54 protein-coding genes (1 of these 54 running past the window's edge) are annotated in these 57,671 nt (G+C 49.3%); 16 read left to right on the top strand and 38 right to left on the bottom strand.

Annotated elements, in window-relative coordinates; translation table 11 throughout:
* The 3 genes in view from crtI to V2I46_09100 are tightly spaced (at most 38 nt apart) and all read left to right on the top strand, a layout consistent with a single transcriptional unit that may run on beyond the window.
* Positions 1-598: the 3' end of a phytoene desaturase family protein gene (gene crtI, locus V2I46_09110; GenBank protein MEE4177656.1), read on the top strand. Its footprint begins 893 nt before the window's first position; 598 of the gene's 1,491 nt are visible here — the last part of the coding sequence; its start codon lies beyond the left edge, outside the window; its stop codon occupies positions 596-598.
* A complete protein-coding gene (locus V2I46_09105; GenBank protein MEE4177655.1) occupies positions 579-1,412 on the top strand; it encodes a phytoene/squalene synthase family protein in 834 nt (277 codons plus the stop codon). Before crtI ends, V2I46_09105 begins: the two co-directional genes overlap by 20 nt.
* Positions 1,413-1,450: 38 nt before the next feature.
* Complete coding sequence (locus V2I46_09100; GenBank protein ID MEE4177654.1) at positions 1,451-1,900, top strand: nucleoside deaminase; 450 nt, start codon at positions 1,451-1,453, stop codon at positions 1,898-1,900.
* 14 nt (positions 1,901-1,914) lie between these two features.
* Here V2I46_09100 and V2I46_09095 read toward each other — a convergent pair whose 3' ends face one another.
* The 6 genes from V2I46_09095 to V2I46_09070 all read right to left on the bottom strand — a co-directional run bounded on the left by V2I46_09095 (position 1,915) and on the right by V2I46_09070 (position 7,944).
* Positions 1,915-3,042, bottom strand: a complete 1,128-nt coding sequence (locus V2I46_09095; GenBank protein ID MEE4177653.1) for a BT_3928 family protein — start codon at positions 3,040-3,042, stop codon at positions 1,915-1,917.
* Between the two features lie 143 nt (positions 3,043-3,185).
* On the bottom strand, positions 3,186-3,620 hold the full coding sequence (locus V2I46_09090; GenBank protein ID MEE4177652.1) for a DUF1573 domain-containing protein: 435 nt from the start codon (positions 3,618-3,620) through the stop codon (positions 3,186-3,188).
* Between the two features lie 438 nt (positions 3,621-4,058).
* The gene (locus V2I46_09085) at positions 4,059-4,352 is read right to left on the bottom strand and encodes a metalloregulator ArsR/SmtB family transcription factor (protein ID MEE4177651.1); all 294 of its coding nucleotides are present in this window, start codon (positions 4,350-4,352) and stop codon (positions 4,059-4,061) included.
* A gap of 202 nt (positions 4,353-4,554) precedes the next feature.
* Complete coding sequence (locus tag V2I46_09080) at positions 4,555-5,310, bottom strand: succinate dehydrogenase/fumarate reductase iron-sulfur subunit (GenBank protein ID MEE4177650.1); 756 nt, start codon at positions 5,308-5,310, stop codon at positions 4,555-4,557.
* Positions 5,311-5,330: 20 nt separating this feature from the next.
* The gene (locus V2I46_09075; GenBank protein ID MEE4177649.1) at positions 5,331-7,250 is read right to left on the bottom strand and encodes a fumarate reductase/succinate dehydrogenase flavoprotein subunit; all 1,920 of its coding nucleotides are present in this window, start codon (positions 7,248-7,250) and stop codon (positions 5,331-5,333) included.
* Between the two features lie 28 nt (positions 7,251-7,278).
* Entirely contained in the window at positions 7,279-7,944 is a 666-nt protein-coding gene (locus V2I46_09070; protein ID MEE4177648.1) for a succinate dehydrogenase cytochrome b subunit, read from the bottom strand.
* 318 nt (positions 7,945-8,262) lie between these two features.
* Here V2I46_09070 and V2I46_09065 point away from each other — a divergent pair, with 318 nt between their 5' ends.
* Entirely contained in the window at positions 8,263-9,552 is a 1,290-nt protein-coding gene (locus V2I46_09065; protein MEE4177647.1) for an aminopeptidase P N-terminal domain-containing protein, read from the top strand.
* Positions 9,553-9,809: 257 nt separating this feature from the next.
* Entirely contained in the window at positions 9,810-11,195 is a 1,386-nt protein-coding gene (locus V2I46_09060) for an aminopeptidase P family protein (GenBank protein MEE4177646.1), read from the top strand.
* A 135-nt stretch (positions 11,196-11,330) separates the two neighbouring features.
* Here V2I46_09060 and V2I46_09055 read toward each other — a convergent pair whose 3' ends face one another.
* From V2I46_09055 to V2I46_09040, 4 genes are all read right to left on the bottom strand, one after another.
* On the bottom strand, positions 11,331-11,549 hold the full coding sequence (locus V2I46_09055; GenBank protein ID MEE4177645.1) for a hypothetical protein: 219 nt from the start codon (positions 11,547-11,549) through the stop codon (positions 11,331-11,333).
* 33 nt (positions 11,550-11,582) lie between these two features.
* Positions 11,583-11,789: a hypothetical protein gene (locus V2I46_09050; GenBank protein MEE4177644.1), complete on the bottom strand. Its 207-nt coding sequence runs from the start codon at positions 11,787-11,789 to the stop codon at positions 11,583-11,585.
* A 270-nt stretch (positions 11,790-12,059) separates the two neighbouring features.
* Positions 12,060-13,781, bottom strand: a complete 1,722-nt coding sequence (locus V2I46_09045; protein ID MEE4177643.1) for an ABC transporter ATP-binding protein — start codon at positions 13,779-13,781, stop codon at positions 12,060-12,062.
* 394 nt (positions 13,782-14,175) lie between these two features.
* Positions 14,176-15,825 carry a C69 family dipeptidase gene (locus V2I46_09040; GenBank protein MEE4177642.1) on the bottom strand — a complete coding sequence of 550 codons (1,650 nt, stop codon included), beginning with the start codon at positions 15,823-15,825 and terminating at the stop codon, positions 14,176-14,178.
* 198 nt (positions 15,826-16,023) lie between these two features.
* Between V2I46_09040 and V2I46_09035 the strand changes: the two genes are divergently transcribed.
* Genes V2I46_09035 through V2I46_09025 form a run of 3 tightly spaced genes read left to right on the top strand, consistent with a single transcriptional unit; the run spans position 16,024 to position 17,604 of the window.
* Positions 16,024-16,620, top strand: coding sequence for a hypothetical protein (locus V2I46_09035; protein MEE4177641.1), 597 nt, complete (start codon positions 16,024-16,026; stop codon positions 16,618-16,620).
* A gap of 60 nt (positions 16,621-16,680) precedes the next feature.
* On the top strand, positions 16,681-17,121 hold the full coding sequence (locus V2I46_09030; GenBank protein MEE4177640.1) for a TonB family protein: 441 nt from the start codon (positions 16,681-16,683) through the stop codon (positions 17,119-17,121).
* 21 nt (positions 17,122-17,142) lie between these two features.
* Positions 17,143-17,604, top strand: coding sequence for a 6-carboxytetrahydropterin synthase (locus V2I46_09025; protein MEE4177639.1), 462 nt, complete (start codon positions 17,143-17,145; stop codon positions 17,602-17,604).
* A 141-nt stretch (positions 17,605-17,745) separates the two neighbouring features.
* Here the strand turns inward: V2I46_09025 and V2I46_09020 are convergent, their stop codons facing one another.
* Positions 17,746-20,199: a DUF5686 family protein gene (locus V2I46_09020; protein ID MEE4177638.1), complete on the bottom strand. Its 2,454-nt coding sequence runs from the start codon at positions 20,197-20,199 to the stop codon at positions 17,746-17,748.
* Positions 20,200-20,376: 177 nt separating this feature from the next.
* On the opposite strand from V2I46_09020, the gene gldE reads away from it, so the two are divergent.
* A complete protein-coding gene (gene gldE / locus V2I46_09015) occupies positions 20,377-21,717 on the top strand; it encodes a gliding motility-associated protein GldE (protein ID MEE4177637.1) in 1,341 nt (446 codons plus the stop codon).
* A 10-nt stretch (positions 21,718-21,727) separates the two neighbouring features.
* Positions 21,728-22,300, top strand: a complete 573-nt coding sequence (gene gldD, locus V2I46_09010; protein MEE4177636.1) for a gliding motility lipoprotein GldD — start codon at positions 21,728-21,730, stop codon at positions 22,298-22,300.
* A gap of 15 nt (positions 22,301-22,315) precedes the next feature.
* On the opposite strand, the gene mgtE is transcribed toward gldD, so the two are convergent.
* Positions 22,316-23,671 (bottom strand): magnesium transporter, encoded by a 1,356-nt coding sequence (gene mgtE, locus V2I46_09005; GenBank protein MEE4177635.1) that lies wholly within the window; start codon positions 23,669-23,671, stop codon positions 22,316-22,318.
* A gap of 50 nt (positions 23,672-23,721) precedes the next feature.
* Positions 23,722-25,143, bottom strand: a complete 1,422-nt coding sequence (gene pyk, locus V2I46_09000) for a pyruvate kinase (protein ID MEE4177634.1) — start codon at positions 25,141-25,143, stop codon at positions 23,722-23,724.
* Positions 25,144-25,311: 168 nt separating this feature from the next.
* Between pyk and V2I46_08995 the strand changes: the two genes are divergently transcribed.
* A complete protein-coding gene (locus tag V2I46_08995) occupies positions 25,312-26,859 on the top strand; it encodes a T9SS type A sorting domain-containing protein (protein MEE4177633.1) in 1,548 nt (515 codons plus the stop codon).
* 10 nt (positions 26,860-26,869) lie between these two features.
* Here V2I46_08995 and V2I46_08990 read toward each other — a convergent pair whose 3' ends face one another.
* The 16 genes from V2I46_08990 to V2I46_08915 form a co-directional block, all read right to left on the bottom strand.
* On the bottom strand, positions 26,870-28,402 hold the full coding sequence (locus V2I46_08990) for a serine hydrolase (protein MEE4177632.1): 1,533 nt from the start codon (positions 28,400-28,402) through the stop codon (positions 26,870-26,872).
* A gap of 159 nt (positions 28,403-28,561) precedes the next feature.
* Positions 28,562-29,809, bottom strand: a complete 1,248-nt coding sequence (gene kbl, locus V2I46_08985; protein MEE4177631.1) for a glycine C-acetyltransferase — start codon at positions 29,807-29,809, stop codon at positions 28,562-28,564.
* Between the two features lie 8 nt (positions 29,810-29,817).
* Positions 29,818-30,060: an acyl carrier protein gene (locus V2I46_08980; protein ID MEE4177630.1), complete on the bottom strand. Its 243-nt coding sequence runs from the start codon at positions 30,058-30,060 to the stop codon at positions 29,818-29,820.
* Positions 30,061-30,145: 85 nt separating this feature from the next.
* Positions 30,146-31,849 carry an acetate--CoA ligase gene (gene acsA, locus V2I46_08975; protein ID MEE4177629.1) on the bottom strand — a complete coding sequence of 568 codons (1,704 nt, stop codon included), beginning with the start codon at positions 31,847-31,849 and terminating at the stop codon, positions 30,146-30,148.
* A gap of 93 nt (positions 31,850-31,942) precedes the next feature.
* Complete coding sequence (gene acpS / locus V2I46_08970; GenBank protein MEE4177628.1) at positions 31,943-32,329, bottom strand: holo-ACP synthase; 387 nt, start codon at positions 32,327-32,329, stop codon at positions 31,943-31,945.
* Entirely contained in the window at positions 32,326-33,522 is a 1,197-nt protein-coding gene (locus V2I46_08965) for a glycine C-acetyltransferase (GenBank protein ID MEE4177627.1), read from the bottom strand. The genes acpS and V2I46_08965 overlap by 4 nt, the downstream gene beginning before the upstream one ends.
* Positions 33,523-34,452: 930 nt before the next feature.
* On the bottom strand, positions 34,453-34,842 hold the full coding sequence (locus V2I46_08960) for a hypothetical protein (protein ID MEE4177626.1): 390 nt from the start codon (positions 34,840-34,842) through the stop codon (positions 34,453-34,455).
* 151 nt (positions 34,843-34,993) lie between these two features.
* Positions 34,994-36,313 carry a HAMP domain-containing sensor histidine kinase gene (locus V2I46_08955; protein ID MEE4177625.1) on the bottom strand — a complete coding sequence of 440 codons (1,320 nt, stop codon included), beginning with the start codon at positions 36,311-36,313 and terminating at the stop codon, positions 34,994-34,996.
* A gap of 3 nt (positions 36,314-36,316) precedes the next feature.
* Positions 36,317-36,994 (bottom strand): response regulator transcription factor, encoded by a 678-nt coding sequence (locus V2I46_08950; protein MEE4177624.1) that lies wholly within the window; start codon positions 36,992-36,994, stop codon positions 36,317-36,319.
* A 2-nt stretch (positions 36,995-36,996) separates the two neighbouring features.
* The gene (locus V2I46_08945; protein ID MEE4177623.1) at positions 36,997-37,851 is read right to left on the bottom strand and encodes a hypothetical protein; all 855 of its coding nucleotides are present in this window, start codon (positions 37,849-37,851) and stop codon (positions 36,997-36,999) included.
* A 24-nt stretch (positions 37,852-37,875) separates the two neighbouring features.
* On the bottom strand, positions 37,876-38,193 hold the full coding sequence (locus V2I46_08940) for a hypothetical protein (GenBank protein ID MEE4177622.1): 318 nt from the start codon (positions 38,191-38,193) through the stop codon (positions 37,876-37,878).
* Between the two features lie 60 nt (positions 38,194-38,253).
* The gene (locus tag V2I46_08935; GenBank protein ID MEE4177621.1) at positions 38,254-39,927 is read right to left on the bottom strand and encodes a S41 family peptidase; all 1,674 of its coding nucleotides are present in this window, start codon (positions 39,925-39,927) and stop codon (positions 38,254-38,256) included.
* Between the two features lie 28 nt (positions 39,928-39,955).
* The gene (gene yidD, locus V2I46_08930) at positions 39,956-40,195 is read right to left on the bottom strand and encodes a membrane protein insertion efficiency factor YidD (protein ID MEE4177620.1); all 240 of its coding nucleotides are present in this window, start codon (positions 40,193-40,195) and stop codon (positions 39,956-39,958) included.
* Between the two features lie 5 nt (positions 40,196-40,200).
* Positions 40,201-40,734, bottom strand: coding sequence for a ribonuclease P protein component (locus V2I46_08925; GenBank protein ID MEE4177619.1), 534 nt, complete (start codon positions 40,732-40,734; stop codon positions 40,201-40,203).
* A gap of 62 nt (positions 40,735-40,796) precedes the next feature.
* Entirely contained in the window at positions 40,797-41,540 is a 744-nt protein-coding gene (locus V2I46_08920; GenBank protein MEE4177618.1) for a uroporphyrinogen-III synthase, read from the bottom strand.
* A gap of 59 nt (positions 41,541-41,599) precedes the next feature.
* Positions 41,600-42,526, bottom strand: a complete 927-nt coding sequence (locus tag V2I46_08915; protein MEE4177617.1) for a DUF4271 domain-containing protein — start codon at positions 42,524-42,526, stop codon at positions 41,600-41,602.
* A 210-nt stretch (positions 42,527-42,736) separates the two neighbouring features.
* Between V2I46_08915 and pta the strand changes: the two genes are divergently transcribed.
* Complete coding sequence (pta, locus tag V2I46_08910; protein ID MEE4177616.1) at positions 42,737-43,738, top strand: phosphate acetyltransferase; 1,002 nt, start codon at positions 42,737-42,739, stop codon at positions 43,736-43,738.
* A gap of 60 nt (positions 43,739-43,798) precedes the next feature.
* Positions 43,799-45,028, top strand: a complete 1,230-nt coding sequence (locus tag V2I46_08905) for an acetate kinase (protein MEE4177615.1) — start codon at positions 43,799-43,801, stop codon at positions 45,026-45,028.
* A gap of 234 nt (positions 45,029-45,262) precedes the next feature.
* On the opposite strand, the gene V2I46_08900 is transcribed toward V2I46_08905, so the two are convergent.
* The 8 genes from V2I46_08900 to V2I46_08865 form a co-directional block, all read right to left on the bottom strand.
* The gene (locus V2I46_08900) at positions 45,263-46,003 is read right to left on the bottom strand and encodes a YebC/PmpR family DNA-binding transcriptional regulator (GenBank protein ID MEE4177614.1); all 741 of its coding nucleotides are present in this window, start codon (positions 46,001-46,003) and stop codon (positions 45,263-45,265) included.
* Between the two features lie 112 nt (positions 46,004-46,115).
* Positions 46,116-47,555 carry a DUF2807 domain-containing protein gene (locus V2I46_08895; protein ID MEE4177613.1) on the bottom strand — a complete coding sequence of 480 codons (1,440 nt, stop codon included), beginning with the start codon at positions 47,553-47,555 and terminating at the stop codon, positions 46,116-46,118.
* Positions 47,556-47,618: 63 nt separating this feature from the next.
* Positions 47,619-48,356, bottom strand: coding sequence for a head GIN domain-containing protein (locus V2I46_08890; protein MEE4177612.1), 738 nt, complete (start codon positions 48,354-48,356; stop codon positions 47,619-47,621).
* Positions 48,357-48,533: 177 nt separating this feature from the next.
* A complete protein-coding gene (gene pheS / locus V2I46_08885; protein ID MEE4177611.1) occupies positions 48,534-49,562 on the bottom strand; it encodes a phenylalanine--tRNA ligase subunit alpha in 1,029 nt (342 codons plus the stop codon).
* Positions 49,563-49,574: 12 nt separating this feature from the next.
* Positions 49,575-50,156 carry a peptidylprolyl isomerase gene (locus V2I46_08880; protein MEE4177610.1) on the bottom strand — a complete coding sequence of 194 codons (582 nt, stop codon included), beginning with the start codon at positions 50,154-50,156 and terminating at the stop codon, positions 49,575-49,577.
* A 351-nt stretch (positions 50,157-50,507) separates the two neighbouring features.
* Positions 50,508-50,681, bottom strand: a complete 174-nt coding sequence (locus V2I46_08875) for a hypothetical protein (protein ID MEE4177609.1) — start codon at positions 50,679-50,681, stop codon at positions 50,508-50,510.
* Between the two features lie 289 nt (positions 50,682-50,970).
* Complete coding sequence (gene dnaG, locus V2I46_08870) at positions 50,971-52,917, bottom strand: DNA primase (GenBank protein ID MEE4177608.1); 1,947 nt, start codon at positions 52,915-52,917, stop codon at positions 50,971-50,973.
* Positions 52,918-53,178: 261 nt separating this feature from the next.
* Positions 53,179-54,111, bottom strand: coding sequence for an MBL fold metallo-hydrolase (locus V2I46_08865; protein ID MEE4177607.1), 933 nt, complete (start codon positions 54,109-54,111; stop codon positions 53,179-53,181).
* A gap of 319 nt (positions 54,112-54,430) precedes the next feature.
* Between V2I46_08865 and V2I46_08860 the strand changes: the two genes are divergently transcribed.
* Together V2I46_08860 and V2I46_08855 are read left to right on the top strand one after the other, a co-directional pair.
* Complete coding sequence (locus V2I46_08860; protein ID MEE4177606.1) at positions 54,431-55,315, top strand: bile acid:sodium symporter family protein; 885 nt, start codon at positions 54,431-54,433, stop codon at positions 55,313-55,315.
* 358 nt (positions 55,316-55,673) lie between these two features.
* Positions 55,674-56,213: a hypothetical protein gene (locus tag V2I46_08855; GenBank protein ID MEE4177605.1), complete on the top strand. Its 540-nt coding sequence runs from the start codon at positions 55,674-55,676 to the stop codon at positions 56,211-56,213.
* Positions 56,214-56,467: 254 nt separating this feature from the next.
* Here V2I46_08855 and V2I46_08850 read toward each other — a convergent pair whose 3' ends face one another.
* A complete protein-coding gene (locus V2I46_08850; GenBank protein ID MEE4177604.1) occupies positions 56,468-56,917 on the bottom strand; it encodes a cold shock domain-containing protein in 450 nt (149 codons plus the stop codon).
* A 278-nt stretch (positions 56,918-57,195) separates the two neighbouring features.
* Here V2I46_08850 and V2I46_08845 point away from each other — a divergent pair.
* On the top strand, positions 57,196-57,671 hold a 476-nt coding region (locus tag V2I46_08845; protein ID MEE4177603.1), incomplete at its 3' end, for a hypothetical protein.

Genomic DNA, 57,671 nt, shown 5'->3' with positions numbered 1-57,671 from the left:
AATGGACAAGATGAAGTGGACTTTGGCCCCCCTGACACTCTACATCGGTTTGGATACCAAACTTGAAAACGTTCCCCTCCATAATTATTTTCTCGGGAATAACTTTGAGGAATATGCCGGTAAGATCTTTAAGAACTCGATCAAACTTGACCAGCCCTATTACTACGTAAACGTGGTAAGTAAGAGTGACCCTGAAGCAGCGCCTGCGGGTTCTGAAAGCCTTTTTATCCTCTGCCCGGTGCCCGACCGCCGCTTTAAGCCCAATTGGGACGATAAAGATCAGGTGGCAGCCAATATCGTTGACGACCTGAGCCAGCGCATCGGCTTCGATCTGAAGAAACACATTGTGTCGCAAACTGTGCTCTCACCCATCGATTGGGAAAAAAGCTTTAACCTCTATAAGGGGAGCGGGCTTGGTCTGGGTCACGACCTGAACCAGATCGGGGGATTCCGCCCGAAGAACTTTGATGAGGTGTACGGCAACGTCTTCTATGTCGGCGCATCCACGGTACCCGGCACCGGCCTGCCCATGGCGGTGATCAGCTCTAAACTTGTCGTTGAACGTATTACCAAAGCCTATGGATCTTTACACGAGTAATGCACTGGACATTAGCGAAGTAACTACAAAGAATTACAGCACCTCCTTCTCAATGGGGGTATGGCTGCTGCGCCCGAAATACCGTCCGGCCATTTACGGCATTTATGGCTTTGTGCGCTTTGCCGACGAGATCGTGGATACCTTTCACGATCAGGACAAGCGTGCCCTGCTGGAGACTTTCCGTAAGGATACTTTCGAAGCCATTGAAAAACGGATGAGTCCAAACCCCATCCTGCATAGCTTCCAGTGGGTGGTGAACCGATACAAAATTGATCACGCCCTGATTGAGGCCTTCCTCAAAAGCATGGACATGGACCTGTACATGAAGACCTTCAACAAAGCAGAGTATCAGGAATATATTTATGGTTCTGCAGAAGTGGTGGGCCTGATGTGCCTGCGGGTTTTCTATGGGGGGGATGATGAGGGTTATGAGCGCCTGGTGCTGCCTGCCCGCAAACTGGGGGAGGCCTTTCAGAAGGTAAACTTCCTGCGCGACCTGAAAGCCGATTTCGATGAGCGGGGCAGGGTGTATTTTCCCAATGTGGCCTATGAGAGCTTTTCCGATAAGGAGAAGAAAGAAATCGAAGCGGATCTGCGTGCTGACTTTGCGGAATCACTGCCGGGCATCCGTAACTTGAAGCGCGATGTAAGATTGGGTGTTTACCTGGCCTACCGTTACTACCACGAGCTGCTGCGAAAAATTGAGCCAGCCTCTCCGCAGGAACTGACTTCCCGCCGCTTCAGCGTAAGCACGGGAAAAAAGCTTCGGTTGCTGGCCGTTTGCTGGTTCAGGCACACCTTTAATTGGGTTTAAGAATCTTTCCCTACCTTTGCCCCATAAGAATAAACCTAATGGGGCTAAGTGTTTTTTCGGATGATCATTTTATGGGTGAGGCCCTCAAGGAGGCCCAAAAAGCTTTTGATGCCGATGAGGTGCCTGTTGGGGCCGTCATTGTTTGTCAGGGGCGCATCATAGCCCGCGCGCACAACCTCACAGAACGCCTGACCGATGTTACGGCCCATGCCGAGATGCAGGCCATTACGGCTGCGGCGAACTTCCTGGGCGGGAAATACCTGACTGACTGCACGCTTTTTGTGACCGTTGAGCCCTGCCTGATGTGTGCCGGGGCCCTCAACTGGGCGCAGATCGCTAAAGTGGTCTATGGCGCTGATGATGAGAAGAAAGGATTTTCCACCTATCATTCCAACCCCTTCCACCCGAAAACGGAGGTGGTAAAAGGCATCAGGGCCGCAGAATGTGGAGCCCTGATGAAAGATTTCTTCCGGAAAAAGCGTGGCTGAACAGTCGGCTTCCCTTATTGAATGTATTTTTCCTTAATGGTCTCGTAGTCGGGGATGTTGCGGTGGGCCCACTTGGCCAGCACTACGCCATCCTTCATCAGAACGAGGCCTGGATTGGAACGGATGATGGTTTTCAGCATCGTCCCGTCAGCATTGTAAAACCTGAATGGGGTCTGATGGGTGTGCCTGAAGGAGTCAATATTATCGTATGGTGTGCCGGTCAGCGCTATGAATGAGTGGCCATCGGCTTCTGCAGCAGTTGCAAGGGGGTTTATCTTTCGTTCAAAAGCTTTGGTGTTAGCGCCTTCCAGATCATATACTACAAGGAGGAACTGGTAATCAGGATTGCCAATATATATCTCGCTATAGTCATCGCCATATTCATCATGGATGGAGAAGCCATCAATGGGAGCCGGCACGTATGGCTTTGTGATCTCGCGGCGCTGGTCCTTGAATTTCCACACCTTGTTCCATTCCTCATCGTCCCAGGGGTAGTCAGTAGCCGGGTATTCTTTGGTCTCGCCGGTTTGTTCGTTCTCGAAGATGAGATAGATGTCGGCTTCTTCGGGCTCGGGAGTCATCAGCTCCAGCACGTTATTACCCACCTTCCAGGGACGGAAGTCGATCAAAGGCAGGTTGCGCAGGCAATAGACCGAAATCAGCACGCCCAGCAAGGCTACCACACCCGAAAGGTACCAGTCCTTGCGTTCTGACCAGAAGGGTTTGATTTTTTTACGATAGATGAAGATCAGGATGGCTGCTGCCAAAAAGACAATGTTCTTGTAAAAGGTCTCCCAGTTGCTGATCACCAGGGCATCACCGAAGCAACCACAGTCGGGCACAGGATTAAAAAGGGCTACATACAACGTCAGGGGGGTGAAGAACAGCATAAACAATAGTCCGCCCCAGGCGGTAGCCTTCATTTTAATGCCCAGCAGGGTATTGACTCCAATCAGAAACTCAAGCGTGCTGAGCATAATAGCCAAAGGCAGTGCAAAGGGGAACAGCCCTTCCATTCCAAAGGAAAGGAAATAATCCTGAAACTTATAGGTGGAACCCAGGGGGTCGATGGCTTTCACAAAGCCTGAGAAGACAAAGACGAGCCCAAACATTACGCGGGCAATCCAAAGCAGTATTCGCATCGGTAAAGACTTTATTTCATTTAACGCAAGGGGAAGGAAAAAAGTTTCCGTGAGATTGCGGAAACAAATAAAGAATCCCTGCCTTCCATTAACCCGAAAGGCAGAGACCCAAAAACAGTCATGAGGAAAACCTCAAAATGCTTTTACCTTGCGGCAGGCGCTTTGGCTGCTGGCTCAGGGTTAAATCCTGGACGCTCTTGCACTTTTCCACGGATCCGGAATACCTTTTGGCCCGATGGGTCATTTGACATGGCGGTTACTACCCGGCTAATGTTGTGGACGCGTGGCGCAGGACGGAACTCAGCAGTAATGACGCCTTTCTCACCTGGCTTGACAGGTTCCTTGGTCCAGCTGGTGATGCGCGTCCCGCAGCAACCCCTGACCGAACTTACGACAAGGGGCTGATCGCCGGAGTTCAAAAATTCAATATCCATTTTTATTACATCCAGGCTGTCGGTGTAATAAGTCCCGAGATCAACAGATTCCTCAAGATATTCAAACTTTGGGCCTGCAGTTTGTCCAAAAAGCATGGTGGTGCTGAACACCAGAATGCAAAAAAGAAAAGAAACCTTTTTCATAGCATTCAATTTAAGTGTTTTAGAAATGTTAAAAGTTAACTGACAAAATTTTAAACAACAATTATACCAAAAAACAAGTTTTATTCAAATCATTTGCCGAAAATTTTTCCGGATTTATTGTTATCTGTTTTTTGGGTTTAGCTTTTTGACGGCATTCTAAGATAAAAAATGCTTAGGAAAAAACACCTTTTGGGCAATCCATTTCATAAAATCCCCGGCATAACCACAGCCTAAAGGAAAAGGATTACGACAAAAAAAGTTATTTTCATTACCAGGCGTTTTTTATTGCAGTCTAACAGGCAAAGGTAATAATATCCTGTAATTAATTTACGTGTTTTTCGGAAAATAAAGGGTCAATTTCCCTTGATTATTCCATTTTTCCGGATAAAAAAAAAGCTGCCACGGGGCAGCTTATGTTCAAGAGCCAAAGTTTAATGATTAGTGGCAGCGATTGATGCAGTCAATAATCTGCTCCAGCGCATTCTGCTTGAGGAAATAAAACGTGTTTTTCCCGGCGCGACGTGAATCCAGAACGCCTTTGGTTTTCAGAATGTTCAAATGGTGCGAGGCCGAGGCTTGTTCAATTTTTAAGGTCTCGTATATCTCGGTGACATTCATCTGGTCTTTTCTTTCAAGCAGACTAATGATAGCAATACGCATTGGATGTGCGATTGCCCTAAGCTTGCTCGCCGCTTCTTCCAATTTTTTAGGATCAAGTTTCTGGGTTGCCATAATGTTTATGTTTTTTAAAAAGTGATTACTTTTTTACAAGTGTAGCAAATATATAAATATATTTTGAAACTTCCTAGCCTTTAGAATTATTTTTTTACGATGTTTATGGGATAAACACTTGAAAATCATTGACAGGCTTGAAAAAATCAAAAAAAAGCACTAAACGCATGTTTAGTGCTTTTTAGAATTTTTAACAAATAGTCTAATGACCTTTATGCGAGCATAACTTTGCGGAAAGGAATTCACGATTCATCTGGGCAATGAATTCAACGGAAATGCCCTTTGGGCAGTCGAATTCACAGGCGTAGGTGTTTGAGCAAAAGCCAAAGCCCAGTTCGTCCATCTTTTCGACCATGCGCTGCACCCGATCGGCGGCTTCCACCTTTCCCTGGGGCAGGAGGGCGAACTGCGACACCTTGGCTGCCACAAAAAGCATGGCAGAAGAGTTCTTGCAGGCCGCCACACAGGCCCCGCAACCAATGCATACAGAGGCATCAAAAGCGCGGTCAGAGATCTTTTTATTGATGGGGATGCTGTTGGCCTCAGGGGCTGATCCGGTGGCAATATTGACAAAGCCACCTGCCTGCATGATCTTGTCAAAAGCGCTGCGGTCAACGGCAAGGTCCTTGATGATGGGGAAAGCCTTTGAACGCCAGGGCTCAACGACAATGGTATCTCCGTCCTTAAAGGCCCGCATATGTAGTTCACAGGTCGTGGTATGCTGCTGGGGACCGTGGGGACGGCCGTTGATGTATAGTCCGCAAGTACCGCAAATGCCTTCACGGCAATCGTGCTCAAAAGTGACAGGCTCTTTTCCCTCTTCAATGAGTTGCTTGTTCAAATAATCAAGCATTTCAAGAAAAGACATTTCGGGCGAAACATCACTGAGTTCGTAATCTTCGAACCTTCCCTTGGTGGTGGCGTTTTTCTGACGCCATATTTTCAGTTTAATATCCATGGCTTAAATGGGTTAAAGGCTTATTTATAACTCCTTTCCTTGAGCTCAACAAATTCGAACTTCAGGGGTTCTTTGTGCAGGGCTGGCTTTTTCGCGTGTCCATGGTATTCCCAGGCAGCCACGTAAGCGTAATTGGCATCGTCGCGTTTGGCTTCACCCTGTTCGGTTTGGTATTCCTCCCTGAAATGCGCCCCGCAGCTTTCGTTTCTGGCCAGTGCATCTTCTATCATCAGGCGTCCCACTTCAAAGAAATCAGCCACTTTAATGGCTTTTTCCAGCTCCTGGTTAAGTTCATCAGGCGTCCCGGGGATTTTGATCTCCTTCCAGAACTCCTCTTCCAGCTGATCGAGCAACTCGCGTCCTTTTTTCAGGCCTTCCGCGTTGCGGAACATCCCGCAATGGTCCCAAAGGATCTTGCCCAATCGCTTGTGGAAGGAAGAGGTGGTTTGGGTACCGTTCACTGCCATCAAGCGATCGATACGGTCCTTCACCTCTTTCTCAGCCCTTTCAAATTCCAAATGATTGGTGTCGGTTTTCGGGGTGCGGATGTCATCGGCCAGGTAGTCACTGATGGTGTATGGCAGGATAAAATACCCGTCGCCCGAGCATTGCATCAGCGAACTGGCCCCGAGCCGGTTCGCCCCGTGGTCAGAGAAGTTGCTTTCGCCGATGGCATAGAGTCCCGGAATGGTCGTCATCAGGTTGTAATCGACCCACAGCCCGCCCATGGTGTAATGCCCTGCAGGATAGATCCGCATGGGTTCGTTGTAGGGGTTGATGCCGGTGATCTTTTCATACATTTCAAACAGGTTGCCATACTTGTCCTGGATGGCCTTCTGGCCTTGTTTGGCAATGGAGTCCTTAAAGTCGAGATACACCGAAAGGCCGGTATCGCCAACGCCATAGCCGGCATCACAGCGTTCTTTGGCAGCCCTGGAGGCTACGTCGCGTGGCACCAGGTTTCCGAAAGCAGGATAGCGGCGTTCAAGGTAATAGTCGCGTTCTTCTTCGGTAATGCTGTTTGGATGGCGCTTGTCGCCTTTTTCTTTGGGCACCCAGACCCGTCCGTCATTACGCAGCGATTCCGACATCAGCGTCAGCTTGCACTGGTAATCGTTGAGCACGGGGATGCTGGTGGGGTGGATCTGGATGAAACTGGGATTGGCAAACAGAGCCCCCTTCTTGTGTGCGCTCCAGGCTGCGGTAGCATTGCTGCCCAGGGCAAGGGTCGAAAGGTAGAAAACCGTTCCATAGCCTCCCGTGGCCAGTACCACGGCGTGGGCGCCATGGCGTTCTATTTCGCCGGTGATCAGGTTGCGGGTAATGATACCCCTTGCCTTGCCATCGATCACTACCACATCGAGCATGTCGCGGCGCGAATACATCTTCACCCGTCCTTTGGCGATCTGCCTGCTTAGCGAGGAATAGGTCCCCAGCAGGCATTGCTGGCCTGTTTGCCCCTTGGCGTAAAAGGTACGTGAAACCTGCACCCCGCCAAACGAACGGTTGTCGAGCGCTCCGCCGTAGTCGCGGGCAAAGGGTACCCCCAGAGCGGTGTAATGGTCAATGACCTGGTTGCTTACTTCGGCCGCACGGTAAACGTTGGCTTCGCGGGCCCGGTAATCGCCTCCTTTGACCATATCATAAAACAGGCGGTGCACCGAATCACCATCGTTCTTGTAATTCTTGGCGGCATTGATACCTCCCTGGGCGGCTACCGAGTGTGCCCGGCGAGGGGTATCCTGGAAACAGAACACCTTCACATTGTAGCCCAGCTCGCCCAGCGAACTCGCTGCTGATGCCCCGGCTAAACCGGTGCCCACCACAATGATCTCCAGTTTTTTCTTATTGGCAGGGTTCACCAGCCGGAGCGAATTTTTGTGTTTGCTCCACTTTTCTGCAATGGGACCTTCGGGTATTTTCGAATCAAGCTTTATCATAGCTGACAGGTTTTTCGTATGATGACTCTTAATGGAAGAACAGGAAATAAATTGGAATGATGCTAAAACCTATGCTGATCACCAGGGCGTAGATGGTACCGATGACCTTGATGGCAGGGAAATACTTGTCGTGATTCAAGCCCAGGGTCTGAAAGGCCGACTGGAAGGCGTGCTTGAGGTGAAATCCCAGGAATATAAAGCAAACCAAATAAATGATCACGTATAAAGGATCGCTGAACAACACCTCAGCCATCGAATAAAAATCATGTGAGCCACTGGCATAATCGGGAACATCGACCCATCCCAACTTCACGAAAAAGAAGTTAACCAGGTGGATAACCAGGAACACAAAGATGATCAAACCGGTGTGAATCATAAACTTCGAGAAATAAGAAGTCTCGGAGTTCTGCGCCACATAATACTTTACTGGGCGTGCCCGGGTGTTGTTGATCCATACCGTGATGCCCATCAGGATATGAATGATGAACCCAGCAAATAAAACGTACTCAACCACCTTGATCAGGGGATTGCTGCTGAGGAACTCCACGGCACTATCAAATGCCTGGCTGTCGCCCGTTAGCAGCAACAGATTGGTCAGTAAATGCGTGCATAGAAACAGCATCAGGAACAAGCCTGCCAGAGCCAGTATTGTCTTATGGCTCACTGATGATAGCTTTAAAATCGATTGTTTCATGTGTAGTGTGATTGGTTGGATTCACTGGGTATGAAAAACACAAAGGATTAGAAACACTAAAAATCCCGGAATTTTGCCCGGGAAAATTCTCCGAAGCGTTAAATTATGCTAAATCACGCAACCGGTCTTGGCAATTTTTAGTTTATTTGCAAGAAAGCCCTTCCCGGGAAAGGCACGGACTCAATGAAACAGCTTGTTGGAGCCCATCGGCAAACAAATGTAGATTATAGATACATTTTTTGCAAACAATTCGCTTATTTGAATTCTTTTTAAATAACAATAAATCAGTAATTTTAAGCCTGTAAATTTTCTTACCCTATGAAATACTTGCCAATTGACAGCAGCATCTTTTTCAACAACCGGAAAAACTTTACTGAAAAATTAGCCCCGGGCTCCGTTGCTTTCATTCTTTCCAATGATGAGCAGCCCCGCAGTGCCGACCAGTTTTTCCCGTTCAGGCAGAATCCAGACTTCTTATACCTCACTGGCATTGACCAGGAAAAGAGCATCCTGATGCTGTTTCCCGACAGCCCCAACCCCGCACTGCGTGAGGTGTTGTTTTTGCTTGAGACCAATGAGCACATCGCCGTTTGGGAAGGCCATAAGTATACCAAGGATGAGGCTACCGAGGCTTCGGGCATTCAATCGGTGCTTTGGCTGCCCGCTTTCGAGGCGATGATGAAGGAAGCGATGGTTTATGCTGAGAATGTTTACCTCAACACCATCGAGAATTCCCGCTACCCCGGCGAGCATAATTACCGCAGCCTTCGCTTTGCCCACGACCTGATGAAACGCTACCCCCTGCACCACTACCGCAGGGCCAACCCCATCATCACCGCCCAGCGCCTGGTAAAGTCACCGGGAGAACTGGAGCTGATGCAAAAGGCCATTGACATTACCACCGGGGCTTACCTCAGGGTGCTGAAGTTTGTGAAACCAGGGGTGATGGAATATGAGGTGGAGGCTGAGGTGGTGCATGAATATATCCGCAACCGAGCTACGGGCCATTCCTTTTACCCCATCGTGGCCTCGGGCGCCAATGCTTGCGTGCTTCACTATGTGGCCAACAACCAGGAATGCCGCGATGGCGACCTGCTCCTTCTCGACACCGGGGCCGAATATGCCAACTATGCAGGCGATATGACGCGCACCTTTCCTGTTAATGGCCGTTTCACTAAGCGCCAGAAAGAAGTTTACAATGCCTGCCTGCGCGTCCTGAAGGAAGCCCGGCAAATGCTCTTGGTGGGCACCCATATCGATGCCTATCACAAGGAAGTGATGAAGGTGATGGAAAAGGAACTCCTGGGACTGGGGCTGATCACCCGTCACGACATCGAAAAACAGGACCCGGCCAATCCCGCCCTCAAAAAATATTATCCCCACGGCACCTCCCATTTCATGGGCCTCGATGTGCACGACGAAGGCCACCGCTTCGAGCCCTTCCGGCCGGGTATGGTCCTTTCGTGCGAGCCCGGCATTTATATCCCCGAAGAGGGCATTGGCATCCGCATCGAAAACGACATCCTCATCACCGAAAACGGCCCCAAAGACCTGACAGCAGGCGTGCCCGTCGAGGTGGAGGAGATCGAGGATATTATGAACAGCTAAAATGGGTTGTCGATATTATCAATATTATCAATATTATCAATATTATCAATATTGTCAATCTTGTCTTTGGTTTTTCAGTTGAAAAAAATAAAAACCAATCAAAAAACCAGGTAACCCGACCACCCAACCAAAATGACAATCACGCACATGGGGAAACAACGATGACAATATTGACAATTTTGATAATAATGACAATCCGCAGGCCAGCGGACCAACAACGAAAACACTTATAAAACAATCACTTAAATCCTAATACTATGTTCGAAACAAAAACCTATGTAAATCGCAGGAAGAAACTCCGCGAAAGCCTCAAGGACGGTATTGTACTGATCCTGGGCAACGGCGATGTCCCCATGAACTACGCCGGCAACACCTATCATTTCAGGCAGGACAGCAATTTCCTGTATTTCTTTGGCATTGACCACCAGGACCTGGCAGGGGTGATCGATTTGGATAACAACGTTGAATATCTGTTTGGCGATGATGTTTCTATCGATGATATCATTTGGATGGGCCCCCAACCCCTTTTAAAAGATAAGGCCGAAAAAGTAGGCGTGCGCAATACCATGCCTTTTGATGAGCTCTTCAGATTCCTGAAAAACAGCATGGAAGCAGATCGCAAGATCCATTTCCTGCCTCCTTACCGGGCTGAGAACAAGATCCTGCTGAATAAAATGCTGGGTATCCCTGTCGAGCAACTCAAGGCCCTTGCTTCCGTTGAGTTGATCAAGGCGGTGGTGGCCCTGCGCGAAATCAAGGAACCCGAAGAGGTGGACGAAATTGAAAAGGCCATCGAGACAGGCTACAAGATGCATACCACCGCCATGAAAATGGCCAAGCCCGGCGTTTATGAGCGAGAAATTGCCGGCGTGGTCGAAGGCATTGCCCTCTCAGGTGGCGGCTCACTGTCGTTCCCCATCATCCTGAGCAAACACGGGGAGACCCTTCACAACCATTACCACGGCAACAAGCTCGAGGCTGGCGACCTGATGGTGGTTGATACAGGTTGCGAAACCACCATGCGCTATGCCAGCGACCATACGCGCACCATCCCCGTAGGCGGTAAGTTCAGCCAGCGCCAGAAAGAGATCTATGAAATCGTTCTGGAAGCTAATGTGAAAGCCATTGAAGCTATAAAACCCGGGGTGACTTACAAGAGCATCCACATGCTGGCCATTACCATCATCGGCGAAGGCCTCAAAAAACTGGGACTGATGAAAGGCGATATTTCCAAAGCCGTTGAATTGGCCGCCACCGCCCTGTTTATGCCCCACGGACTGGGCCATATGATGGGACTGGATGTGCACGATATGGAAGACCTGGGCGAGAACTTCGTGGGTTATGATGACGAAGTGAAGCGCTCCGATCTGTTTGGCACCGCTTACCTGCGTCTCGGTAAACGGCTAAAGCCCGGATTTGTGCTCACCGTTGAACCCGGAATCTATTTCATCCCCGCCCTGATTGAGCAATGGGAAAAAGAAGGAAAATTCACCGAGTTCATCAATTACGATAAGGTGAAGGAATATATCGGCTTCGGAGGGATTCGCATCGAAGACGATGTGCTGGTGACCGATGACGGCTACAGGGTGCTTGGTCCCCTGATTCCCAAGACCGTTGCTGATGTGGAAAGCCTTATGGTCTGATCGTAAATTGTCCCTGAAAAAGAATCAGCCACCAAGTCGCTGACCTGGTGGCTGTTTTTTTCCGGGGAGGGGGTGTGGGGTGTGCCCGCTTTTTTTGGGGGCTTGCTTTGCGCGCTGAAAGGGTGGACTGCCTCTTTATCCGGCATTCACCAGCATGGCCGCACGTTTCAGGTGGAGCTTCGGAGGCGTCTCTTCCTGGACCCGCCGGCACACGATCTGGTTCTTCTCGCACCAGTCCGAAAAACTGATGCCCGTGTTGCTGGCTTCCCTGAAGTCATTCATCAGGTGGTCCTCGATGCAGATCAAATCCTCACGGCTCTTCAGCAGTTTCAGGATGATGTCTTTATAGGTCATCTGCGTCTGGGGTTTTTATGTTTAACCACCTGGTTATTCCTTGTTGATCTGGATGGCCGTCAGCTGTCGCCTGATTTCCTTGTAACTTCGGATGAGCCGCGATATCAGCTCGCATTCCCGGGTATTGAGTAAATAAATCACATCTTCGTTCTTCTCGAGATCCTCGAGGTACTTTAGTTCTTTGTCGGACAACATATCAATACGCTTTTTAAGGTTTGATTTTTTTTTGGGTGATTTCATTTTTCAGATGTTTTTTTCTCCTTGTTTGACGGTTGGTGCGGGGAGGCTTCCGGTCAAACGCAGATCTGGCCCATCTTTAAAGTATAAGATGTCGCATGCATTTATATTTTCTGAGTTTTATTTGTTCTGAAACAAATTTACATTGGGGTACCACCTACACTATTATGGTAAATACCTTAAATGTACAGGTGAAATACGTGGTTTTTATCCCGGGGATATGACCTGTTTGGTGGTTTTCTAAGGGGCTCTTCCGGGAAACTGGAAACGGCGCTAATGCAGGGGCTGAGGGATGGATTGGATGAGTTTACGGGTATAATCCTGTGAAGGCCGGGCATATAGGGCATCAGCCTCGCCCAGTTCAACCATTTTTCCTTCACGCATCACCAGGATGCGGTCGGCCATGTACCTCACCACGGAGAGGTCGTGTGAGATAAATATATAAGTCAGGTTGAACTCTGCCTTGAGTGTATTCAGCAGGTTGAGCACCTGGGCCTGTACTGAGACGTCGAGGGCTGAGACGGACTCATCGCAGATGATGAATTCAGGTTCGAGGGCCAGGGCACGCGCAATGGCGATGCGTTGCCGCTGCCCGCCCGAAAATTCGTGGGGGTATCTCGAAAAGTGACCTGCTTCCAGCCCCACCTTTTCCAGCAGGTCCATCACTTTCTCCCTGCGCGCCTTATCGTTGCCAAGGATGCCATGCACCCGCATAGGCTCTAAGATGGCCTTGCCGATTGACAAGCCCGGGGTTAGGGACGAATAAGGATCCTGGAAAATAATCTGTAAGCGCGGCCTGAACTTTTTTAACGCCCTTGGCGGGAGCGTCGAAAGGTCGCGGCCCTTATAAAAGACCTGCCCTGCCGAGGGCTCCACCAGCCGCATGATGCTTCGCCCCAGGGTGGTCTTGCCGCAGCCCGACTCCCCGACAAGACCCAGCGTCTCTCCGGCATAGACCGAAAAGCTGACCCCGTCCACTGCGCGGTGATGCTTCATTGCCTTGCCAAAGAAACTGCGCTTGGTTACAAAACGCGTTGTCAGTGTTTTTACCTCCAGTACCGGCTCCTGCGCATAAATTCGCTGGTGGCGTTTTTCGCGATCAGAAAGGGCTTCAATAATCACCTCGGGCAAGGCATCGCCGGCTTCAAGGAAATCGTTTACAACAGGTAACCTCAGGGGGCGGTCGCCACTACCCGGCCGGCAAGCCACCAGGGCACGCGTATAAGGATGCGTGGCCGATTTGAATATTTTTTCTATGCTGCCCTCTTCCACGATGCTTCCCTTGAGCATCACCGCTGCCCGGGCCGCAATGCGCGAGACCACCCCCAGGTCGTGCGTGATGAAAATGACCGACATCCCATGGCTTTGCTGTAATTGCTTCAACAACACCAGGATACTGTTCTGTACGGTGACATCCAGGGCAGTGGTGGGTTCATCGGCAATGAGGAGACGGGGGTTGCAGGCGATGGCCATGGCAATCATCACCCGCTGGCGTTGCCCGCCCGAAAGCTGGTGTGGATAAGCCTTAAAGATCCTTTCAGGCTGAGGCAGCCTCACTTCTTCAAATAACTTCATGACCCTTTTCCGGGCTTCGGCCGGCCCGGCCTGGCGGTGCCACAGCAGGACTTCCTCCACCTGTTCGCCACAGCGCTTCACCGGGTTGAGCGAGGTCATGGGCTCCTGGAAGATCATCCCGATATGACGACCCCTGACCTGTTGCATCTGCGAATCACCGAGCTGCAGCAGATCGATGCGCCCCCCTTCAGGGTGTTCAAACCAGATATTTCCCGAGCTGACCTTTGCCGTGCGGCGGCTCAAAAGGCCCATAATGGCCAGTGAGGTGACTGACTTGCCAGAACCTGATTCACCTACCAGGCCCATCGTTTCCCCGGCATCCAATGAAAAGCTGACCTGTTTTACTGCCTGCGTCTTCCCTTGATCGGTAGTAAATTCCACCGAAAGGTTTTCCACCGTCAATAAGGGTTTTCGATCCATACAGCCATTTTCTGAGGCAAACTTACAAATAAGTCAGCAGGTTTTTATCACGCTTCACGGTCAAGGCAATCAAAAATTCCGGAAACAGATCCGAAGGTTAAATTGTCCTTCCATACCCCTGTTAAATTCATAGTTAATACGGAGTTAATACGGAGTTTATTCGGTTTAAACCGAATAAACTCCGTATTAACTATGAGCGTGGTCAGAACCTGGTTCCTGCGTTTTAATATAAATTATATGCTTATAATATTGATTATGAGTAAAATAGGTCTTTCATGTTGAATGTAAAGCAATTTTTGTCTTCTTTGTGTAAAATAGGAAAGAAAAAGGTGTGCAAAAAAAGAGGCGGTCCCTGGTTTGGGGCCGCCTCTTATGGAAGGATTTCCAAAAGAAATTATTTTGTGGCTTCGCCGGGTTTGCGCCACCTGACTTCATAGTAGCCAGGGCGTTCTTCCACGGCCCTGCGATTGAAGTCTTCATCATAACCCACGCCGCGAACACTTTGTTTGCCATCCTCGTATTCGTGGATGTAGCGGTCGTTGTACTTGGCAAAGATGTAATGCCCCAGTTCGCGCCAGCGTTCCACTACGTATTCGGCATTGCTGACCGAGAAATCGGTGAGATAGCTGTTGAGCAGTTCGGGGCTGTCCTTGCCCAGGAAGATAGCGGCCTGGTCAACGGCTTTGGTCATGGCCACCGAGCGGTCTTCGAGTGTCTTCTGTACCTTCTGGATGTCGCCAATAATGGGTTCATAAAGGCCATAGGCATAGTTGGCCACCAGGTTAAACACCCAGAACGCCGAGTTCCAGTCAAACTCCCTGATGGTTCCGGTGGTGAGGCTTACGGGTGCTTTTTCCATTCCCATATAGAGGGGCATATAGCAGGTTGAATAAGTATCGTCGACGCCATACCAGAAGATGCCACCGATTTCATCCGGCAGCCAGTTGCGCGACTGGGCCACGAAGGAGAAGGCGGTTTGCTGCTGTGAGATGGGCCTTTCGTAGGCATACTGTTTGTCATCGCCTTCGAGCTGGAAGCCCAGGGGGCGCCAGCGATAGGGCAATCCATGGGGGCCTGCCGCAGCGCCTTTGGTCATGTCGTAGGGCGTATCCTGGAAATGGTCGCGCACCAGGGCCATCATGTCCTGGTTGCTGATCTTTTTGTCGGGCTTGATGAAGAGGGGATAGGGATCGGCCTCTTCAACGCAGCGCCAGAAATCATCGGAGAAGTTGGCCGATGGGCTTACCCTGCGGTAAACACTCCATACACGGCCTTCGCAAAGCAGTCTGGAATAGCAGCTGGCAGGGGCATAGGTGTCGGCGAAGCTGAAGTCGCGGTCGCGACCGTCAAACCATTCCATTTCGCGGGCAAAGTCAACAACGTCATCGCTCCACATCCAGTTTTCGGTGTCGTTGAAATCGATCTGGCGGATGCGGGCGGTGTTGGCGTGGGCTGTGACATAGCCATCGGGGACGCGGGCAGCTACCCATACAGCGCCTTGGCCGTGCTCGCCCTTGCCGATGAGTTCAAACAGCCAGACCTCGTCCTTGTCGGCCACCGAGAACGATTCGCCGGTGCTGGCGTAGCCATACTGGTCGATCAGGTCGGTGATGATCTTAATGGCTTCGCGGGCAGTAGAGGCACGCTGCAGGGCCAGGTACATCAGGCTGCCGTAGTCGAGGATGCCGTTGGGGGTGCTCAGTTCGCGGCGGCCGGTAAAAGTGGTTTCGCCTATGGCCACCTGGTGTTCGTTCATATTGCCGATCACGCGGTAGGTATGAGCCACCTGGGGGATGCTTCCCAGGAAATCGCCGGTATCCCATTCGTAAATGTCAATGGAATCGCCGGGTGCGTGATCTTTGGCCGGGCTGAAATACAGGGGGTCCATAAAACCGCCCGAATCGGCCAGGTAACTGATCATGACACTGCCGTCAGCACTTGCACCGCGCGATACCAGCACGTTGGTACAGGCATTGGCCAATTGTACCGCGCCGAAAAGCATTACTAAACTCAGGATAACAGTAAGGATTTGGGTTCTTTTCATATAAAATAATGGTTATGGTTTGGTTGTTTAGCGTACAAAAATAATAGAATTCCCGAACCTTGGTGAAATTTTGTAATACAAACATTGACTGTTAGTTGTGAAAACAGAAAGGCATCCGGGCCGATTTGCTATATTTGCAAAAAGAACTGTTGCATTCGTATTACCTGTTTGTTAATTTATCCTTTTAAAACAAAAATAATGAAGAGACACTCCTTGTTTTTCCTGATCCTTGTGTTTGGGTTTGCAGCCTGCGGGCCGAGGCAACAAACAAAAGAAACCGAAGAAACTCTGCCTCTGGCCCTGCTTGAGGATGCCAACCAGCAGGCCTTTTTCAATAATCTTTACAAGCTTTGCGGGCAGTCATTTGCCGGTCGTGAGGTGTTTATGATTGAAGAGAATGAAAGTTGGGCCCATCTCGATTTTGTGATGCATGTGACCGAGTGTGGTGACGACAGGATCCTGATCCCCTTCCATCTGTCGGAGGACCATTCGCGCACCTGGATGTTCGTGGTGGAGGAGGGAAAGCTTCGTTTCCGCCACGATCACCGGCACGAGGACGGAACGCCCGATGAAGTGACCCTTTACGGGGGGTATGCCACCCGGGAAGGGACGGCTTTTGTCCAGCACTTCCCTGCCGACGATTATACCTGCCAGTTAATTCCCTATGCCTGCAACAATGAGTGGATCGTTGAGATTGCAGAGGACTTTTCAAGCTTTACCTATAAGCTCACCCGCGATGGGGTGCTTCGCTTTGAAGCTGCCTTTGACCTGACCCAACCAATCCAACAGGAATAATCGGGAGGGGCGTTGAAGGGAGCCTGCTCTGCTGTTTTTATTTTTTGTAATTTTAATGGGATGGAAAAATCGAAAAAGAAATTCCTGAAGTTACCTCACCTGGATGGAGGCAAGGAAAAGTTGCGGCAATTTTTCAAGGAGAACCAGCGGTATCCGAAAGAAGCACTGGAAAAGGGCATTGAAGGCGATGTCGTTGTCAAGTATAAGGTCAACGACAAGGGTGAAGTGTTTCAGGCGGTGGTGGAACATGGCATCGGATACGGCTGCGATGAGGAAGCCCTGCGCCTGGTGGGCATGCTGCAATATGAGGGGGTGAAGAACCGCGGGGTCAGGGTTACCAGCAACAGCCGGATGAAGATTCCCTTCCGCCTGCCCAAGAAAACCAAGGCCCCAAAGATGAAAATGGTTTACGCCGAAAAGCCTAAAACCCATAAACCTTCAGCCGAAAAACAGGCAGAAGAAAAAAAGCCTCAAACCTATACCTACACCATTAAACTTTAACCTTCAGCACCTGAATATTACATGGGAAAAGTATCTGTTATACGCATCACTAAGGAGTTTCGCTTTGAAGCAGCTCACGCGCTCTGGAATTACGACGGGCTGTGCAAGAATATTCACGGCCATAGTTACATTCTTTACGTCACCATCAAGGGAAGCCCGGTCAGCGATCCCGAAGACCCCAAATTCGGGATGGTCATGGACTTTTCCCAGCTGAAGAAAATTGTCAAGGATGCCATCATTGGCCAGCTGGACCATTCCCTTATGGTGAATGCCAATACCCCGCACAAAGATCTGGCCGAAGCCAGCCAGATGTTTGGCCGCGTGGTGGCTTTGCCCTATCAACCCACCTGCGAAAATATGATCATCGACTTTGCCGCACGGCTCAAAGCCTTGCTGCCTGCTCATGTCAGCCTGCATTCCCTTCGCCTTCACGAAACGGCTACTTCGTATGCTGAGTGGCTGACAGAAGAAAATGAAAAATGATAAGTGTTGTCGTTGTTGTCATGGGTGTCGGGTTGTCAAGTTGTTGTGGAAATTATTTCTGAGCACCCTGATCAGCAATATTCTTCTCCATGCCCCTTTGGCCCCCGCCCCTGTCTCCATGCCCCTAGCCCCATGCTCCTTTTAGCGGAACATAATGGAGTAGCTCAATCGCAGTGAAAAGTTGTCCTTAAACTTTGGGAAGGCATAAGGCCCGTAACGGTACATAAATTCAAGGCCGAGGCTGGTGAAGCCTGAACCGATAAGATCAGTAAGGGCCAGCCCAGATTCGAAATAGCCTTTTTCCATGGTTCTGATCTCATAGCCCTTTTGCCATTCAGGGTGCTGAAGGGAACCAAAACCAATATTGGTCAGCAACACAATGCCTGGCGCAAATTTGGGCCTGTTTATGAGCAGGGTCTCAAAATTGTGGTAGAAGAACAGGTTCACATAACGGTCGGAAACAAATTCGGACATCCGCATGGTGGCAAAACTCTGTGGGGCGGTTACGGCAAAGCGGCGGTAGCTGGCTTTGCCGGTAAATAGTTTAGGCCATGGCACCTGCCCGTCGACATAGCCGGCCTCAAGCACCCATTGCTGTGAGCCTGCCAGTTTGATATGAAAACGTTTTTCTAGTTTCAATTCTGCGCGCCAATAGTCGAAACGGCCTTTGTAAACCTGGTCCCATCCCCGTGAGAGGTTAATTAAGGCGATAGGGAGATTGGTGCCGAAGGCCATGATGCGGGTAGGGGTAAGCACATACTGCTCGCCCAATGCCAGGCGCATCATCAGCCCTGTTTCAAAAAAGCGAAAACGGTTGGCCGGTAGTCCTTCACTGAGTTCCTGCGGGGCAAAATGGTAGGCCGGATTGGTTATCTGATCTTCATCAGAGGCATATGCGCGCAGGGTGAGTTTGTTGCGGAGGGTTCTCCATCCAACCCAAAGACGGTGGCGCCGGAGCATATCCATATCGCGCAGAAAATAGGACCGAATCGAATAGGGGTTGAGCAGGGAGGTGCTTTCCAGAAAGCGTGAGCCTCCACGCTCAATGAAATCCCAGTAAAAATCATAGCCCATGCGCAGGTCCGACAGGCGGTCAAGCAACACCTCCCCCCCATAACCATAGCGAAAAGTTTCACTCTTGAGCCCATAACCGATATTTCCGTGCAGGGCAAAATGCCTGGAAAGGTTGTTGTTGGTGCGAAATCCGAAACCTGGTCGCCAGCCCTCCTGGTCGTTGTAGCCCAGCAGGTGTTTCACCTCGATGTCGATCAGGCCGGTGCGGATGGCCCCCCCAAAGAGGGCCTCAAGGCGGTCGAGGCGGCGGTCAAGGTTTTGTACGCTCCCGATGCTGTCGAGGTATTGATAGGTGTTTTCCTCGAGCAGGCTGAGACTGTCGGTGCGGTAGGCTTTCCAGAACTCCGGGTCCCGGACGATGGTGGAAGGAGAGAATTCAACGGCAAAGGATGAGAAATCCCTTCGTCGCAGGGGCGGCTCGAGGACGATGTTGCGCAGGTAGGTGCGCCCCAGCCCGAGCAATTTAAAGTGGTTGATGTTGGGTACGTTAACGATCTCCACATCGGTATTGAGCTGTGTGGGGAACCATTGCCGGCCGTCAATCAGTTCGTACATCTGCTGGATCCTGACCCTGGAGTTCTCTGCTTGGCTGGCGGGCTCAGCGATGACATTCTGCACGGCCCAGCCGTTGGTGTTGATGTAAAGCACCCCGCTCAGCCCTTCAAAATTTCTGCCTCTGCCAGGCCGGTACGAGATGATGAACACAGTATCGGCAGCGGTATAGGTGGTGTCTTCCAGCAAAAAGAAATAGCGGTTGGTGCTTCCGGGGCTGAGGGGACTCAGGTAGTCTTTGCCGGAAATGGTGATGTAATTTTCATAGAATGAGAAAGACTGGAATTGGGTGGCCATCAGCGCCAGCACCGGGTTTTCGAAACCCGATATACGGGAAGCGATCACTGTTTCGTTGTTGCGGTTTGGGTAGCGGAAACGCCTTTCAGTTACGGTTTCCATGATCATCAGGTGACGCTCGTCAAGATAGCGTTCAAGCCTCCCGGAAACAGAATCGGCCAGGGCAGGATTCGTTGTTACCGTTTGCTCAGCATCGAATTCACCGGTGAAGATAAACTTGTTGTACGACTCATAGGAAAATGAGCCCAGTTTCTCGGGGTTGTTGCGCTGGCGGAAAAGGATGGCATTTTCAATGATGCGGTGAGCAGGGTTTTCTCCGGGGTATACATCCACCACGGTCAGCTCAATGGCCTTACGTTGCATCTCCACCCACTGTAGTTCCCGGGTGGAGTCCACCACAAAGACCTGCTGATGATACCCTACGTAGGAAAGGATGATCCTTTCAATGGGACTGTCGTGAGTCAGGCTGAAAAACCCGTCGATATCAGTGACCCCACCATTGCGGGTGCCTTCAATGATGATGTTGACAAAAGCCAGGGGTTCGTAGGTTTCCCGGTCAACCACCCGTCCAGTGATCGAATAGGGCTCTGCAAGCAATGGTTTAGAAAAGAACAGAAAGCAGGCCAGCAGAAAAATACCTGTGCCGGACTTCAAAAATACGCGTGTTTTCAAGGTGGTAAAGGCTTGCAGAGTAGCTGAATTGGTTTGTGCAAATTTAGTCAAAATCAGGTTCAGCCCGCGGGTTTCAAGCCCTTACCGACTATGCCTGAGATACAGTGGGTTAATAAATTTGGAAAGGATGCGAAAAAATGTATTAATTTTGCACTGAAACAAAGTTTTTGAACAACCTTGGAAGATTCACCTGACCCTTATTCTTGCTGTATCCCGCCTCTGCTTTTATTTATTGATACCATCCCGGCCAATGCGATCCTGGGCATAGCCGCCATCATTGTTTTGCTGATCTTTTCGGCAATGGTCTCCGGTTCTGAGGTGGCTTTCTTTTCGTTGACCCACAGCCATGTTAAAGATATCCGGAAAAAAAAGACCGCCGCCTGTAATAACATCATCACCTTGCTGGAGAAGCCCAAGCGCTTGCTGGCCACCATCCTGATTGCTAACAATGTGATCAATATTGCCATTATTCTGATCTCAACCATGGTTTTCCGGGAGCTTTTCAGTTTTGAAGCGAGTCCCGTTCTTGGTTTCCTGGTGCAGGTCATCCTGATAACCTTTATCCTCCTGCTTTTTGGGGAGGTGATGCCAAAGGTTTATTCCGGGCAACATCCGGTGAAGTTTGCCTCTTTTATGTCTACCCCGTTGATCTTTGTACGGAAGATCTTCTGGCCCCTGAGTTCCCTGCTGGTGCGTTCGACCCGCCTTATTGATGAACGACTGGGCAAAAAACGGTCAAATATCAGCATGGACGACCTGTCGCACGCCCTGGAGATCACAGCCGACAATACCACCAGCGAGGAGGATAAAAAGATCCTTCGTGGCATTGTGAGTTTTGGAAATATTGACGCGCGCGAGATCATGCGCTCACGTTTGGACGTGGTGGCTGTGGAGGTTACACTAACATTCTCTCAACTGCTCCCCGTTATTCTGGATGCGGGTTACAGCCGTATCCCGGTTTATCGCGATAGTTTTGACAATGTGGAAGGTATCCTTTATATCAAGGACTTGTTGCCGTATCTTGAGAAAGGCGATGAATTTGACTGGACCAAACTGGTGCGCCCCTGTTTCTTCGTGCCCGAGAGTAAAAAGATCAGCGACCTGTTGCGGGAGTTCCAGGAAAAAAAGATCCACATGGCGGTGGTGGTCGACGAATATGGCGGGACCTCAGGCATCGTAACCCTTGAAGACATCCTGGAAGAAATAGTCGGAGAGATCAATGATGAGTTTGATATTGATGAAGGTATCTATTCGAAACTCGATTCCAACACCTATGTCTTTGAAGGGAGAACCTTGCTGAAAGACTTTTGTAAGATCACCGGGGCCAATTACGATATCTTTGCCGAGGTGAAAGGGGAGGCCGACACACTGGCCGGTTTGCTTCTTGAGATTAAACAGGAGTTGCCTTTTAAGGGCGAAAAGGTCCATTTTCGTAACTTTGAGTTTCTGGTGGAAGGGGTGGATAACCGCCGGATTAAACGCATTAAAGTGGCCATTCTGCCTGAAAGCCGCGAATAACCTCAATTCTATGAAAAAAATCTTGTTGATCCTTCCCTTGCTGTTTTTGTTTGCCTGCCAGGGAAGTTATAGCCCAAAGCCGCGTGGTTTCTTCCGCATAGACTTTCCTGAAAAGGAATATGTACGGTTCGACAGCACCTTCCCCTATTCATTTGAATACCCGGTTTATGGTACATTCGTTCCCGATCAGCGTTCTTCATCGGAGCCTTACTGGGGAAATCTTGAGTTTCCCGATTTCAGGGGAACGGTTCATATCAGCTATAAGCAGGTCGGTAACCGTGCAGATCTTGTGCAATATTTTGAAGATGCCCGAAGTTTTGCCCAGAAGCATATCCCCAAGGCCACGGCCATCAGTGAGGAGCTGATTCATGACGATCAGCGGAAGGTTTACGGCGTGCTATACGAAATCAAGGGCAATGAGGCTGCCTCTGCCCTGCAGTTTTACGTGACCGATAGTTTGGACCATTTCCTGCGCGGGGCACTGTATTTCGGCGTAACGCCCAATAACGACTCACTGGCCCCGGTTATTGATTTCCTGGAAGAAGATATCAGGCACCTGATTGGTAGCCTTCAGTGGAAATAAACCTGTAAAAAAGAATCAGAACAATCCGTACATCAGGCGGCCGATCAAAAAGTATATGAACAGGCCGATGATGTCATTGGATGTTGTAATAAAGGGTCCTGTGGCAAGGGCAGGGTCAATCTTCATCTTGTCGAGGACCAGGGGAACAAAGGACCCAAAAACAGAGGCAAAAAGGATAACTGTCATCAAAGCCACGCTCACCGTAAGGCCCAGTGCCAGGGAAGGGGCAAAGAAATAGCTGTAAACCATCAGGATTGCCGAGCATACCAATCCATTGATAAGTCCCACGGAAAGCTCTTTCAGCAATTTGGGCAAAATGCCTCCCGACAAAGTGTGATTTGCCAGTCCCTGAACGATCAGAGCAGAGGCTTGTATGCCTACATTTCCGCCCATGGCGGCAATCAAAGGCATGAAAAAAGCGAGTTCTGGATTGATGCTGATCTGGTCTTCGTAATTAGCAATGACGCGCGAACCAATAATACCACCAAACAAAGCCACTACCAGCCAAAACAAACGTCCCTGGGTGATCTCCCAGATTTTATCGGTTGATTCAATGTCCTGGGAAATACCCGACAATAACTGGTAGTCACGCTCAGCTTCTTCCTTAATAAAGTCGACCACGTCGTCAATGGTGATACGCCCGATCAGCCTGCCCAGCTCATCAATCACGGGCAAAACCACCAGGTCGTATTTGTTCATGATCTGTGCCACTTCCTCCCCTTTCTGGGAGGCTTTCACCGAGATCACATCAGGATCGTAAAGGGTCTCGATCTTATCGCGCGGAGAGGCGATGAGAAGTTTCTCGAGGGAAAGGAGGCCAACCAGCTTTTCATCATCATCGACCACATAAACGGTATAAACATTTTCGACCTCTTCGGCCTGACGCCGCATTTCGCGGATGCAGGTGACCACATGCCAGCTGGAATGTACTTTCACCAGCTCTTTTCCCATGAGACCCCCAGCGCTGTTGGTGGGGTAGATCAGCAGGTCGGCAATGTCCTGGGCTTGCTGGCGGTCTTCTATATGAGCCAGGATCTCCCCCCGCATCGTATCGGGAAGTTCGTTGATCAGGTCGGCAGCATCATCAGAATCAAGGTTGTCGATGAAATCATGGGCGATTTCCTGGGTTGAAAAAGAGGCCAGGAAACGCTCACGGACATCGTCCTCCAGTTCCATCAGTACATCGGCAGCTTCTTCCTTTTCCAGCAGGGTGTACAGGTATTTGGCTTCCTCCAGATTCAACTCGTCCATCACCTCAGCAATGTCGGCCGCGTAGAGTTCGTTGATCATCTCTATGAGGAATTCGTCGTGCTGTTCCTGAATGGCATCGCGGATGCTGTCGATTGTTATGTCTTTTATTTTGATGCTCATGGGACGCCTGTTTTATAATCAGTGACCTTAAATTTATTGCTTGCCTTCTATTATGGTTTTTCCGTAGAAAGCATGTTTTGGGCCGTGCTTATTTCGACATAACTTGGCCCGGATTTTTTTCCGAAGTTTCCTGCCATGACCACAATGAGGTCTTCTGGACTGATCTCTTCCTTGCTGATCAGGCGGGTAAGGGTTACATTTGTAAATTCCTTCTTTGAGGTTTCCACATCCAGGAAGTTGGCATACACGCCATAGTTAAGGGCCAACTCACGTACCACCCGGTGATCGTAACACTGAGCGTAAATGGGGGTCTTCCCCCTGAATGCCGAGAGGTAGCGGGCTGTTTTGCCGGTATCGGTATCAGTGATAATCGCTTTCGTGTTGAGTTTTTGTATGGAGCGTACCGCAGTTTTTGAAAGGAAAACGGAAATTTCATTGTCGTGGGGCATAACCTTGCCTTCCATCAGGAAAGGTTTGTTTTTTTCCGTTTCGCGGGCGGTGCGGGTCATGATCTGTACCGACTCCAAGGGGTATTTGCCATAGGCTGTTTCGCCGCTAAGCATTACTGCATCGGTACCCGAGAAGATGGCAGTAGCAATGTCGCTGACCTCGGCGCGGGTAGGCCTGGGGTTGGTAATCATGGAGTGGAGCATCTGCGTGGCAATGATTACAGCCTTTTTTTGACGGATACATTTCTTGATCAGCAATGCCTGTATTACGGGGATGCGCTCGGCAGGCACCTCGATGGCCAGATCTCCACGGGCCACCATAATGCCATACACGTGCACAAGGATCTCATCAATGTTATCCACTCCCTGCTGATTCTCGATCTTGGCAATGATTTTGATAGGGCTGTTGTGCTCATCAAGGATCTTCTGGATGTCCAGCACATCCTGCTTACTCCTCACAAAGGAATGAGCAATGAAGTCAATGTTGTTTTTTATTCCGAACGCAATGAATTCAATATCCTTTGGGGTGAGCGAAGGGAGATCGATTCTGATTCCGGGAAGATTAACGCTTTTCCGGCCCTTAATTACGCCTGAGTTGCAAACCTTGCATAAAAGGTGGGCAGCGTGTTTTTCAACCACTTTCAACTCAATCTCCCCGTCGTCGATCATGATGCGGTTACCCACATCCAGATGGTCAACGATGCCTTCAAAATCCAGGTAAAGGCAAAGGTCATCGGAAGGGACTCCCTTTCTTCCCTTGACCATGATTAACTGATCCCTGGCCACCACCAAGTCGGATGGTGAGGCATTGGTTCTTATTTCTGGTCCTTTGGTATCAAGCAGAAAAGGAATCCGTGAGGAAACTTTTCTAACATTTTCAATCAACCCAAGGGCTTGTTCTGGTGTCTGGTGTGCCGTGTTAATGCGTACTACGTCCATGCCCGCATCATGCAACTGCCTGATAAATTCAGTGTCACAGCGCTTGTCTGAAATGGTGGCAACAATCTTGGTCAGTTTTTCCATGGCTGGGGTTTTGAGAAAACAAATTTAAGTTTTTGCTTTTACTTGACACTTAACCAAAACAACTTAATTGAACTTTTGCGAGTCATTGCCCCGATTGTTCAAATTGTTTTCCTGGAAAAATTTTTAAAAATTTTTAAAAATAGCCTATTTTAGTAGAAAAATAGAACTATGCGAGGACTGCAAGCCCTTTTCACCATCATAACTGCCTGTCTCCTTTCCATGAATCTGTATGCCCAGACATTCTATAATACTGGTTCTACGGTGGATGCAATAACCAATCCGCTGTCCGGGATCTTACTGGCTGGGGGTGCCACCGATAATGATGATGCCATGCGCTGGTTTCTTCAAAGGGCCGATGGGGGAGATATTGTGGTAATCAGGGCAACAGGAAGCGATGGCTATAACAATTACCTGTATTCGGGTTTGGATGTGGCGGTGAACTCGGTTACTTCAATTGTAATTGCCAGCCAGGCATCAGCTGACCAGCAGGTGGTTTATGATGCAATGATCAAGGCAGAAGCATTGTTTATTGCAGGGGGTAATCAATGGGATTATGTCAATTTCTGGAAAAACACCTTGGTGGAGGATGCCATTCATTACCTGGTGAACGATAAGGGCGTTACGATAGGTGGCACCAGCGCAGGACTTGCAGTACTTGGGGAGGTAGCTTATACGGCCGAGAATAATACCGTCTGGTCTTCAGAAGCATTAAATGACCCTTACCACTTCAGAGTTACCCTTGACAATGATTTTCTTCATATCCCCTTCCTGGAGGAAGTGGTCACCGACTCACATTATAACCGGATACAGGGTGATGATGAGGACCGCAAGGGAAGGCACGTAGTCTTTATGGCCAGGATGGTGATGGATTGGGATATGGATGCCAAAGGCATTGGCATAAATGAATACACTGCGGTAGGAGTAAATGAAGATGGCATGGCCCGGGTTTTCGGAAACCCTGCTTATGAGGATTATGCCTATTTTTTGAAAGTGAATGGAGAAGTTCCTGAATCATGTGAAGCTTCGATTCCGCTTACGTGGAACCATGACGGGCAGGCGCTCTCGGTTTATAAAATATTGGGTAACCCGGAGGGAAACAATAGCTTTGACCTGACCGACTGGCAAGCCGCCAGTGGAGGGGAGTGGCAAAACTGGTATGTGATGGACGGGGTTCTGTTTGAAGCCCTTGATGGCGGATTTTATCAGCTGCGGTTTACCATAAAACATGGCATTACCGAGGCTCCAGTTCAGGGTGCAAAAGTAGAACTGGAAGGGCAGGAAGCACAATATACCAACGCAACAGGAGTCGCCTTATTTGTTGATATTGAAGGGGGTTCGGAACTTGATTTCATGGTGAGCCGTGATGGCTTCCTTTCTGAAGAAGGAATAGTGACAGTGATTGACGAGCATGTGGACCAGGTCGTTTTGCTTTATCCCGGGTCGGACGTTGGTGCTCCTTCAGTCAGAACCCCGGGATTGTCAACGTATCCCAATCCTGCGGTAAATGGTTACTTTAATATTAATCTTCCGGATTATCCTGGAAAGGCCAAGCTGAGAATTATCAATGCCCTGGGTGTCATAATGCTGAATCAGGAACTTCAGCCGGAAGGGTCAGGACAGATTCGTGTTTACACCAGCGGTTGGCCCTCCGGGATATACATGATTTTGCTTGAATCTCCTGAGGGTGTCTGGAGAGAGGAAATCCTAACTCCCTGACTTCCGGGTTTTATTTTACTTTAACGGGTTTCAGTTCCTCAAAGAAAATATCGCCATTGGGCACCTCAAAGTCCATGCTGATTACTCTTTGTTTGTTATCAGCGTTAAACTTAAGCACGCCGAAGTCAAACCAGGCGTGAATGTTGTCCCAATCGATCTTCCAGGTGTCGTAATGCCAGTGGCTGAGGGTGGCCGAGAGTTCGGGTGAGCGCTCAAATTCCAGTCGCAGCCTGTCGTTTTCCTGTTTTATGAAAATGTTTCCATAAATGGCAGATTGATATGTTCCCGTAAACGCCTCCGCTTCAAGGGTGGGCTGGGTATTCAACACCCGTGCCTCTTTGATGGTGGTGATTCGGGGGTCTTCAACCGGCCTGCGTTCTGCTCTTGCAAGTAATTCGGCTGACCAGTCGCGTGGTTCCTGCCCCAGCATCATCTCAAGGGTGTAATTGGTGATGGCTGTCATCAGGCTCTTGATGCCATTGGTCAGCACCACAACCCCAAGTTTTTCTTCGGGGATAAGCCGTACTTCCGACAGCATCCCATCATATCCCCCGGTATGCCCAACGCTTAAACGGCCATGATAGTCGCTCAGTCCCCAGCCCAGCCCATAGCTGTTGAAGTGGCGGTTAAAGTCCTGCCGCTGGGTGCGATTCACCACAAAATTGCTGTGGGCCGTCCAAAGCATGTTAAAGCCAGAGGGGGGCAGCAGAGTGTCCTCGCCCCAGATGCCCAGGTTCAAGTTAAAGATCATCCACTGGGCCATGTCTTTTATGCTTGAGTTCAGCCCGCCCATTGCAGCCACCTGGGTCCAGTCTTCCCACTTGATGGGGACGTTTTGTCCATCAACCAAGGAGTGAGGGGTGGCGAAATTTCCTTTTGAGGTAAGTTCTGCAGTTCCCACAATGGTGCGGCTCATCCCCAGGGGCTCTAGAATACGTTCCCTGACATTTTCTGCCCAGCTCTTTCCGGTTACCTCCTCAATGACCAGTCCAGCCGCCATGTACATCAGGTTTGAATAGCCATACCCATTGCGGAAGCCAAAGGCTTGCGGCAGGTGTGCTGCTGACCTGACGATCTCTTCGGTGCTCAGGTCTGATTTATACCAAACCACATCCCCGCTGAACGTGCCCAGCCCGATGCGGTGGCTCATCAGGTCGCGGATATTGGCCTCCCGGCTGACCCATGGATCGTACACCTCAAACCAGGGAAGATATTGCTGGACCTTATCGTTCCATTTGATTTTTCCCTCCTGCACCAGTATAGCCAGCATGGTTGCCGTAAAAGCCTTGGTGTTCGAGGCAATGGCATACAGGGTGTTCTCATCAGGGGTGCCGTGCTTTCCAACCTCCATTGCCCCATAACCTTTACTGAAGATCAACTCGCCATCCTTCACAATCCCAACAGCCATGCCGGGCATATCCCAGTCGGTGAGAACCTGCTCATAATAGGCATCAAGTTTTTCAAGGAGGACTTCAGGGGGTGTTGCAAAGGAATTAATTGCGATGACCAAAATGGCAGTCAGGAGTAAGAAGGCTTTTCTCATGTTGTATTTAGAAAATGAGGGTTATTTCAATTTGATAACTGGCAGCAATAATAACAAAAAATGTTTAATGAGGTTGATATTACTTCATGTTTGTCATGGGAAGATAAAAAAAACCGCCCTGATTAATAAATCAGGACGGTTCCAGCTTAAAATGGCTCGCTAAATGCCATACATGTCTATAATCTCTTGCTTTGATTTGCCAAGGATGTTGTATTTCTTACCCACTTTTTTGAAAGCCTCCAGGGCTTTTTCAAGGTGGTGCATTTCGTGTCCGGCCGATATTTGGGTTCTGATTCTTGCCTGGCTTTGGGGTACAACAGGAAAGAAGAAGCCGATAGCATAAATGCCTTCTTCAAACAAGTCGCGTGAGAAATCTTGTGCCAATTTTGCATTAAAGAGCATAACAGGCACAATAGGGGTGTCACCTTGTTTCAATATAAACCCAGCTTCACATAAGCCATTGCGCCAGAAGGAAGTGTTGCTCTCCAGCTTATCACGGCGGTCAGTAGAAGCAGACAGAATTTCAAGCACTTTAATAACTCCTGCCACAATGGGAGGGGCAATGGTATTTGAGAACAGGTATGGCCGGGCTCTCTGACGGCACAATTCCACCAGTTCCTTTCGACCTGATACACAACCCCCGGATGCTCCTCCAAGGCCCTTGCCAAAGGTGGTGGTAATGATGTCAATCTTACCCATCACCCCATACTGCTCGTGGGTGCCGCGGCCAGTCTTTCCAATAAAACCGCTGGCATGCGAGTCATCCACCAATAGCAAGGCATCATATTTCTCGCAAAGGGCCACCATCTCATCGAGCTTGGCAGTGTCGCCGTCCATAGAGAAAACACCATCGGTTATCACAACCTTCAGTCGCCTGTTGTTGTGAAGTTGGAGCTTGCTTTCGAGGTGCTCCATGTCAGAATGCTTGAAAGTATCGTGCATAGCGCTGCAAAGCCGGATGCCATCAATAATGGAAGCATGCACCAACCGGTCGGATATCATGACATCATCCTTGGTCAGCAGAGCCTCAAACACACCAGCATTGGCGTCCATGCATGACGGGAAAAGAATGGTGTCTTCCGTGCCCAGAAATTCGGTAACCATATCTTCCAATTGTTTATGAATGTCCTGGGTGCCGCAAATAAACCGTACCGATGACATACCGTAGCCATGCGAATCGAGGCCTTCGTGAGCCGCCTTGATAACCTCAGGGTGACTTGACATGCCCAGGTAGTTGTTGGCGCAAATGTTTATGACTTTCTTAAGAGAGGCCCCCACGGGAAACTCAACCTCAATGTCGGCAGCCTGCGAAGAGTGAATGAAACGTTCCTGCTTAAAAAGCCCGGCTTCTTTAATGCCTTCAAGGACTTCGGCATACATCGCCCTGGTTTTTTCTGAATATGCCATAATGCCTCCTATTTTAGAAATTCATTTACAAGGTCAACGATTTTATTTACGCTGTCGAATGCCTCAGGCGTAGCCTTGTCATCCGGAATGGAGATTTTGTATTTATTTTCCAGAAAACGTTTAAGGGATACCATGGAAAATGAATCAACAATCCCTCCCGAAATCAGTGGGGTGTCAAAGTTGACTTCCGTGTCGTCTTCCACGTATTCCTGTATTACATAATCTCTTACAACTTCTTTCATTTCTTCCATAATTCAGTCTCTTTTTGGTTGATTGTTATTAGGTTTTGGTGAGCTTAATAAATCGTTGTGCCGGTTTTCCCCAGGCATTTATTTATTAATCATCTTCAAGGGTTGAAGTATCGCCAATTTCTTCTCCCCACTCTTTGGCCTTAAGGATACGGCGCATGATCTTGCCGCTCCGGGTTTTGGGCAATGTTTCCACAAATTCGATCTCCTGTGGCATGGCCAGAGGTGAGAGTTTTTTGCGGACGAAGTTCATAATCTCCAGGTCGAGTTCTTTGCTGGGTGTATGGCCTGGCTTAAGCGTCACAAAAGCTTTAACCACCTCCATATTCAAGAAGTCAGGTTTGGCTACAACAGCAGATTCAGCTACGGCAGGATGTTCAAGCAGGGCAGATTCCACCTCAAAGGGGCTCACCAGGTGACCACCGGTATTGATCACATCATCATCCCGCCCAACGAACCAGAAATACCCTTCTTTGTCAATACTTGAGCGGTCGCCGGGAAGATACCATCCTTTTCTGAATTTGCCCTGGAAGGCTTCCTCGTTTCTCCAGTAGGTGCGCATCATGGCAGGCCAGCCCGGTTTAATGGCGATAAGGCCAACCTTACCAGGCTCGGCGAGAGGTTCGTAAGTTTCCGGGTGTACAACGGTGGCTTCAATGCCGGGAAATGGCTTTCCCATAGACCCTGGTTTGACCTTCATGCCTGGATAGTTTGAGATCATGATCGACCCAGTCTCGGTTTGCCAGTAGGTGTCGTAAAAAGGCTTCCCAAATACTTTCTCAGACCAGATGACAGCTTCTGAATTCAGGGGTTCTCCCACTGATGCCAAATGGCGGAGGCATGAAAGGTCATATTTGTTTGCAACCTCTCCCCCTGCTTTCATGAGGGAACGGATGGCGGTTGGGGCGGAATACCACATTGTAATCCGGTGTTTCTCAATAAACCGGTACCACGCATCGGCCGAAAAACCAGCATCGAGCACACACTGGGTAACACCATTGCTAAAAGCCCCGATAATTCCGTAGGATGTACCGGTGACCCATCCCGGGTCGGCTGTGCACCAGTATATGTCATCATCGCACAGGTCAAGGACCCACTTGGAGGTAAGATATTGTGAAATTAAAGAGTAATGCACATGTTTAACCCCCTTAGGCTGACCTGTAGTTCCGGAGGTGTAATGCAAAACTGAAGGCGATTCTGCCAAAGTGGGGTAGATTTCGAAGCTATCCACTTTTTGTGTTTCGTCAAGATTGAAACTTTTCTCCCTGGGGCCAAGGGGCTTGGCCGGGTCATGGTCAACGATTATGATGTATTCCAGGAATGGCATTTTGTCGAGGATCTTCCTGACTTTCGGAGCATGCTTTTTCTGGGTGATTATTGCCCTTGTTTGTGCGTTTTCAAGCCTTACAAAAAGAGACTCATCGCCAAAGGCTGAAAAGAGTGGTTGTGCAATGGCACCGATCTTAAGTATGCCGAGGAATCCCAGGTAGAGTTCAGGGATTTTATCCATGAAAAGGCAAACCCTGTCTTCGGGCTGAATACCCAGGCTTCTCAGAAAATGACCAATGGTGTTGGAGTTGAGACGAACATCATTGTAGGTGAAGGTTATTTCCTTGCCGCCCATCCCTTCCCAGATCAGGGCCGGCTTATCTGCCATCCCCAATTGACAAATCCGGTCAGAACAATACCAGCCGATGTTAATCACATTTCCCGGCTGGTATTCCAATTCTTTTTCCGCAATGCTCCAGTTGAAGTTCTTTAACCTTTCTTCGTAAGATCCAATGTGCGTCATAGTATTCTTCAGATATATGGTGAAACCTATGAAATTTGCGCATTGATAAAGGCAACTGGAGGGGCCAATCCCTTGTGTTCTATTCGTCAGTTCTTATTCCCTGTCCTCCTTCTCAATAATTACAACTGCCTTTGCCATATCTTTCAAGTGCGATAAAGATACAAGAATTTTTATGAAACCAAAATTTCGGAAAAAATCTTTTGCAGTTCCGGTTAATTGAATAAAAGGTTTGCCCGATGATTCGTTGCAAACCTCAATGTCGGTAAGAATAATGCCAGTGTTAATGCCTTTCCCGAGGGCTTTCAGGAAAGCTTCCTTTGCACAAAACCTCGCGGCAAAATGCTGGTATTTATTGGCCTTTGATTCGCAATAGCGAATTTCACCTGGAGTAAACACCGTATGCTGAAAGCCCGGGTCGGCTTCCATGGTTTTCCTTACGCGGTCAACCTCAATGATATCAGTGCCCAGGCCGTATATCAAATGGCGCCTAATTTTTTTCCTACCTTGATGAATTTCTCTATGGCAAATTCCACCTGTTCCTTACTATGGGCAGCACTTAACTGTACACGAATCCTTGACTTGCCTCTGGGTACTACAGGGAAATAGAATCCGATCACATAGACTCCTTCTTCAAGCAGGGCGTCGGCAAATTGCTGCGAAAGCTTGGCATCGTTTGGAAGATGGCCAAAAAGGACAGGAACAATGGAATGTACCCCTGGCACAATGGTGAAGCCGGCTTCTGTCATTCCTTTGCGGAAAAGCTGAGTGTTTTCGTAGAGTTTATCCCGCAGGGCTGTGGTTTCTGAAAGCATGTTTATCACCTCCAGGGTAGCTCCTGCAATAGAAGGCGCCAGAGAGTTGGAGAAAAGGTATGGGCGTGCCCTTTGTCTGAGCAAGTCAATAATTTCCTGGCGACCAGAAATGCAACCCCCTGAAGCCCCTCCCAATGCCTTCCCAAAAGTGGTACAAATGATATCTACGCGATCCATTACGTTGCGATATTCATGGGTTCCTCGTCCTGTTTTCCCAACGAAACCAGTGGCGTGTGAATCATCGACCATAACCAGCGCATCATATTTTTCAGCCAGATCGCAAATTTTGTCCACATCGGCGATGATGCCATCCATCGAGAAAACGCCATCGGTGACAATCAATTTAAAACGGGCCTCACGGGCGTCCTGAAGCACATCCTCAAGGTCTTCCATGTCGTTATTCTTGTACCTGAAGCGCTTGGCTTTGCATAATCTAACCCCATCAATAATGGAGGCGTGATTCAGTTCGTCGGAGATAATGGCATCCTGCTCGCTGAGCAGGGGCTCGAAAACCCCTCCGTTGGCATCAAAGGCCGAGGAGAAAAGGATGGTGTCGTCCATGCCCAGAAACTCACTGAGTTTTGCTTCCAGATCCTTATGCACTTTCTGCGTTCCGCAAATGAACCTGACCGAGGACATCCCATAACCATACTTAAAGAATGTATAATTGGCCGCCGCCATAACCCGGGGGTCTGAGGATAAGCCAAGGTAATTGTTGGCACAAAAATTCAGGACTTTTTTGCCGTTTGTTTCTATTTCAACCCCTTGGGGGCTTGTTATAACTCTTTCTCTTTTGTATAAACCAGCATCACGAATTTCCTGAAGTTGGTGCTGGAGGTGCTCCTGAAATTTGCCGTACATAATTTTGTGTATTTTCCTTATTTTAAAGCGGGTCAAAATTAATAAATCCTTTGGAGGGGGCAGGCAAAAAACCTGAATTTTGTTCAAAACAGGCAAAGTTTTTGATTGCAGCAAAGGGTAACCAAAAAATTAACCATGAAAACGATCAAAAAGATGAAGGGCTTTTTTACCCTCTTCGCTTTTATTGTATGGCTGTAACCTTGCGCAGCCATTTCCATTCAGGGAAATCCAGGTCCTTTCATTTCCGAATAAGCCGCAACACTGATCTGGCAGGCCTCTGAATTTTATATCTGGAACTTCAGTTTGCAAAACCCGCCCCTTGATCCGTCTGAAAATATCTCCCATCATCTGACAGCGGAAGAAAAAGCAATGACCTGTGAATCGCTCGAATGGTTAATGCGCGTTGAAGGCCCAATGGGCAACGTACCCGGGCTAAAAGCGCCAAATTCAAAATTATTTTTGGCCCCATCCGGTAGCGTTTCGCCTTTCTCCTAAAGCATCCCTGTTCCTTCCGGTTCTTTTATTCCCTGATCCTGTTTTTCTGGCTATCCCTTAATTGCCTTTGAAGAAGCAAAGGAATAGGAAGAACCGATTCGGCGAAAAGGGGGAATAAAAATCTTTTCAAATCCGGTTTAGCATCAGAGTTCAGACGTAGTTAACACGTAGTTCAGACGTAGTTCAAACGTACACACACGTCTAAACTACGTCTTAAATACGTTTAAGATTTGTTTAATCTACGTTTAAGATTATAGTCAGTTATATTGCGGAAGAGGTCCTTTTCCACCCCTGTTTTGAATGCTTTTTTTGGCGTCAGGGGATTCAAAGCCAGTCGAAAATATTTTTTCCCGTAAGGGGAAAAAGAAAAGGCTGCCTCGTTTGACTGAGGCAGCCTCTTTTCCTTGAAAGGGGAGTTGTTGTTTTTTTCAGGTCTTACCTGCGGCCACCGCCACCGCGTCCCTGACGGGGTTGGTTGGGACGATTGCCCTGTGGACGGTTCTGGTTTCCGCGACCGGCTCCTGAACCATCCTGCAGACGCTGCTGCTGTTGCTGCTTGCGTTGTTCACGAAGTTGTTGCTTCTCTGCTTTGCGCTGTTCACGGAGGGCTTTACGCTCTTCGCGGCGAGTCTGGGCTTGTTGTACAGCCTCGGGGTTGTGGGTGGTAGGATCCTGCACACGAAGTCTTTCGCGCTGCTGAACCTGATTCTCGGTGTTCTGCGGGTCGCGCTGACGGTTGCGAACATTCTGAGGTTCCTGGGTCTGGGCCAGGGCGGCGCTGCTTATGCCCAGTGCCAGGGCAATGACTAACATGGATTTTTTCATCTCTGTAAGAATTTTAGGTTTACGAATTTGCTTTTTGATTTCTCCTGAAAGGGGTAAGAAACCGCTGTCATTCAATTACAGGGTAAAATTACAACCCCATGCATGAAGGAATTATGAAAAACATGCAAATCAAAGCAGTTTTTTGATTTTTTTACAAATCTGCGGGAAAGTCCAGCGTGAAAGCAGTGCCCTGTCCGGATGGGGAATCCAGTCGAATGACAATTCCGTGAAAATCGGCAATGGTTTTGGCAATGGCTAGTCCCAGTCCATGCCCATCGGGCGACTTGCGTTTTTTGAAGCGTTGAAAAAGGTCTGCTGCCTGTTCGGGAGGGATTCCCGGTCCATGGTCTCTGATCCTGACTTTAAAGTTGTTCCCTTCAACGTAACAATGAATCTCCACCGGTCCAGCCGGAGTATCGCCCGAAAATTTCACCGCGTTGTTGATGATATTAAACAGCAAGGTAAATAAAAGCGAACGGTTGGCCTTGCTGAGGTGCTGTTCGCAATCAAAGCGGGTGAGGATATCAAGCCCCTTATCATTGGCTACCGGCTCAATCTCTTCTATCACCTCGGTGAGTAATTCCTGCAGGGGAAAGTTGTCGTTTTTAATGAATTGGTGATTCTCAACCCTGGCTATGAGCAGGAGGGAGTTGATGATGCCTTTCAGACGATGAAGGGTGCGCAGCGATTCTGATACTTTTTCAGCACTCTGCTCTTTCAGGTCTCCATTGCTGATCAGGTTTTCAAGGCGGCTTTGCAGCACCGATATTGGGGTTAGCAACTCGTGCGAAATATTGGCCGTGATCTCCTTTTCTCGCGTGAAGAGGTCATCGATCTTTTGCATGAGCTCATTCAGCGTAAGGTCGAGATAGGCAAAATCGGTGGTAGTTGTTTGTACCGGCGTCCGGTCGAAGAGCGCCGGGCTTTTCGTTTCCCTGAGTTTATGGGTGATCAATTCAAGCGGGCGGGTGAGCACGCGCGCCAGGGTGGTATCGGCCACAAAGGAAATAATTACAAAGAGTCCAAGCAGGATCAGGGTAATGTTGCGGATGTTTCTTTCGGTCTCATAAATACTGTCGAGGCTGGTGCCGATCTCCAGCAGATAGGTTTCCCCATCCACAATAAATGAATAGTTGAGCACCCGGTAATCGATGATTTCGTTGTCCACCCTGCGCTGGGCCACTTCAATGAAGTTCCAGAGACTGTCGGAAGGGGCTGGCTCAAGGCTGATGTATTCCTGCTTCAGGATGTTATAGCTGCCGATGCCCTGGTCCAGATTTCCTGCCATAAGCCCTTCCACCCCAAACTCTCCAATGAGTCCAATGACTTGCTCCCGTTTGTTGATGAGTTCATTATCCGTCTGGATAATATTAACCCTTTCCAGGAAATAAGGCATCACCAGGAGGAAAATCATTACGAAAATAAGTTTCGTAAGCAAATTATACCAGGCAAGCTTGTAGCGCAGCTTCATGAATCAGTCGATGTTAGCCCTGTATCCTACACCTCTGACGGTTTCAAGCCAGTCGACCGGGGCATATTCAGCCAGTTTTTTTCGCAGGTTCTTTATGTGGACATCAATGAAATTACTGTCGTATTCATCTCCCAGCAGGTTGCCCCAAACATGCTCATACAGCTGCATGCGTGTCAGCGCCCTGTTCTTGCTGAGGAGGAGGTAATGCAGCAGGTCGAACTGCTTTTTGGTGATATCCACTTCAATGTCCTGGCAGGTAACCTTTCGGGAAAGAGGGTCCAGCAAAAAGTCGCCAAATTGAATGTGGTTGGTTTTCATCCCGAATTTGCGTCGGGCGATGGCAGCCATACGGGCATTGAGCTCCGCAAGTGAAAAAGGCTTGGCCAGGTAATCATCAGCCCCCAGGTCCAATCCTTTGATCCGGTCGTCCACTTCTCCGCGGGCGGTAATGATAATGAAAGCGGCCTCATGATTGATCTCTCTGGCCTCCCGCAACAGGTCAAGCCCATCATAGTCGGGCAATCCCAGGTCGAGCAGGATAAAATCGTAAAGGTTTACAGCGATCTTTTCAGAAGCATCCATACCTGTGGTGGAGACTTCTACCAGGTAATGCTCCTTGCTGAGAAAGTCGGCGATTTCTTGTGCCAGGCTTTTTTCATCCTCTACAATCAGTACATTCATCCTCAGTTGATCTTATAATAAAATCCCAGGGTAAAGAAGAACCGCCCTTCAGTATCCCCGTTTTCGTCACCGATAAAGTTAAGAAAATATGCGGGTTCAAACTCAATACTCAGGCGATCGAGGTAGAATTCAACCGGAATGCTTAGCTGCATATCCAGCATGCGAAAGTCTTCTTCTTCAACGGTGGTCGCATAAGTGTTTCGGTTTCCTCCCGGCCCCGGTCCTTGTCCGCCACCACCCTGGCCCCCGTATTGCCTGAGCCAGGCATAACTGCCAAACAGGAAGGAAACACCCGGGTTAAAGGTAAAATAGCTGTCTTTTTTTCCGAAAGAAGGGGTGCGGAAATAATGGGTGTTGTCCACCACGAGGTAAAAACTGTTTTCCTCTGCCAGGAGCCATCCGGGTGTGAAGGTGGTATAAAGCAGCCTCCAGTCAACCCCAAGGCTGGCACTCAGGAAGGTATAATCAGCATAAAAAGTGGTGTCGATGCTTTCTCCTCCGTGATATTGCGAAACGCTGAGGCCGGCATCGAAAACTTTGTTGAAGACATAGGAATACCCGACTGAGAGGTCAACAAAGGAAAAGAAAGGTTCCTGTTCGGGCAGGTGATAGAATGCGGCGGCGGCCCAAAGGCCTTTCTCCCAGGCATAGATCAGTTCACCTGAGAAATAGGGCTGGTTGCCCGATACGCTTGTACCGTAATAGATCAGGTCGCTGCCATAGCCTGCACCAGCAAAAAACTGGTGGGCTGGTTCTTTGTCTGCAAGGCTGTCGGCTGGTAGTTCGGTTTGACCGAAAACCGGCATAAAGCCCAGCAAAAACAAGGGCAGCAGACTGTTGATCAGCAAATTTCTCATGGATGGTTCAGAAAAGGTTATGGCTTATCTTCTGCCCGGGCGGCGAGCTCCTTTTGGACGGCCTGCCCCTGCAGGACGGCCACCGGGACGGATTATCTCGGGCCGTGCACCGCGGTCCTGACGCAGGCGCTGACGATTCCTTTCTTCCGCTGACTTGTTGGGGGCAACCTGCTTAACCTCTTCCTTTTCTGCCTGTTCTACAGGGGTCTCGGTAGGAGTCTGAGGGGGTTGTACCTTTTCTACTTCCTTTTCCGGGGTTTTTTTCTCAGGTTCCTGGGCATATAACGGCTGAACCACAGCCCCAAGCAAAAGCATCCATGCTATGGTGAGCAGTGTTTTCATTTGATTTTGACGTTTTATATAATGCAAAGATAGAACCCCAAAATGAAGAATAAATGAATTTTACTGTTGCACAGCCAGAATCTTCTGGTATCCGTTTCCGTTTGCCAGGATTTCCAGAGCACGCGCAATTTCCTGATCCTGTGAAAGTGATGCCAGCACACGCCCTTTCTGATAATAGTAGCGCGAGGCGATTTCTTCCTTCAGCAGCATCGTGATTTCTTCCCTGAAGGTGATCAGGTCTTCTTCCTTGTTGTGCATCATCTTTTGCTGCAAGGCTTTATATTCCGTTTCGATGGCGCTGAAATATTTTTCATGGGCCGAGGCTTCCTTCAATTCTTCCAGGAGCCTTTCGCTGCGGGTTTCGTATTCATAATCCTTGTCGGAAAGGAAGTCAACAAATTCAAAAAAGATTTCATCGGTGATCACAAACTGGTCGGCAGGAGGAATGCTCTCATGCTCCCGGTAAAACTGGTTGGCATAGTCAAAGATCAGGAAGCGGCTGGCAAGGGCGAAGGTGATGTTGCTCAGTCTCTGGGCGTCCACCGCTATATCGGGTTCAATCCCGCCTCCATCATATACCACGCGACCATTACGGGTGTTAAAGGCTTTTTTCAATGAATCGGGAATCAGCGCAACACTGCCATCCTCGTTGCGCTGGGCATAATCAATGGCCTGGATGCAACGTCCACTGGGAATGTAATACTTGGCTACCGTGACCTTCAGTTGGGTGTTGTAGCTCAGGGGGATCACGTTCTGCACCAGTCCTTTGCCAAAGGTGCGCTGACCAAGGATAACTCCGCGGTCGAAGTCCTGGATAGCCCCAGCCACAATCTCCGATGCAGAAGCAGAACCCCTGTCAACCAATACCACCAGGGGAATTTCGGTGTCAATGGGGTTATTGAGGGTGCGGTGGTTTGTGTTGCGATCTGCTATCTTGCCCTGGGTGCTTACCACCAATTCGTCTTTTTCTACAAAGAGATTAGTGATGTTTACAGCTTCATTGAGCAAGCCTCCTCCGTTGCCGCGCAAATCAAGCACAATATTTTCAATATTGTTATTTTCCTTTAATTCATTAAGGGCTTCCTTAACCTCCCGGCCTGCATGCTGGGTGAAGCCTGTCAGCTTGATATAGCCGGTTTTTTCATCCAGCATTCCATAATAGGGTATGTTGCTTATGGTCACTACCTCACGGATTACATCCCTCAAAAATGGCTCAGGCTCCCCATCGCGTTCAATCAGCAGTGACAGGGTGGTGCCGGGTTGCCCCTTCAATAGTTCGCGCACATCTTCCGAGGATTTTCCCTTTGCCGACTGCCCGCTGATTTCAAGGATGCGGTCGCCGGGCAACAGGCCTGCCTTGTATGCCGGAAAGCCTTCATAGGGTTCGGTGATGATGGTATAATCTCCACGTGTTGTGATCAGCGCCCCAATACCACCGTATTGCCCGGTGGTCATAAAACGCATGTCCTCAATTTGCGACTCCGGGATGAAATTGGTATAGGGGTCCAGCGAATACAGCATCTCATCGATGCCAGTCTTCATCAACTCGGAGGGATTTACATCATCAACGTAGTTTACAACGATCTCGCGAAACAGGCTGGCGAAGATGTCAAGATTCTTTGCAATCTCAAAGTTTTGCGAATTAAAGGCGGTAAAAACCACGGCCATCCCCGAAAGGCTCAGAATCAGTAAAAGGGTTCTCGTTTTCTTATGGAATTTCTTCAGCAGATTCATCGGACAAAATTTAAGTAAAAAAAATAATTTAAGGCACTGGATCGTAGCCGCTGCCTCCCCAGGGGTTGCACGACAAAAACCTTTTCAGAGTAAGCCAGCCCCCTTTAAACGGGCCATGCTTCCTGATGGCTTCCACCCCGTAATGCGAGCAGGTCGGCGTATAACGGCAACTGTTGGGCAGATAAGGCGAAATTGCTCCCTGGTAGAATTTGATCAAGCCCACCATAAGCATTATCAGCGCCTTATTTATAAATCTCAATACAGCCATTTTGATCATTCCCGGGGAGCGCTGGCCGCCTTATTAGCTTCAGCCTCCGCTTGTAATTTTTGCAAAGTTAAGATGATTTTATTTTCTATTTCGCTGTAAGGCAGTATTTCACGGGAAGTATACACAAAGGCCAGCAGGCATAAAAGCTTCTCGTCTTCAAGAAACGTATAAAAGCCCTGTTTGTTTTTCCGATAGGCTTCTTTTATTCGCCTTTTGAGGAGGTTGCGTTCGGTGGCTTTCTTGTAATTTTTTTTGGAAACCGAAACCATTGCTTTGGCAGGATGCGTAAATAGTGCCGAAGATGGCAACTGGCGAAAAGGCCAGGTGGGGTTTTGCCTGGCGATATGCTCCGGAAGGGGTTGGGCCTGTCCTTCAAAAATCACCCCGTTGTCCTTGAAGAAATGTGGCTCCAGGTTGTAATCATCCAGAAACAGGAAAAAAATGCGAAAGGGATAGACGAAAAAGCCCTCTCCCTGGTTGAAAAGCAGTTCCTTGAGACGGAAAGTACAGAGCCGTTCGCTTTTCCTGAAGGTTTGCATGCAACCCTTGTGGTCAGTTTATTTCCGGACTGAATAAAAAAACAGGCTGTCCGGCCGCTGCCCTATTTTTTGTTCTTCTGGAGAAAGTCCCCAATGGCCATGGCCATCGACGGACATTTCTCGTTGGGCGCCTTGATGTGAAGGGTGTAGCCCTCCTCTTCAACAGCCTGGGCTGTAGCATCACCAAAAGCACCGATGATCGTTTCTCCCTGAACATAATCGGGAAAATTTTTCTTCAGCGAGGCCACTCCAAACGGACTGAAAAAGATCATCATTTGAAACTCATTAATTTTCAAATCAGAAACATCTTCCGGAACCGTGCGGTATATAGGGGCAAACTTAAAGTTCACCTTATATTGGTCCATCAGTTGCGGGATGTCATTCTGATGATTCTCGGCACACACAAAGAGATATTTCTCATCCTTTTGTTTCCGGATGACATCGAGCAGGTCATTAAATTGGGTCTTGCCGAAAAAAATCTTACGCTTGCGGTATTGAACGTATTTTTGCAGGTAAAGCGCAATAGCTTCTGAGGTGCAGAAATACTTCATGTTCTCGGAGACCTGTACCCGCATTTCCTCTGCCAGGGAGAAGAAATGATCCACCGCATGCTTCGAGGTGAAGATCAATGCAGTAAAGTCAGGAATGTGAATGCGCTGCTTACGGAAATCCTTGGCACTGATCCTTTCCACTTTAATAAGCTTGCGAAAGGTCAGGTTGAGGTTAAATTGTTTTTCCAGATCGGCATAGGGCGATTTTTCTCCTTCTGGGGCGGGCTGGGATATTAAAACATGTTTTATTTTCAAAGCGCCTTCTCCTAATTTTATTGGTTAACGAATTGAAGCGTCCATTTAAAAGCCCCCGTTTACAGGGGGTAAAGAACATTTGTGGCAGCCTTGGCCAGGATCAGCAAGGGGGCCAATTCGATGGCACAAAGGTACAAAATTAAGTAATACACCGAAAAACCGGGTTGCTGAAACCCGATGGCTGCCCCCCTAAATCCTTTGCCCAGGTTAAGCAATACCAGCAGGCCCCAAACCAGGTAAAGCCCGGTAAGCGATGGGGTGTAAGCCAGATACACGACAAAGGGCAGGATAAGGATGCCTGCCAGGTTATTAAACAGGAAGAGGTTCTTGATGTAGGCTTCATTGGTGGGTTGGGTGCGGAATACCCACGCCAGGAAACTTGTAAACATCCTTTTCAGGGGATAATAAACGATTAGCAGCCCCAGCACCAACAGAAAAATCACTCCTTCATGAAGGCTGCCGGGGATGCTGCCTGTGCCAAGCTGTTGGATGGTTAGATAGATCAGCAGTGACAGCATCAGCAAATAATTGAAAAACATAAGCCAGAAAGGGGTCTCATCAAAGAAACCGCCGTCCCGTTCCATTTGGCTGAAATGTCGCCCGCCAAGGGTCGCCCTGAAAAACTGCCGCGTGCGTGAGGGGAAAAGCAGGTGGGCTAAAGCGATAGCCCCCGTGCTTGCAATTACAACCCATAGGATCCAGTCCAGGTCTGCCCGCTCTTTCAGCGGCTCAGGTCGGATAGTACCGGCAGTCAACAAGTGCTGACTGCCGTAATAGGACGAAGTGCTGGTCACGGTCATTGCTTCCGTCGAATCAGTTTCCGCTCCAGCTTCTTTTAGCCAGGAGCTGTTTTCAAAAGCAGGAAAAGTATCGGGAAACGAAAAAACCAGTGCCGGCAAGGCTGGCATGGCCTGCAGGGCGAGGCTCAGGGGAAGCAAAGCCAGGAAGAAAAAGAGGCGGCTTATGGAGTTCCTGTCAGCTTGCATGGCCAGAAATTTTTACAAAGGTAGTGGTTTTTGACCGCTCACACCTGTATCGTATAAAATCCTGCTTGTGAAAAAAATAACAAATTAAAGTTCTGACTTTCCTGGTTTGGTGAAAAAAAATACAGTTTTCCTTTGCCCCGGCATAAATTAATCCTAATTTTGCCACACTTTTAATGACAACATAATCAGTCACCTAAATAACCCTTTAGCATGCAATTACTCGAATCTATCAAGCAAAAAGCCAAAAAGGAAAATAAAATCATTGTTTTGCCCGAAGGCACTGAAGAACGTACCCTGAAAGCAGCCAATATCATACTTGAAGAAGGCATTGCCCGCATCATTCTACTGGGCAACCGCGAGGAGATCCTTCGCCTGGCCAAAAAGGAAAGCCTTGGTTCGATTGAAAAGGCCAATATTATCGATCCGGTTACCTGGGACCGCAGGGACTTTTTTGCCGATATGCTTGTTGAGATTCGTAAAAATAAGGGCCTGACCCGTGAGGAAGCTTACCAACTGGTTGCCGACCCCCTTTACTTGGCCACCCTGCTAATCAAGAACGGGGAGGCCGATGGCGAAGTGGCCGGGGCAGCCAATTCTACCGGCAACGTATTGCGCCCCGCCTTCCAGGTGGTAAAGACCCTGCCTGGCATCAGTGTCGTATCGGGAGCCTTTATTATGATTATGAAAGAAGAAAAATGGGGCGAGAATGGCATCATGGTCTTTGCCGACTGTGCCGTCCATCCCGATCCCACTGCAGCTGAACTGGCACAGATTGCCGTGACCACCGCAAAGACAACCCGTGCCATCGTTGGCATAGAACCCCGCGTAGCCATGCTGAGCTTCTCTACCAAGGGCAGCGCCAGCCACCCGATGTGCGACAAGGTGATCGAAGCCACGAAATTGGCCCAGGAAATGGACCCCGATCTGAAGATCGACGGCGAACTGCAAGCCGATGCCGCCATTGTGGAAGCCATCGGCCAAAGCAAGGCCCCCGGCAGCCCCATTGCCGGCAAAGCCAATGTGCTGGTATTCCCCACGCTCGAGGTGGGCAACATTGCCTACAAACTGGTGCAGCGCCTGGCAGGCGCCGAGGCCGTGGGGCCTGTGCTCCAAGGGATGGCAGCACCCATCAATGACCTCTCCAGGGGATGCTCGGTCGATGATATCGTCAACCTGGTGGCCATCACCGTTAACCAGGCCGCAGGCAAATAATAACCTTTCCTTCCGAAATTAATCTTTTTCCCATACACTCAAATCAATTCCAATAAAGAAATGAAAATATTAGTGCTAAACTGCGGGAGTTCCTCCATCAAGTACCAGTTCATCAACATGGCTAACAATGCCGAACTGCTGGCTAAAGGGCTCCTTGACCGTATTGGTCTGAAAGACAGTGAGCTGAAGCATCAGCCCAAGGGCAAGGAAACCTATATGGTAATTAAAAACGTGCCAGATCACGAAGTAGGGATCAACCTGATCCTGAAAGCCCTGCTCGATCCCGATCATGGTGTGATCGAAACCGTTGATGACATCTTTGCCGTTGGGCACCGTGTAGCCCACGGGGGCGAAAACTTCAGCGCCAGCGCGCTGATCACCGATGAGGTGATGAAAAACATTGAAGATGTCATTGAGCTTGCCCCGCTCCACAACCCCGCCAACCTCAAGGGGATTGTTTCGATGAAGAAACTCCTGCCCCAGGTGCCAATGGTAGCTGTGTTCGATACCGCTTTCCACCAGACCATCCCGCAGCACGCCTATATGTACGGCCTGCCCTACGAACTTTATGAGGAAGACAAGATCCGCCGCTATGGGTTCCACGGCACCAGCCACAAATACGTGTTCCAGCGTGCCTGCGATGCCCTGTTTATGCGTCAGGACAATGTCAGGGCCATTACCTGCCACTTAGGAAACGGTGCCTCGGTGGCCGCCATCAAGAATGGCAAATCGGTAGATACCTCTATGGGCCTTACCCCCGTGGAAGGCCTCATTATGGGCACCCGCTCCGGCGACCTCGACCTGGGGGCCCTGCTTTATATTATGAAGAAAAAAGACCTCAGCATTGATGAGGCCAACAACCTGATCAACAAGAAAAGTGGTGTCCTGGGAATCAGCGGCATCTCCTACGATATGCGCGACATTGAAAACGCAGCCTGGAATGAGAACCACAAGCGCGCCCAGCTGGCCCTTGAAATGTATATTTACCGCATTAAGAAATATATCGGGGCTTATGCAGCTGCCATGGGTGGTGTCGATCTGATCATCTTTACCGGTGGCGTTGGTGAGAATGGCCCCGAAACCCGCGAAGCCGTGTGCAAAGGCCTGGAGTTCCTTGGTGTGAACTTCGACCCCGAGCGTAATACCGGCATCCGTGGCAAGCTTGAACTCATCTCACGCCACGATTCACCCGTGAAGGTGATGGTGGTGCCTACCAACGAAGAACTTGTCATCGCTCACGATACCCTTAAGATCGTAGCTTTCAAGAACAATAACAACCAGGAAATTTAATTCCGTTTGTTTCCTTTATCAAGGCCGTCCCTTTGAGGCGGCCTTTTTTTTTCGTATCTCAGAAATAGTTAATACGGAGTTTGTACGGTTTAAACCGTATAAACTCCGTATAAACTCCGTATTAACTCCGATTTTGATCCCACTTTTCAGGGAGTCTTTAATAAGAGATTTAAAACAAAAAAAGCCGCCCCTTAAGCATTGGGAGCGGCTTTCCGATCTTTTTTAGGCCTGGGATTACATATCCTCCATCATTTCGTCGGTGAGCTCAAGGTTGTGGAACACGTTCTGGACATCGTCGTCATCCTCAAACATTTCAATGAGTTTCATCACTTTCTGTGCCTGTTCTTTTTCAAGTTTAACGGTGGTTTTCGGGATGCGTTGCAGCTCCGCGTTCTCGGCTTCAATATTCATCTCTTCAAGCTTTTTCATCATACTGCCAAAGTCTTCCATGGCCGTGTAGATGGTGAAAAAGTTATCTTCGGTCTCCACCTCTTCGGCGCCTGCATCGATCACTTCCATCATAAACTCATCTTCATCGAGCCCGCTCATGGGGACGGTAAACACGCCCTTGCGGTCGAACTGAAAGCTCAGGGCGCCATTGGTTTCGAGTTTGCCGTTGTGTTTATTGAAGTATGAGCGGACATTGGCCACGGTGCGCTGCAGGTTGTCGGTCAGGCATTCCACATAAACGGCTACCCCGTAATTGGCATAGCCCTCGTAGGTCACTTCAGTAAAGCTGCTGGCATTCTTGTCGCTGGCTTTGGTGATGGCACGCTGTACATTGTCCTTGGGCATGTTGGCGCCCTTGGCGTTGGATATGGCCAGCCTCAGGCGGGGGTTGCCTTCCGGGTCAGGACCACCTTCCTTTACGGCAACGGTGATTTCCTTGATGATCTTCGAAAAGATCTTCGAGCGCTTGGCGTCGAGTGCGCCTTTCTTGCGTTTGATGGTTGACCATTTACTGTGACCTGACATATTTTTTTGCTTTAAATTTCGGGCTGTAAAATTATAAAAAAGTCCCCAATTGAGAAAAAAATAAACCAGCCCCGAAACGGGGCTGGCTAGGGATGATATTGAGGGGTAACGGTTAGTCGAAATTAACGATGCGCAGGCCAATGCTGAAGGGGTAAACCTCGGGCCCCTTGCCCTCGCGGAACAGGCTGTTGAGCGAATAGGAGGCGAAGAAGTTGATCTTGCCCCATCCCATACGTGCCTGCAGGTCGTAACGGAAAGGATTGATGTAGAAATCTTCGTGGGTTTTCACCTTGTCTTTCTTGCCATCAATTTCATACACCTGCTTGGTGTGTGAGCTGACCCGGAAACCCAGGTTCAGGCCTGCAGCCATATGAAACTTGGAGAATTCGGAATGTGAGCGGGTCTGGAATTCCAGCATCAGCGGCACGTTGATCATCATCATCGTGAGTTTGTTCTTTCTGGGCTGCCCGGTTTCAAGGACTTCATATTCCAGTTCCTGGGGGCCCTTGATCAGCAGTATGTCGTTGCTGAGCCTGTAGTTGTTCCATCCCAGCCCGATACCGGTGTATAGGCCTACCTGGTCACCCATGAGGGCGAGGGTCTGCTGGTAAAGGTTGAGGTTGACAGCCACTGATTTCTCATAACGCAGGTCGAGAAACTCCTGATCGGCAGGCAGGTTGATGCTCCGCTCAGGGGTCATGAAGCCGTTGATGCCCAATTCGAGGCCGGCCCAGTTCTTACGGAAGGAGCGCGGTTTTGGAATCTTGCGGGTGGTGACATCATCCCCGTCCACGATGGTCACTTCACGCGAGCCTACCCTTACCCTGACGGTATCAGAGAGACTCTGCGATTTGGCCACGACCACATCGTCGGCATCGACTATAGTGGAAAGACCTGACAACTCGACGGTCTGCGTCACGGGAGTCTCTTTCACCCCAAGGGTAGAGGCGCCGCTCACTTTCCCTGTGAGGACGGAAGAAGCATACACCCTGGCTGCGGAAGCCCCTGAGATATCCACCTCGGTGGTTTCAGTGGCAAGGTCAAAGGCCTTTACTTGGGAGGCTCCGGAAGCCTTTACCTGGTGAACTTTAGCAATCCCGCTTAGTGTGGCGTTGGCTGCTCCGCTGAACTCAGAGGTCAGCAATTCGGTCTCTACATCAAGGTCAAAACTGGTGGCTCCGCCGCCTACTATCTTCAGCGAAGGGGTCAGGAGGCGAACTTCAGATTTGAAGCTGCTTACCGAACTGCCCTGCAGTAAGACATACTGGGGTGCGGTTACGTGAGCTTTGATGCGTTCGAGGTTGCGAACGCTGCCAGTATATTCAAGTTCAAGGATATTGCCAGATACCTTAACCTGGATGTCAGGGATCAGGGTGCTATCGGTTTCCAACAGCACTTCATAGGTGTTGCCCTGATACAGGTAAATGGAAAAAACGCTGCCTGACTTGACGCCGGTGAACGGCTCAACCTCATAGTACTGGGCTGAGGTCAGCAGGGGGAAAAGCAACAGGGTGATGGCTGCAATGGTCTTGTTCAAAAAAGTCGTTTTCATGGTTGATTCGTATTTAACAGTTAGTGAAATTGTTTGATGGTTGCAAAGGGAAAATGATATGTTTTATTCAGCACTGCGGATGGACCCCAGGCCTGATTTGTCGATTTGTGTTTCTCCGGGATTACCATAGTATTTGATGCTGCCTACCCCGCTGAGACTTGCCCTGAGCGAGGTTGTGGCATGAACGCTGGCTGAACCGGCACCACTGAGGTCAATCTCTGTCACCTCAGTGATCAGTTCTTTGGCCTCGAGGCTGCTGGCCCCTGCCAGGTCAATGTAGTGTTCACGAACCTTACCTTCAAAGTTAATGCTGCCAGCCCCGGCCAGTTCGGTGCGTAACACTTCGGCCACGATGGCCAGATCGATTTCGGCCGCACCGCTGATATCAAAACGCAGGTCATCGCTCTGGATCACCTCTTCTGATTCAATCTTGCAGGCCCCGCCTACAGTAATCCCGCGCAGGGCAGGGTAAGTGATTGTCAGGATCATTTTGGTGGGCTTAAGCACTGCTTCACGGGTGGTGCTGACATACAGGGTTTTGCCACGTACCTCCACATCCAGGAGTTCCATCAGGTTTTCGTCGGTTTCGATGACTACCTCCAAGTCACTGCCTTGTTTAAGCACAACGTTAAAGCCTCCCTGCAGATCGATCTCATCAAAATCACTGAGGGGAATGGTGGAGGTGACCACATTGCCATCGCCCCGCGTTACCTTGCCTTCCGAATAGGTGCAGGAAGAAAGGAAAACGAACGTGACCAGCAGGGTTAAAAAAGAAAAAGTCCTGGTTGTTTGTGGTTTCATAAGCTCTGTTTTGTTTGCGTTTCAGTGGTATGACGATGTTGCCCATTAAATGTTACAGCAAAAGGAATATTTTTTTCAGAAAATTGGAAAACGTTAAAATTTTCCCTGCGGAAACAAAAAAGCCCGGTGTTCTTTTCCACCGGGCTGTGTTTTCCTATTCAGGATATTATGCTTTTGCTAATGGGCTGATTCGAATTGCCGCAGGAAACGCAGGTCGTTTTCAAAGTACATCCTCAGGTCGCGGACCTGGAAGATGTTCATGGCAATGCGTTCGATGCCCATCCCAAAGGCATACCCCGAATAAATTTCGGGGTCGATGCCGCAGTTTTTCAGTACGTTGGGGTCCACCATTCCGCATCCCATCACTTCGATCCAGCCGCTATGCTTGCAGATGGGGCATCCGGGGCCGCCGCAAATGTTGCACGACACATCCATTTCTGCCGAGGGCTCGGTAAAGGGAAAGAAGGAAGGCCGCAGACGAATCCGGGTTTTCTCGCCGAACATCTCGCGGGCGAAATAGAGCAGGGTCTGGCGCATATCGGCAAACGACACGCCCTTATCAATATACAGCCCTTCCACCTGGTGGAAGATACAATGGGCACGTGCCGAGATGGCTTCATTGCGGAATACCCTTCCCGGAGAAATGGTCCGTATGGGGGGCTTTTGGCTTTCCATCACACGCACCTGCACTGAGCTGGTGTGTGTGCGCAGGGCCAGGTCGGGGTTCTTGCCAAAGAAAAAGGTGTCCTGCATGTCGCGTGCAGGATGCTCTTCGGGGAAGTTCAGGGCGCTGAAGTTATGCCAGTCGTCTTCCATCTCGGGGCCATCTGACACCACAAAGCCGATGCGCTCGAAGATGCCGTTGATGCGGTTGCGGACAATGGAAATAGGGTGGCGTGATCCCAGGGGCGCAAAATCGGCAGGCATACTCAGGTCGGGCTGCTCCTGCCCCCCCTTGGGGCCGGAAGCCTGCTCGAGCTGTTCCTTTAGCTGATTCACCTTTTCGGTAGCCCTGCTCTTCAGATCATTCAGTTGCTGCCCCATTTCCTTGCGAAGTGCCGGTTCCACCGTTTTGAAATCCTGGAACAAGGCTGGGATGAGCCCCTTTTTGGAAAGCATCTTCACACGGAAAGCCTCCACCTGCTCTTGGGTATCGGCACGGAAAGCCTCCACCTCTTCCAGCAGGGCCTTGATTTTTTCGGTCATAGAGAAAACAGATTATGGAAGGATCTCAATAGTCATCGTTACGTCCTGAATGGGGCGGTCGGCGGCGCCAGTTTGCACGGCGGCAATTTGATCGATTACATCCAGACCCTCCACCACTTCACCAAACACGGAATAGCCGCCATCCAGGTGGGGTGTGCCACCAATGGTGGTATATACCTGGCGCTGTTCAGCGCTAAAGGTCAGCCCGCGCTGCTGTTCCATCATATCAAGCTCTTCAGGAGTCCAGACCTTTCCCTGGACAATATAGAACTGCGAACCGGAGGAGGCGCGCTCGGGGTTCATCCGGTCGCCCAGGCGCGCTGCTGCCAGGGCGCCTTTTTTATGAAACAACCCGGCCACGATTTCGGCCGGAATGGTATATCCGGGGCCGCCATTACCAAGGGCCTGGTCTGGCGCAGCGTTCCTCGAGGCTGGATCACCGCCCTGGATCATAAAATCCTTGATGACACGGTGGAAAAGCAAACCGTCATAAAATTCTTCTTCCACCAGTTTCAGGAAATTGTCACGATGTAAAGGGGTTTCATTGTATAGCTTCAGGACGATATCTCCAAAACCCGTGGTGATCTTCACCATATGGACTTCCTCCTGGGTTGGTTCCCCGGCAGGAACCTGGGTGTTCTCATCCTGGTTTTCGTTGTTGCGGGCATTGCCGCAAGAGGTCAGCAGCATCATCATCGAAAAAAGGCCAACCGTAATAAAGGAATAGCGAATTTTGTTCATAATTTGAGGTTTTTTGCAAACATCAAAGGTAAAAAAAATGACGCAGAAAGCCAATCATAAATTCTGGGGAAACAAAAAACCGCCGGGAGGAAGCGGTTTTGGATTTTTCAAAGTGAAGATTGTGCTGGCCTTAACACAGCATTATTTTTTCACCCGCTCGGGTGAATTATGGCTTCACCAGGGGATGAAAATTTTACCAGGCGCTTAAAAGCTCAATACCCCCAGCAACAAGATAAACAGGAAGATCAGTCTTAACAGATGGACCGATATCGTTTGGATTTTTTCACGCTTGGAAAAAGGCTGAAAATCGCCTTTGCTCCAGAGCTCTTCGCGCTCAAGGGCGGGATGAATCTGTTGATCGAATGGTACTTGTTTCATGGTACAGCAGAATAATGAAGAATCAGTATTTTCAAAAATGGTTGCGTTATTCTCTATCATAATCTGTACCACAAACCCAATTATTGTAGAAAATATTTTTAACTTTTCCGGAATTGAAGCCAGTCGTGCTTTTGAGGAGATTGCTGGCCGGATTTATTTGTTGATTTCTGATATCCCTCCAAGTGATGTTGCACCTTGTTCGGATGTAAATTGTCCGGAACGATACGCTTCTGTCCATTAGCGGACAATAAAAAAATCTATTAAATATTAACGGAGTTTCTGGAGGGATTTACCTCGTGATGATGCGGCTGAGTTCTTTAGCAAAGAGGCTGCGCTTGGCCTTAAGCTGGCGGTCGTTTTCAAGCAGCTGGTTGGCCTCTTCTTCGTCGGTACAAATTTTCAAACGCTCCTGGTTCTCCTCGATCATTTTTTCCAGGCGCCTGAGCTTAAAGGCATACAACACTTCCAGCAGGCTTTGCTTCAGGTTCTCCTCTTCGGTCTTCACGAAGATGCGGTGACGGGTCTTCCAGTTGTCGCTCAGGGTATGGGGTGTGCTCATCAGGTCGATGGCCAGATCCCTGACGCTTTGTTCCTCGTGGGAGAAAAAGGCCTGCTCCGAGGGGATGGTATCCTCCAGGCGGTGACGGGCAAAGATGTCGAAAATGGTCTGGCAGGCCGGATTGTCGAAGCCTAGCTTATCGTCGCTGAAATCGTCGATGATGAAATCAACGACCCGGATGGAGATGTCCATGGGTTTGCCTGCCTCATCGGCCACCTCAAATTCAATCTTTTTCCCCCCATGCTGCAGCAGCATCCGGATGACTTCCTTTTCCTGGTGGCCATTGGTCAGCTTTTGGGTTTCCTGCTGAACGGGAAGCTCAGGCCGGGGTTCCGGCAACTTCTGCGGAGGTTCGTTGCTGCGATCGCGCGTGGCCTTTTGCCGGCGCAACTTATTGACTTCCGCCACCAGCAGGCGCTCATCGATCTGCATCAGGTCGCTGCACTGCTGGATGTACAGGGTGCGGGCAATGGGCTCAGGGATGAGCGAGATGGTCTGGGCGATTTCCTTGATGAGGCCTGCCTTGCGGATGGGGTCGTTTTGCGTCTCGCCCAGCAAGAGGTTGGTCTTGAAGGAGATGAAGTCGAGGGCGTTTTTTTCCACGAACGCCTTCACCTCCACCGGGCGGTATTTGCGGGCGTAGGAGTCGGGATCTTCGCCATCGGGAAACAGCACCAGTCGTACGTTCATCCCTTCTTCCAGGATCATGTCGATGCCGCGGAAGGCGGCCTTGATGCCCGCCGGGTCGCCGTCGAACAGCAGGGTGATGTTGCTGGTGTAGCGCCGGATGAGCTTGATCTGCTCGGTGGTCAGCGAGGTCCCTGAACTGGAGATCACGTTTTCGATGCCTGCCTGGTGCATCGAGATCACATCGGTATAGCCCTCCACCAGGTAACAGTTGTCCTCACGCGAAACGGCGCTTTTTGCAAAGTACAGCCCGTAAAGCACCTTGCTCTTGTGGTAGATGTCGCTCTCGGCAGTGTTGATGTATTTGGGCTTGTTTTTTTCGCTGGTGAGGATGCGCGCCCCAAAGCCCAGTACCCGCCCCGAGAGGTTGTGGATGGGGAAGATGACCCGCCCCCTGAAGCTGTCGTACAGCTGCTGATCCTTTTCCTTGCTCAGGCTGGTATTCAGCAGGTATTCTTTCTTGTAGCCGTGCTTTTTGGCGTGAAGGGTGAAGGCGTCCCACTGATTGAGGGCATAGCCCAGCCCGAACTTGCGGATGGTCTCGAGCGAGAAGCCCCGTTCCTTCAGGTAGGTCATCCCGATGGCCTTGCCTTCCTCGTCCTTGTGCAGGATGTCCTCAAAATATTTCTGGGCAAAGGCCGAGAGGTTGAACAGGCTCTCCTTCTCATCCATCGCCTGCTGTTGCTCGGGGGAAGGCTTTTCTTCCTCGATCTCTATGCCATATTTATTGGCCAGGTATTTCAGCGCCTCGGGAAAGGTATAATGCTCGTGCTCCATCAGGAAACTCACCGCATCGCCTCCTTTACCGCAGCCAAAGCATTTGAAGATGCCCCGGGCCGGGTTCACGTTGAACGAAGGGGTCTTTTCGTTGTGGAAGGGGCACAGTCCAATGAGGTTTACCCCCCGCTTCTTCAGGTTCACGAACTCGCCCACCACCTCTTCGATGCGAACGGCGTCCATGATTTTTTCCTTGGTATCGGGTGTGATCATCCGGGGGATTTTCCTGCGAATTTACACATTATTGAATGGAATCAGGAAAGAAAAAATCACAAGATGAGGGCATAGTGTAAAGGGTTTATTAAACTTTTAACCGGCTTCAGCGAATGGGAAAGGCCTGGCTTAGTCCCGGGTAAATTGCAGTTTGCATTGGCGGCCATCGAATTGATTTCTTTTACAAGAAATGAAAGCCGCTCATTTTCCTGTTCCTCCTGGAAAATTTCTTTTAGCAAACTCACCTGATGGACCTGTTTCTTATACCTTTTTTTTGAATAAAACAATGCTCTTGCCTCCTTGCAGAATCTTCAGATCAATGTTTTGCTTCTGGCATTTCTCAATCATGAAATCAAAACTCTTACCTGTATTGTCTATGATTGGAGAAAACAATTCCAGGTTACTGCTCAGAGGAGTGAAGAAGTTATCCCAATGGATCGGGATGACCAGGTCTGGCTTGAGTTTTTCGATGCTGTTCTCCCAGAGTGTGTTTTTAAATTCTATGCTTTGGTGGGCAATATTTCCAATGCTAAAAAATACCACATCAGCTTTATACTTGTCACGCATTCCTTCCACGTAATTGGCACTTGGGATAATGTAAATGCTTTTGCCAGCATGCTTTATGAGGAAATCATAAGAACCACCCTCAACATATTTAAAAACCCATGCAGGCTGGCTTAGTGGCCGGTCGATGGCATGGCCGATATTGTTGTTGAAAAAGCTCGGGGGAGAATGCCTGGCCGATATGGCAGTAATGCTGAAAGCACCCATGTGGACTTCTCTTCCCGGTTCGAGGGGAGCCATTTGTTCTTCACCGAGTCCGCCTCCCCGTGCAATGTTCAGGGTGGAGGGGGAACCAAACAGCACGGCCCCTGTTCTTTGAGTAACATAAGCCACATCAAAGGCGTGATCATAGTGCGAGTGGCTTACGAAAATGGCCTTAACCCTGTTAATTTCATATTTTGAAATCGCATTGTCCACTTTCTTGCGATCGGTATGAATCTGGCTGGTAACCACTTTCCATAAACCATGCCTGCTGAAAAACCCGTCAGTAAGAATCTGGGTTTCTCCGTCATCAAGCAACAGAGAGGTTGCCCCAAGAAAGGTCACTTTTACACTTCCGTTGGACGGGTTATCCAAATCTTGTGTAAACAAGGATTCATAATCCTTTATTCCTCGCGAATGCCTGAACATTATACAAGCTATTAATTATATGTTGAACGTTAATGCCACCAATATATAGATTAAAGCCTTTTTCATAGCAGTGAATGGTGCTTAATTATCCTGATTCAAACCAAGGAAAATAAAGAGAAGCTTTCCACTAAACAAATTTAATTTAAAATCAGTATAAATTTTTCCAATACTTGCAATCATTAATGCCTGGCTAACAAGACCGGTTTAACTGTATATTTTTCCATAGCCTTTGAACACGTGTTTAAAATTCAATATCTTTGCGACGCTTTTTATACAAAAAGCGCCTATTGAGCCCAGTGTAAACTAAAACGGAAAAATAATGGAAACGAATTACCTGACTGATTTGATGCTCCCCTTATCGCTGGCCATTATTATGCTTGGCATGGGCTTGTCGCTTACGCCTGCCGATTTCAAGCGTGTGGTGCTGTATCCTAAGGCTGCAGCCATAGGTTTTGTCAACCAGATTATTTTGCTGCCACTGGTGGGTTTTTTGCTGGTTTATCTTTTTGGCCTGAACAACCTGGAGCTTGCTGTAGGTATCATGGTGCTGGCAGCCTGCCCGGGAGGCCCCACCTCGAACCTGATCAGTCACATCTCCCGCGGCGATACCGCCCTGTCCATTACCATGACAGCCATCTCGAGCATGGTGGCCATTATCACCATCCCCCTCATCGTGAACTTTTCGCTGGCACATTTCCTTCAGCAGGGAGAGTATGTGCCCCTGCCCGTTTTTGAAACCATTGTTAAACTGACCCTTGTCACCCTGTTGCCCGTAACCATTGGCATGTTCATCAGGTCCAGGGCCAGGAAGTTTGCCTTTAAAATGGATAAGCCTGTTAAAATCGTGTCGGGTATCCTTTTGTTCCTCATCATTTTTGCAGCCATCAACACCAACCGCGATATTTTTGTGCAATCCTTCAGGGACGTGGGTCCCATTGCCCTGGCATTAAACCTGGTCATGCTCTTCTTTGGGTATTTATCGGCAAGAATGGCAAAGCTCAACATTACCCAAAGCATTACCATCTCTATTGAAACAGGGATCCAGAACGGGACCCTGGGAATATTGATCGCAAGCACCCTTCTGCTCAATGACGTCATGGCCATTTCACCTGCCATCTACAGTTTAATCATGTTTATGACCGCCGGTTTTATTATTGCCTGGATGAACCTCAGGTTCAGGGGTAAAAGACTGGTGGTGAGATAAGGAAAAGGACAGAGGGAAACTTCATTCAACCCGTGACTAAAAAAACGGGAATAAGCAGCCTGTTCACTTTCACTTAGATGGCCTGAGGCCTTTGTGCCTCATTGGCCTTTGCTGCTGTCTTCAAGGGCCTTATACACTTTCATGAAAATACTTTCCTTCTTGTTGGGTGTGATCATCCAGTGGCTTATCCTGTAAAAAAGAACAGAAAATTCCAATTTTTTCAAGATTATTACCGGCCGTTTCGCCTTGCCATGCAGTAATTTTTTGTAAGGCCCAAATAAATCAATGGATCCTGTGGGTCTTTTTTAAAACAAGGGATGAAATTATCCTCGAATCATTCATTTAATTGCAACGCTTTATGAAATTTCGATTTGCTTTTTTACCGTCCATTTTTCTCCTGTTTCTTTCCGTTGCCCTGATGACGCAGACCCAGGCACTGGTAACGGGCAACTTCGAGCCTCCTGCCAAATTTGAAGCAGGGTCCTTAATCATCAGGCCGCTGATTGCCCACGATGTGATGAGCCACCATTCAAAGGGGCCAGGAGGCACCGACCCTCATTATGGCCTGCCAATCCCCTCACTGGATATGCCTGTGAACGATACCCCCTCGCAGGACGACCTCTTGGGGCTGGAATATCCCCAGCGCAGAATCCCTCTGCCCAACTCCTTTTCCTACCCCGTGGTAGATGCTGAAACCGGTAAAATGATCGGTTGTGTGCATCTCAACCATTCCAGCGATCCTGCCCACGATGCTGAAGTGACCTGGTGGCTCAGGGCCGGCTCAGCCGAAAACAGCCTGTACCAAACCTTTTCTGAAACGGTTAAGGCGTGGGTCAACGAGGAATGGCCTTTCAAGAATCCTGACTTTAATGGCCGGGCCATCGCCCTGAACGACTGATTGCCATTCGTGTAACATCTTTCTTTCAGGCTCGGTCCAAATCCTGAGTTTAGACGTATCATAAACGGGTCATAAACGTTTTAAAACGTTTATGCCCCGTTTATGATACGAACGAAATAAGACCCTGGTAGGGAGCAGAAAGGGCGAAAAAAAGGCAATAAAGTTTTCAGGAACACCCTTTTGGGGGCTCCTAAAAGGAATGCCGCTAAATAATAAAGATGCAAAGGGTTAAGCCATTACAGGGCTGATTTGGCTTATCGGGCCACTTTAACCTTGATGGCCGAGGGTCCCTTGGGACCCATCTCCACCTCAAAGCTTACCAGGTTGCCTTCCCTGATCTCTTCGAGGGTGTTGTTCACGTGCACGAAAATGCTTTCCTGGGTTTCGGTGTCCTTGATGAAGCCAAAGCCTTTCGATTCGTTCAGGAAGCTGACAATGCCCTTGCGGATGGGGTCGTAGGGGATGTCTTCCTTTTTGGGGGTGCTGACCTCAATTTCTTCGGGATCAATTTCTTCGATGTCTTTGGGGTCGGGCGGGGTGGAGCTAAGGTTGCCAAAGGCGTCCACGTATGCGATCATATCGTCGAGGCTGCCGGAAGTATCTTTATCTCTTTTTTCCAGTCGCTTCTTTTCCTTTTCCTTGCGCTTTTTCTCTTTTTTGTTTCTTACTTCCTTCTTGCCGTAACTGTCTTGTGATCTGCCCATTTGGTGTTTTTCGTGATTTTATTTTACGTTGGTTTTTTGGCCCGGAGCCGGGCCGGTTTGTGCAAAGATAATCAAAATGCAGGGGTTTTTGGGTAATTTATTGAATATTAAATAAAAAGGAAATGGCAGGAAGATATGGGGGAGGTCTTTTCTGTGGAAAAGGCTGAGAAGAGTCTTGTGATGACAAAAAATCTATCCATAGGATCAAACAATAAACTTTCATAAATTTGGTTGAGAATAATAGGATCATTTCCCCGTGCTTTCATAAAATCAATGCAATGGATATAAGGAAAAGTTTTTTTTTCGTGCTGGTAGTGGGTTTTACCCTTGCCTTTTTTCCAGTGAACTCAGCGCTTGCGCAGGATGCGGCAGGGGAACCTGAGGATGTAACCCTGCGGGGGCAGTACGAGGAGGTGCAGCGGCGCACGCGCATCTACGACGGGTTTCGGGCCATCCGCGAGGATATGTTTCAGGACCTGCGCAGGCAGTCGCTCGACTCGCTCAACCAGGCCCGCCAGCGGATCAGCGCCCTCGAAGGCGAACTGCAGGAGGTGAACGCCCGCCTTGACCAACAGGCCGGGCAACTGGAGGAGGCTGAGGCCGCGCGCGACCAGGCCATTGCCAACAAGGACAGCATCCCCTTCCTGGGCAAACCCCTGAAGAAAGGGTTTTACAATGCCCTGGTCTGGTCCATCATTGGCATCCTGGCCTTGCTGGCCCTGGTGATGCTGGTGGTAAGCCGCAATGCCCGCCG

The sequence above is a fragment of the Bacteroides sp. genome (assembly GCA_036351255.1).
Taxonomy (GTDB): Bacteria; Bacteroidota; Bacteroidia; order Bacteroidales; family UBA7960; genus UBA7960.
This window is presented reverse-complemented; position numbering and strand designations above follow the sequence as displayed.

Coding starts and splice junctions, on each gene's coding strand:
- V2I46_09105 (MEE4177655.1), top strand. CDS start 579: ATGGATCTTTACACGAGTAATGCACTGGACATTAGCGAAGTAACTACA.
- V2I46_09100 (MEE4177654.1), top strand. CDS start 1,451: ATGGGGCTAAGTGTTTTTTCGGATGATCATTTTATGGGTGAGGCCCTC.
- V2I46_09095 (MEE4177653.1), bottom strand. CDS start 3,042: ATGCGAATACTGCTTTGGATTGCCCGCGTAATGTTTGGGCTCGTCTTT.
- V2I46_09090 (MEE4177652.1), bottom strand. CDS start 3,620: ATGAAAAAGGTTTCTTTTCTTTTTTGCATTCTGGTGTTCAGCACCACC.
- V2I46_09085 (MEE4177651.1), bottom strand. CDS start 4,352: ATGGCAACCCAGAAACTTGATCCTAAAAAATTGGAAGAAGCGGCGAGC.
- V2I46_09080 (MEE4177650.1), bottom strand. CDS start 5,310: ATGGATATTAAACTGAAAATATGGCGTCAGAAAAACGCCACCACCAAG.
- V2I46_09075 (MEE4177649.1), bottom strand. CDS start 7,250: ATGATAAAGCTTGATTCGAAAATACCCGAAGGTCCCATTGCAGAAAAG.
- V2I46_09070 (MEE4177648.1), bottom strand. CDS start 7,944: ATGAAACAATCGATTTTAAAGCTATCATCAGTGAGCCATAAGACAATA.
- V2I46_09065 (MEE4177647.1), top strand. CDS start 8,263: ATGAAATACTTGCCAATTGACAGCAGCATCTTTTTCAACAACCGGAAA.
- V2I46_09060 (MEE4177646.1), top strand. CDS start 9,810: ATGTTCGAAACAAAAACCTATGTAAATCGCAGGAAGAAACTCCGCGAA.
- V2I46_09055 (MEE4177645.1), bottom strand. CDS start 11,549: ATGACCTATAAAGACATCATCCTGAAACTGCTGAAGAGCCGTGAGGAT.
- V2I46_09050 (MEE4177644.1), bottom strand. CDS start 11,789: ATGAAATCACCCAAAAAAAAATCAAACCTTAAAAAGCGTATTGATATG.
- V2I46_09045 (MEE4177643.1), bottom strand. CDS start 13,781: ATGGATCGAAAACCCTTATTGACGGTGGAAAACCTTTCGGTGGAATTT.
- V2I46_09040 (MEE4177642.1), bottom strand. CDS start 15,825: ATGAAAAGAACCCAAATCCTTACTGTTATCCTGAGTTTAGTAATGCTT.
- V2I46_09035 (MEE4177641.1), top strand. CDS start 16,024: ATGAAGAGACACTCCTTGTTTTTCCTGATCCTTGTGTTTGGGTTTGCA.
- V2I46_09030 (MEE4177640.1), top strand. CDS start 16,681: ATGGAAAAATCGAAAAAGAAATTCCTGAAGTTACCTCACCTGGATGGA.
- V2I46_09025 (MEE4177639.1), top strand. CDS start 17,143: ATGGGAAAAGTATCTGTTATACGCATCACTAAGGAGTTTCGCTTTGAA.
- gldD (MEE4177636.1), top strand. CDS start 21,728: ATGAAAAAAATCTTGTTGATCCTTCCCTTGCTGTTTTTGTTTGCCTGC.
- mgtE (MEE4177635.1), bottom strand. CDS start 23,671: ATGAGCATCAAAATAAAAGACATAACAATCGACAGCATCCGCGATGCC.
- pyk (MEE4177634.1), bottom strand. CDS start 25,143: ATGGAAAAACTGACCAAGATTGTTGCCACCATTTCAGACAAGCGCTGT.
- V2I46_08995 (MEE4177633.1), top strand. CDS start 25,312: ATGCGAGGACTGCAAGCCCTTTTCACCATCATAACTGCCTGTCTCCTT.
- V2I46_08990 (MEE4177632.1), bottom strand. CDS start 28,402: ATGAGAAAAGCCTTCTTACTCCTGACTGCCATTTTGGTCATCGCAATT.
- kbl (MEE4177631.1), bottom strand. CDS start 29,809: ATGGCATATTCAGAAAAAACCAGGGCGATGTATGCCGAAGTCCTTGAA.
- V2I46_08980 (MEE4177630.1), bottom strand. CDS start 30,060: ATGGAAGAAATGAAAGAAGTTGTAAGAGATTATGTAATACAGGAATAC.
- acsA (MEE4177629.1), bottom strand. CDS start 31,849: ATGACGCACATTGGATCTTACGAAGAAAGGTTAAAGAACTTCAACTGG.
- V2I46_08965 (MEE4177627.1), bottom strand. CDS start 33,522: ATGTACGGCAAATTTCAGGAGCACCTCCAGCACCAACTTCAGGAAATT.
- V2I46_08960 (MEE4177626.1), bottom strand. CDS start 34,842: ATGAAAAAATCCATGTTAGTCATTGCCCTGGCACTGGGCATAAGCAGC.
- V2I46_08955 (MEE4177625.1), bottom strand. CDS start 36,313: ATGAAGCTGCGCTACAAGCTTGCCTGGTATAATTTGCTTACGAAACTT.
- V2I46_08950 (MEE4177624.1), bottom strand. CDS start 36,994: ATGAATGTACTGATTGTAGAGGATGAAAAAAGCCTGGCACAAGAAATC.
- V2I46_08945 (MEE4177623.1), bottom strand. CDS start 37,851: ATGAGAAATTTGCTGATCAACAGTCTGCTGCCCTTGTTTTTGCTGGGC.
- V2I46_08940 (MEE4177622.1), bottom strand. CDS start 38,193: ATGAAAACACTGCTCACCATAGCATGGATGCTTTTGCTTGGGGCTGTG.
- V2I46_08935 (MEE4177621.1), bottom strand. CDS start 39,927: ATGAATCTGCTGAAGAAATTCCATAAGAAAACGAGAACCCTTTTACTG.
- yidD (MEE4177620.1), bottom strand. CDS start 40,195: ATGGCTGTATTGAGATTTATAAATAAGGCGCTGATAATGCTTATGGTG.
- V2I46_08925 (MEE4177619.1), bottom strand. CDS start 40,734: ATGCAAACCTTCAGGAAAAGCGAACGGCTCTGTACTTTCCGTCTCAAG.
- V2I46_08915 (MEE4177617.1), bottom strand. CDS start 42,526: ATGCAAGCTGACAGGAACTCCATAAGCCGCCTCTTTTTCTTCCTGGCT.
- pta (MEE4177616.1), top strand. CDS start 42,737: ATGCAATTACTCGAATCTATCAAGCAAAAAGCCAAAAAGGAAAATAAA.
- V2I46_08905 (MEE4177615.1), top strand. CDS start 43,799: ATGAAAATATTAGTGCTAAACTGCGGGAGTTCCTCCATCAAGTACCAG.
- V2I46_08900 (MEE4177614.1), bottom strand. CDS start 46,003: ATGTCAGGTCACAGTAAATGGTCAACCATCAAACGCAAGAAAGGCGCA.
- V2I46_08895 (MEE4177613.1), bottom strand. CDS start 47,555: ATGAAAACGACTTTTTTGAACAAGACCATTGCAGCCATCACCCTGTTG.
- V2I46_08890 (MEE4177612.1), bottom strand. CDS start 48,356: ATGAAACCACAAACAACCAGGACTTTTTCTTTTTTAACCCTGCTGGTC.
- pheS (MEE4177611.1), bottom strand. CDS start 49,562: ATGACCGAAAAAATCAAGGCCCTGCTGGAAGAGGTGGAGGCTTTCCGT.
- V2I46_08880 (MEE4177610.1), bottom strand. CDS start 50,156: ATGGTGAAGATCACCACGGGTTTTGGAGATATCGTCCTGAAGCTATAC.
- V2I46_08875 (MEE4177609.1), bottom strand. CDS start 50,681: ATGAAACAAGTACCATTCGATCAACAGATTCATCCCGCCCTTGAGCGC.
- dnaG (MEE4177608.1), bottom strand. CDS start 52,917: ATGATCACACCCGATACCAAGGAAAAAATCATGGACGCCGTTCGCATC.
- V2I46_08865 (MEE4177607.1), bottom strand. CDS start 54,111: ATGTTCAGGCATTCGCGAGGAATAAAGGATTATGAATCCTTGTTTACA.
- V2I46_08860 (MEE4177606.1), top strand. CDS start 54,431: ATGGAAACGAATTACCTGACTGATTTGATGCTCCCCTTATCGCTGGCC.
- V2I46_08855 (MEE4177605.1), top strand. CDS start 55,674: ATGAAATTTCGATTTGCTTTTTTACCGTCCATTTTTCTCCTGTTTCTT.
- V2I46_08850 (MEE4177604.1), bottom strand. CDS start 56,917: ATGGGCAGATCACAAGACAGTTACGGCAAGAAGGAAGTAAGAAACAAA.